Below are 57,671 nucleotides of genomic sequence, written 5' to 3' on the forward strand. Positions count from 1 at the left end.
TGAAAAGCCGCGAATTGATAATGGCTGTATGTTGTCGTGTGATAAATCCACGAGCATCACAAATCTAAAGGGCGATTCATTTGCAATAGATAAACAAAAAGCTGGCTATCCAAGTATTTATAACAAAGATCAATTTTTGAACACTGAAGTCATCGACGATCTGAGTGACTTGTTCGACGACTTTATGATTGATTTAACTAATATTGGTGCCGGTGATAAACAAAGCCCCGACAAAGCGGAACTTATTGCTCAATTTGAACAATACCTAGAATTAACTTCTGCGGTAAATAAAGACGCCAGTACCCAAATTAACCAAACGCTTAACGCTATGGTTCCTGAGTCTACAAATGTTCAATACCACAATGGATTGTAGTTTAAATATCGCGAGATAAGTCGTCATATTAACCTTGGGGTATATGGTTACAATACCATTACCCCAAATGACGCAGAGTTTAATTTACTGTTAATTATTCGAATAATAATTAACACACCTCTATCATTTATTTATTCACCTTCCTTAATTTAATGACCCATATTAGTAGTTTTACTCACTGACCACGTCATGTAATCACCTTGAAAAATTCAATAATTTACAGTAGCAATTAATCGTCAATTTAGTTGATCTAAATCAAGCCAACATTCCATCAATAGCCAATACTCACCCCATAGATTTTAATTCAGTTAACAAAAGGTTAATGGCATGAGAGTTCGACAAATTACACACATAATTGGGTTGTTGTTCGTCATTGGAGTTATATCAGGTAATGCACAGGCCAATAACTTAAAAACAGAAAAGGCAATACTGACTGCCCCGCCAATGGTGCCACCTCCACTCAACCGCGATCACAGTGCTAAAGTGGTTATTAAACTCGAAACCAAAGAGCAAATAGGCGCTCTCGCCGATGGCGTTGACTATGTTTTTTGGTCCTTTGGTGACACGGTTCGAAGTAGTTTTATTCGGGTCCGTGAAGGCGATGAGATCGAATTTCATTTGTCGAATCACCCGAGTTCTAAAATGCCACATAATATCGATTTACATGCGGTAACCGGACCTATAGTGGCGGCGCCGAGTCATCATTTACCGCCCAGGACACACATCGACATTTAGCTTTAAGGCTCTAAATCCGGGTTTGTATATCTATCACTGTGCCACAGCACCGGTTGGGATGCATATTGCAAACGGTATGTATGGACTCATTTTGGTCGAACCTGAAGAAGGCCTACCACCTGTAGATAGAGAATATTATGTTGTTCAAGGCGATTTTTATACCAAAGGAGAGTTTGGTGAGGCCGGTTTACAACCTTTTGATATGGCAAAAGCCATCGACGAGGACGCAGACTATGTTGTATTTAATGGCTCTGTTGGCAGTACAACAAATGAAAATGCATTGACCGCGAAAGTTGGTGAAACCGTTCGACTCTATGTTGGTAACGGTGGCCCCAACTTAGTATCGTCGTTCCACGTTATCGGAGAAATATTTGATACTGTCTATGTTGAAGGTGGAGATCTCAAAAATCATAACGTGCAGACTACATTAATTCCAGCGGGCGGCGCTGCCATTGTCGAATTTAAAGTCGAAGTACTAGGAACCTTTATTTTAGTCGATCATTCTATTTTTAGAGCGTTCAACAAAGGTGCATTGGCCATGCTCAAAGTCGAAGGAGCTGAAGCAGAGGCAATATTTTCAGGCAAACAAGCCGACAGTGTATATTTACCAGAAGGCTCAGCAATTCAATCACTTGAAAATAATCATATGGCTGTTACGGCAAAAACCAAAGCTGAACAAATTCGCTTCGGCCAACGTGTATACGAGGCCAACTGCATGGCTTGTCATCAATCAAACGGTCAAGGGATCCCTTCTGCATTTCCACCGTTAGCAAAGTCTGACTACCTAATTGCCAACCCTATGTTAGGTGTAGATGCAATTATTCATGGCCTTTCAGGTCCGGTTAAGGTCAATGATGTAACCTATAATAGTGTTATGCCAGCAATGAGCCTTAATGATCAAGATATAGCTAATGTGATCACTTTTGTCCTTAATAGTTGGGATAACCTAGGTGGCCAAGTGACCGCAAACGAAGTGGCAAAAAGGCGTAAATAACATGATTACGATGTTGTTGCTGATGTCCGCAACATTGACAGAGCCGTCAAATATGGTGGCTCTGCCAAAAGGAAACTATAGGCCGCTTTACATGAGTAAAACCAGCCCACAAACAAAAGTAGACGCCTTTAGCATTGATGTAACCCCGGTGACCAACCAACAATATCTAACCTTTGTATTGACTAATCCAAGGTGGCAACCAAATTCAATACCGCAAATATTTGCAGAACCCCAATATCTTCAACATTGGCAACCAATAGCAGATCAAAAAACTAGCGAATTTAATGATGAAAACAAGTTAGTAACGCTTCCTTCTGCAGATCAAATGAATAGTCCTGTGACAAATGTATCTTGGTTTGCCGCACAGGCCTATTGCAAGGCTCAAAACAAACGGTTACCTACGGTTGCTGAATGGGAACGAGTCGCAAGTGCTAGCGAAACTCAGGAAAATGGCAGTTTAGAAAAGGATTATCATGCTCGTATTTTAGAATGGTATAGCCGCCCGAATAGCAAGTTTTTACCAGAAGTTGGCTTAACATCGGCAAACTATTGGGGGTAAAAGACTTACATGGATTGATATGGGAATGGACTGAGGATTTTAACTCTGCCTTGGTCAGCGGCGAATCCCGCAGCGACAGTAATATCAATCAAAAATTATTTTGTGCTGCTGGCGCACAGGGGCGGCTGACCCAAGTGATTATGCCGCATTTATGCGATTTGGCTTTAGGTCAAGTTTACAGGCCAAATTCACCTTACCAAACTTAGGTTTTCGGTGCGCTAAAACATACGCGACAACATACGCTACAACACAGGATCAAACTAATGATTAAATTTAATATTCTAACGGTAAGTAAGATTATTGGGTTCATGTTACTGCTAAGTATGAAGTCATACGCAGTTCCACAAGACTCCATTTATCAGCTAAAAAACAACTGGCTAAATCAAGACGGAAAAACGCTTACGTTGGGCAGTTTTAATGGCAAAAAGCAGTTGGTGAGCCTTATTTACACCCATTGCTTGCACACCTGCCCTACTATTGTTTCAACGATGCAAGCTATTGAAAGCAATTTAACAGAAGACGAAAAACAAAATGTGGGTTTCATTTTAGTCTCATTGACGCCTACTACTGATACTCCGGAAGTCCTGCGAGAATTTGCTCAATCTAGAAAACTGAACTTAGATAAATGGAGTTTACTTACAGGAACGCCTGAAGACGTAAGGACATTGGCCATGGTTCTTAATATTAAATTTCAAGACATGGACGACAATGAGGTTAATCATTCCAATTTGATAACTGCATTAGACGATGAGGGCAGGATCAGGTTTCAAGAAATTGGCGTGCTTAGTAATGTGGCAAAAACAACCGATAAATTGAATACATTTTAACGGAAACTAAGCATGAAAATAATAGCGAAACTGGCAATAAATACGACAGTTTCGCCTGACAATTGACCGCAATCTCAGATATTAGATCTTGATGAGTGAAACATCACATTTAGCGTAATTTGCCACACCATTCGCGGTTGAACCTATCAGAGCATGTAAGCCCTTTTTAGAATGGGTACCTAGTATTATTAGGTCGGCATTTTTCTTCTCAGCCAAAGTGCATATCTGCTCATAAGGCTTACCAAACTTAACTGATACATTCTTCTGAGAAATACCCAATTTATCAGTCATGGCATTAATTGTAGGTAAGGTTTTTTCCTTAAATTCTTTTTGATAGTCCTTAGGCAATAAAGAATACGAAATCACATTAGTGACATATAGTTTTGCGTTACATAACTGTGCAAATTGGTGGGCTTTTGCAAGCACATTTTCACCTTCGTCACTGGCTTCTATCGCACATACAATCGTTTTATACATAAGAACTCCTAAAAGTTGTAATCCTAATTACATAAGTTATCAGTAGTTTAAGTCTTTAACAATCAATTTGGGATGGCTATTTACATTTCATTTATTGATTTGCAAAACTATACCAAACCGGTATAAAAAACAGTGTAAAACAACTCGATAATTATCTAACTTTACCCGGTTCTAGCACTATTTTGGGCCGTCTAAAACATAGTCAAAATATTTTCTATGCTCCACTCCGGCAAGATTAGAATTTACTTTACTTTTATGTTTGTATTCTCTCCAACTCGCGACGTTACGACCCACATTTAACTTTGGAAAGGTTGTACTATCGGTCATTGGCAGTTCCAAAAACTCACTCATTCTTTGTAAACTATCGGAATGACTAACATCAATTGATAAAAAGTCTTCGCGGTCTTTAAAATAAGCCAACACACCTCGTTGATGGCGAATGTAGCAGTCTGTCAATTCAGCCTGTGACAGCGGTAGATTTACGGAAAAAGTATGGTGAAAGCTACGTTTTAAAATTGGATGAAATTTACCAAACTTTGGAACTAAGTGAGGCGCCATTTTCCCTAACAACATCGTTATAGAAGGCAACCAAGAATCGAGTTCTCTGGTTAAATAAATAAATTTAGAATTGGGAAACAATTGGTCCAAATGTTTATAGTCGCTAAAACACGGAGCATCAGATATAGCGTCAGCAACTTCAAATGCTTTTTAGTAAAAGCAGTATGTGCCACAGTTAAACCCATTTCTAATAACGCGACACTAATACTGGTTGTTCCGGTTCGCGGCAAGCCAATAATAAATATTTTCGACATACAAAATTTCTTTTATTTACAAATAAGGAGATAACTGATCGGTAACGATTGGAATAAGGCCAAACTCGTTGTTGGCCTGTCACCGTTTAGCCTTTGATAAAGGTAATTAACAACCTGAACTACGAAAATTAGAATTCGTCATCAGGGCCATTTATCCGTTCTTGCCGTTCAAGTTCTTCTTCCATCGCAGCGTTTATTTCCACCAAAATCCCTTCTACATCGGCAATGGTATTATCATCCTCAAATTCACCTGTAAGTGTTGAATTTGGAGTTAATTTACCTTCTTTAAATAAGGCCCACATTTCTTTAGCGTATTGCGTTTCTAACAACTGTGGTGCAAATTCACCGTAATAACGACGCATATTGTTAACGTCACGAATAAACATTTTTTCAGCGCTATTGTTTGCCGCCGCATTCACCGCCTGAGGTAGATCAATTATTACAGGGCCAACGTCGTCAACTAAAACATTAAATTCCGATAAGTCACCATGGACAATGCCCGCACAAAGCATCAGCTTAATATAATGCATCATCTGCGCATGATCTTTGAGCGCCTTTTCCTCAGACATCGAAACATCACCAAGACGTGGCGCGACATCTCCGTCTTTATCAGAAACCAGCTCCATGATTAACACACCATCGACACAACCAAATGTTTCTGGTACGCGCACCTCAGCATCGGCTAAACGTGATAGAGCGTCTATTTCGGCATTTTGCCAAATTTCTTCTTGTTGCTGACGGCCATAGCTTGAACGTTTTCCCATTGCACGCGATTGACGGCCACTTCGGACTTTACGCCCTTCTTGATACTGAGCGGCATTTTTAAAACTGCGTTTAACGGCATCTTTATAGACTTTTGCACAGCGAGTTTTATCGCCACATCGAACAACAAAAATATCGGCTTCTTTGCCACTCATCAAGCGACTAATTACTTCGTCAATTACACCATCATCGGCGAGGAGTTCAAGGCGTTTAGGAATTTTCACGTATACTCTGCTATCGGATTTTTAGATTCGGTGGTTATTGTAACAAGAAAATTCACCTTGTTTTTGCCTATTTAGCACACTTAGGCAAAGTGATATCGGGAACCTAATATTTTGCGCTTAAGTGTAGTTAATTGAATTGGCTTTACACCAGTCGATTACGGCTACCTTAATTTTATTGTTTTCATAGGCATACCAATTATCAGTTTGGCCTCTGTTATCCAACAGCGTTTTGAAACGTTCATAAGCACCACTTCTGCTAAAAACAGATAAAATATAGCCGGATTTATCAGGCATGTTTAAAGCAGTAAATTCCAGTGCGAGCCGTTTACCTAAATCTAAAGCACGTTTTGTCGGAATTTGAAGGTATTTACCTGCTTCATTTAGATCACTAGGAGCAGGTTCGTCGATCAGATCCCCAATGTAAATAATGTCACCACTTTTACGATTAATATACGCTTCATTATCAAACACATGTGAAGCTGAAACAAATTCAACGGCGTTTATAATTTCATCTAAGTCAATAATCAATGTGTATTTCCCCTACTACGTTACATACTTACACCAGTCTACAATGGCTAAAATTAGTAGTTATTTCAAAAGTGAAAAACCTCATTATGCTTAAGGTTTTAAAAAGTAAATGCGTTTTATACCACCACTTTAGATGGAATATAAAGCTTAAACCCTTTAACTAGCGCTCGTAGTATTTTGTAAACGATTTAACCTTCATGCAACATGACCAGTCGCTCGCGGATAACTTACCAAGTTGAATGTATGTAAATGTTATAACAATTATGTTGACGTATTTACTTAAGTAAATGATTATTTTTAGCTGTATTAGGTAGCTAAATATATGTTCTATATTTGGACGATTTGGACAGCTTATTAGCCTAATAAAAACCATTTTAATGTAGAGTATTAATGTTAGCAATCAGGCTTTGCGTTCAGTTTACATGGGCCAACTTGCACTGTATTATTGCTTTTTGGTTTAAAACCAAGTAATTAAGAAATATTGATTACGGTGAAAGCGCAATACAATAGACAACGTTTAAAACATATTTAAAAATTAGATACATAAGTTATAAATTTAGAGCTATTTACTGGTACTAAAAGTGGCTATCAGATGATCTAAAATTTTTCTATTTGTGAGATTACCTGCCTTAGTAATTATTCAATTTTATTGCGAGTGCGTTATGATCAATCAGTTACAGGAAAAATACCAGTTGTCACTTTTATTGCTATTAGCCACAGTAGCAATCTTGGGTGTTTTTCCATTTGTTATCGTGCGCTATATGGCTGGCAATTATACCGCAGCGATAATTGATATGTCTCTAATAGTCGGCATGATTGTTTTTGTTGCTTTTGCCTATTATTCCAAAAAATTCGGATTTTAAGCGCTGTAATCGCGATATTTATTAATACTGGAGTCGTTGTTATCGTGCTCGCAAATGGTATGGATAGTTTTTTTGGGTGTACCCTGTCTTTGCCAGCACTTTTATTCTACTCAAACCTATCGAAGCTTTTGGTGCAAATATTGTCGCAGGGGCTTCATTGGTGGCTCTATCAGATATATTTACTGTTATCTCGCTCGAATCATATATCGTCACTATATTAATGTTAACGATAAGCGCGTTTGTATACTCTAATCACAGCCTAAAGCAATTCAAGTTATTAGAAGAACTCAACACAATTGACCCCTTAACCGGCGCTTTCAATCGCCGGGCACTAACGACAGATTTAGACGCCGCGTTATCCAGTTCAGAACGTAACGGCAGTAGTCAATTATTAGCTATTTTAGACGTAGATTACTTTAAAAAAGTAAACGACAAACACGGGCATGCTGCTGGTGACCAAGTGCTAAAAGACTTTGTTAGCATAACCAAAGCACATATTCGTAAGTACGATCGGCTTTACCGTTTTGGTGGGGAGGAATTTGTGTTGTTGATCTCTGGAATGGACAATCACCAACATCGCTTTATTGATAATCTTAGAACAGCAATAAAAAATGAGTTAAAAACCCCCGATGGAAAAGAAATAACAGTTTCATTTGGCGTAGCACCTTGGGTTTTAGGAACGACAGCCGATTCTTGGCTTAACAGTGCCGACAAGGCCCTCTACCAAGCGAAAGAAAACGGCCGTGACTGTGCTGTTTTCAGTGATTAATAAATGCCATTGAGCTAATGAATGTTAAAACATCTATTGCGGCTAGCGTTGCGATAAAAGCAATATTGGACACCAAGGCTTGAGTTTTGAGTCAATACGTTAGCCATTCGTAAGAACATCCCATTCACCATAATTATCAAATGGGTCTGTAATCGATGCAAAGTTTGCGCGAAACCCAATGCGTCATTATTCCGCCAGAAGCCCATTGTGAAACGTCATCGCTTAACAATAACGGACGAAACAATTTAAGAAAAAGTAAATAGCTTATTTTTCCAACCAAAGATAGGAGTACAGCAAGATGACATTAATGGACGACTATTCATAATCCCTGACTTATCAATGATATGTTTCATCTTAATTTGAAGCATAAAACATTAGTTTCCAAAAAGAGATTTGAGCCACTAACGCCCAACTTTCGGTCAATTTATAGTTGGTTAAAGTAAGCGACAAAGGAACAAAAACCAACGGTTATGTGTCCTCTTCCTTCATGCGCTTGTTAAATGGTAGGTCTTGAATAGACAGACAACAAAGGAAATTTACTCTCTCCAAAATTGATAGTTAAGGAAAGTGTTTCGTCTGCTTTGAAATTTTGAGAAAACTCAATGGGAATTATGCGTTGACCATTTGCTACTAATGCCATGAGGTGCTTATTGGTTAAACTCCGACTTCCTGAAGCTAAGTTTGTCAAAGTTACCACAGCCCAACGTTCACCGACTTCATTACTCATTAGTACAAAATTATTAACTTGAAAATCACTTTGCTCTGGCTGAGTATTTGACTCATTAGGGAAAGCCAAGCCAAAGCTGTTAGGCACAATTCTATCGATGGAAAGAACCTCATCACTTGAGTATGCAACAAATGAACTGGCTAGTAATATCCAAGAAATTATCTTTAACATTTTAATCCCCTAAAGGCAAATAACGCCTCAAAAAAGAGGCAAAAAATAGTTACTTAAAATAAGCGACGCAGGAGCAAAAACCAACTGTCATTTGTGATCTTCACCCGATAAAGTGGACACCGTCCACGTTTTAATTTACTGCCAATTCAAACTCGGCAGGTGATTTATATCCTAAACTCGAATGCAATCTCTGTCTATTGTAAAAGTAATTTAGGTAACCCTTTAATTTTGAATGTAATTTATTGCTGCTATCAAACGTATTCCCTCGAATTAAGTCTGCTTTTAATGAATGAAAGAAGGACTCGACTTCAGCATTGTCGGTACAGCATCCAGGCCTATTCATACTGGCTTTGATGTTATGATTTACTAAATACTTTTGTACGACGTGGGCGCGGTATTCTGCGCCTCGGTCAGTGTGAAATAACACACTGTCTGTTGGCTGTCGTTTCTTTATTGCTAGTCTGAGCGCCTTTAGCGTAAGCTCAGTTGTCTTGTTTTTACCAAACGCCCAACCTATTATTCGACGTGAATACAAGTCGATGACCACAGCAAGATAGTGCCAACGAGCACCGACTTTTAAGTAAGTCACATCACCTGACCACTGTTGATTAATTGCCGTTGGCTTTTCAATATCTTTACGTTTATTTTCTATTTCTTTGTAGAAGAATTTAACTTTCGCAGGTTTGCTGTAAGTCTTTAACGCTCTTGCTCTTAACCCGTTTTCACGCATTAAGCGCGCAACACGTTTTTCACTGGTTTTAACACCTTGTTTTTTAAGCGCCTGAAATACTCTGGGACTACCATAGGTTTCATGGCTCGCATTAAAAGTATGTTCAATCTTCAACAATAAATCCGCATCCGAAATATCTCGAGCTGATACAGGTCGATTTATCCAAGCATAATAACCACTGCGTGAGACGTTAAGCCATGAGCATAGGTATTTGACGCCTAAGGTTTGTCCGAACTTTTGGATGAATCCAAATCGTTCTGATGTACTTCCGCCAGATACCGTTGCCACTTTTTTAGCAGGTCGTTCTCCTGCCTAAGACGCTCGTTTTCTTTCTTGAGCTTTTGGATATTATCCAATTCTTTTTTGTTGGGAGTTTACTCATTATTTCGTCGTTGCCTTGATAGCGCGGCGTCTTTTTAAACTTACCTTCTCGATATTCTTTTCGCCAACGACTAAGCATTAACGGATGAATATCTAGCGCCTCTGCAACGTCCTTTGACATCACATCGTCTCGTAAGCTTAGTTCGACTGCTTTGATTTTGAAATTAACGGGGTAAAACCATGTCTTTCTAGGTTGGGTATATTTAGGCATTTTAGCCTCCTCAAAGTGATGAGGAGGTGTCCACTAAAACGGGTGAAGAGCATTGTCCTTATTTAACAGCTTGTTATATTCTCAATCCACTGAAATTGTTAAAGTTACTGAAATTCCGCAACTCTCGCCATAGCCAAAGTTTAAATAATAAATCTCATTTACACTCGATTGAGCAGTAAACCAAACCTTGGTAACACCTTCGTCTTCAAAAGGTTTTAAAGTAGCAAAGAAATTTGGATTTTCTAGGCTACCTTTAAAAATAGCCACATTATCAAATTTTTCATCTTTGATTTCTTTTGGAATCGTAACAATGATTCTGTATGAGCCTTGGTCTAGCTTTTTATTCACATCAAAAAGATTTGAGTATTCTATCTTCCAATCGCTCATTTGTTTTTCTGAAATCATACAAGTTGTTGCATGAGAGAAAAAGCAAAAGAAATACAGTATAAAAGCTAAACGCATACTCGAAACTTTCCTGAAAATATAACGCCGCCAACACGCGCGTATTTTTTGTGGAGCCGCAGGCGGAACGAAAAATACGTCGAGGTGCTTGGCCTTGTTATGTGATTGCGGTAGCGTGGTCATTGCCTGACTTCAACTGTAGCTTTCTGTGCATTCTTTTTCCATCTTTCATATCTGTGACTTTATAGATTGCACCGGATTTATCGTATGTAGTCCATTCTCCAACCTGGATACCGTCTCGATAAGTTCCAGATCTCATTTTGGTGCCGTCCTTGCGAAACCACTCCCAATACCCAACTGGAGTATTACCTATCACCTGTCCTTTAGCCCAAATCGAACCATCTTTATGGTACTGGGTAAATTCTTTGACAGCCTTCTTATTCATTTTTCTTGCTCAATGTTGAACGTTCACATAACGCTCGCTTCTGCTGCGCCGAAACTGGAGTGTTTTTGTGTTAATGTTTGAGAGCAGCGAGTAACACAAAAACGCGGAAGTTTTGGCGTCAGACTAGAAGCGCTTGTTAGCCTTTATTTACTCTAGCAATCTGCTTTTCCAAATAAGCCTTAAATGCTGACCCAAAAAAGTGATCCCAGCCAGAATTACAAATACTATAGCAATTTACTTCTGGAGTTAACCCAACATGAGTAAAATGAACATCCGTATTTTCACCCTTACCAATGATGCTGAACCGTAATGTCGTGTTTTCCCACTCCCTCCTCATTTCCGGAGTTGTAACTGGGTGAATATGATCTGCTTGATAGCAGAACAGTTCTACGAGTCTATTTGCTTCTAGCTTAACAACTTCAAAAGACCATGTAGTGCCATCTTCAAACTTAGCTGTTGTTTTATCCCCAGTTCTATCTACTGTAGATGTCATATCAGTCCACCAATTTGACATCTCTTTTGTTAGTGCATCAAAAACACGCTTCGGGGTGACTTTGACTGTTATTGTATGTTCGTAATTTTTCACTATTGAGCCCTCTTCTGTATTGTAGAGAATAATATACTTAAATCAGTATAAAAATATAAGTAGGCAATAATTTAGTATATAGTATGTTTTTTAATACTATTGGCATTATAAGTCGACCTATGACATCGAGAAAAAATACAACGCAATCCGCCGAAGGGACGCTATGCCCAATGCCTCAGATAGCAAAACTCATTGGAGGAAAATGGAAATTAATTGTGCTGCAAATTTTGATTTTTCATGGAACTCACAGATTCAATGAGTTACGCCGGAAGATCGAAGGCATCACTCAAGCTATGCTTACAAACCAGTTAAGAGCACTGGAAGAGGATGGATTAATATCGAGAAAAGTTTACGCGGAAGTTCCTCCACGCGTCGAGTACTCTGCTACGCAAAAAGCAATGGATTTAAATGAAATGTTTGAAGCCATGCATCGCTGGTGGGTTACGTATGAAGGCTAACGCCTCGTTAAGAGGCAAATAATATGTTGGCTAAAATAAGTGAGGCACGAACAAATAGCCAACTGTTATTTGTCCTTCTTTAATGACTTGTTATGTTTCATCGCTTATACTAAACCTAATTAACGACCACTTTAAAGTACTGGTGATAGTATGACAACTAGAATATTAACTGAAGCTGCTGCAAGTATAAGCGAATTAAAAGCTAATCCAATGAAGGTTGCTTTAAGCGCACATGGTGAAGCCATTGCTGTTTTAAATAGAAATGAACCTGCCTTTTACTGCATACCAGCAGACACGTATGAGTTTATGATGGATCACATGGAAGATCTAGAGCTATTAGCAATTGCTGAGCAACGTAAAAATGAAGCTAGCATAAAGGTTAGCTTAAATGAGTTATGAGTTAGAATTTAAAAAGTCAGCACTAAAAGAATGGAAAAAACTAGGGACAACTATTCAAGCTCAATTTAAGAAAAAGCTCGTAGATATTCTAGAAAATCCACACATTGATAGCGCAAAATTGTCTGGAGGTAATGAACTTTACAAAATAAAATTGAGGCAAGCTGGCTATAGGTTAGTTTATGAAGTGAACGATTCAGTGGTTACAGTGACAGTCATTTCTGTTGGAAAACGTGACAAAGGAAAAGTATATAAAGTTGCGATGGACAGATTAGTATAGAAACATAACGCCCGCATTTGCGGCTGGTTTGGAGCGCAGCGGAAAACCAGTCCGACAACATGCGCTTGTTATGTTTTGGGTAGTTTAAGACCATGCTCAGCCTCTAGATACTTAAGAACTTTATGTAGTGCTCTATATATATTTAATTCATTAGCACCAAATGGGTAGTATCCACTGATTAACTGTTCGGCAGGAATGTCTCGGGGCACGGTTCTCCGTTTGTATTCATTTTCACCATCGTAAAATTTGACAGGGTAACGAAATGAGCGACCTTCACTTTCTAATTCGCCCCAACTCCCGTAATTTTGAATATTCCCGTTGTAACACTCGCTACCTATGATGTTCTCGATATCAATCAAAATATTCTTCAGCGGATCGATTTCGGCTCGTGTCCGTTGGATCGCCTCATAACTTGAGGCCTTGTTCTGTATATATTCAAGCTGACCCCGAAAATAGTTGTCATTCTCTGATTGAGCCTCAAGCACCCATTGGTTATATAAATCGTTTCCCTGATTGCCGTTTGAAAGCTCTTTCAATTCTACGATTGCTTCTAGTTCGTCTTGAATTGAAGAAAAACGTTCTTCCCAGCTTTCGAAACTTTCCTTGGCCTCTTGGATTAAAGTTTCTTTTTCTTCATCAGAAATGCATGAATAATCTAGAGCCACAAAATTTCTATATGCATCAAGCTCTTCCTTGACTGTGTAAGTTTGCATTTCCTTGTCTTCAGGCCACGCTTCTTTTGCAGCACTTGTGATTTCTTCAATTACTGAGTCAGGAACTGGCATTTAACCTCCTTGAAAACATAACCCCTGTTATAAGCACACTGCTGCACAGTTACCATATATAATTTTAATAATGAGTCCATCATCATCGCTAAACTCAGCAATATTTAACCCGTTAAGTTCAGAAAACTTTGCATCCGATATATATACAGGATCATTTACAAAATTGAAGTCTACGCTATCAAATCTGATGCTCCAACTCACCCTTTGATAATCTTCAATAGTAAGAATAAACATATCCTTATCGAAATCAAATTCATATTTCTTAACTTGGCTATCAGGCCAGCATATTTTGGACAAATGACGATTCAAGTTACTCATAATCCTATGTGCTTATAACGCCCAAATAACAGGCTAAGTAATAGTTGGCTAAAATTGTGTAGCGAAGCGAAACGTAGCCAACTGTTACGTGTCCTTGTTAATTTTCTTGATACTTATTGAACCTTCTCCCCGAAGTTTAGCTTTTAGCTAAACTTCAAGGCGACCAAACCAAAAGGAGAAAGCTCAATGAAATTTTATACTAAATTACACAATTTTTACTGCGGAATCGACCTACATGCTCGAATTCTTTATGTCTGCATATTAAATAACAAAGGCGAAAAGGTTCTTCACCAGAAGATTGGCGCTGATAAACGAGCGTTATTAAATTTGCTGCAACCCTATATAGGTGACGTGGTCGTTGCCGTTGAGTGTATGCATTGCTGGTATTGGGTCAGTGATTTATGCGCTGAGCACAACATTGATTTTGTCCTAGGTCATGCTTTATATATGAAGGCTATCCACGGTGGTAAAGCCAAAAACGATAAAATCGACTCATATAAAATTGCTAGTTTGTTAAGAGGCGGTAACTTTCCTCTTGCCTATGATTATCCAAGAGAGATGAGAGCGACTCGCGATTTACTGCGCCGACGAACTAAGTTGGTTCAGCATGGAGCCCAACTTAAAGCTCATGTTGTAAACACGAATAGCCAATACAACTACCCTGCTCTTGAGTTAAACATGAAGAATAAATGTGTCAGGGATGAGTTTAAATCCCGCTATGACGATGAGGTGGTTCAGCGAAACGTAACCTTTGATTTAGTCATTCTCGAAAGTTATGCCCTAGAGTTAAAAAAACTAGAATGTTTTTAGAAAATAAAGCAAAGCAACATCGACCTGACTACTATGCTCAGCTCAGAACGGTGCTTATAGCATTGGTTTAATCCTAGCCATGACTATCTTATATGAGATTGGGGATATCAACCGTTTTGAGTCCGTACAAAATTTTGCTTCCTACTCTCGATTAGTGAAATGTAAGGCTGAATCCGCTGGGAAAACCTACGGCACAAGTGGCAATAAAATTGGAAACGGTCATCTTAAATGGGCATTCAGTGAAGCAGCCGTGCTCTATTTACGAGGTAATGACAAAGCTAGACGCTACCTAAACAAACTGCAAAAACGCATGAGCAAAGCCAAAGCGTTATCGGCTTTAGCACACAAGCTTGGTCGAGCAGTCTATTTCATGTTAAAGAATAAAACGGTATTTGATGATGAACGTTTTTTAAAAGCTTAAGTCGCACAATGGGGTGAGCTGAACGCCTAACTAGATAAGAAAGAACTATCGCGTGTTATTTGTGGCCTATTTGTTTTAAGCAACATATCGCAGGTAAATATAGTCGCTGTATAAGCTACTAGGTCTTGATTAGACACCCCATTGGTGCGCATTAACAATGAGCAAAATTGTTTACACCTTAGCTGAGCCTGAAACTAACTGGACTTATGAGCCAACTGACTTGAATAGCGCCTTCGTAAGGTTAACCGATGAATGTCTCGGCTTTGGCATCCTGCGTCGCTCTACCTCCTAAATCCATTTAGTCGTAGTGCCCCTAACCAACAAAAGGAATGACGGAGTTAGGCAGTGATGAGATCACAATAAGAGAGCCTCTATATGTGTTTGCCGTAAACAATTTTAACGGCCACAATGACATTGCGAAGTAGATTATTTTGCTGATTGACGAATACAATTAGCTGCCTAACAGCAGCTAAAAAGATCCTATTGTCTATTTGACGGAAGAAGGTTCATATGTGTTATACGTACTATGGCACAAGTTCTAAATTACATTCAACTCTTTGCTTTATAGCTAAATCTTTACATTTAGCTTCAGGGTATTTATTAAGAAATTCAATTATAACTTGGTTGCTTTCATATGTAGGACTATTCATATTTAACTCATCACAGTATTCACCTACACATCGATTGTCCCAATCATACTTAGTAAGAATGAAAAACCTCAATGCTTTTGAAACTTCATTGGTATCCTTTAGTGATCGTTTATACAAATCAATATCTCGTCGAATTTGTAACTCAGGATCAGTAGCCATTTTTATGAATTCATCAAATCTTTGGAATGAATCGTTGGCGATATTTATTGAGTTGAATGCCGTACCTGCGATAAAACTAATTATGCACAATATCAATACAATCAATGAAACTAGAAATTTACGCATATATTCCCTGTACGTATAACGCCCAAATAATGGGCTAAAAATAGAGGGCTAAAATTGAGCGAAGCGAACAGCCCGCTGTTTTTAGTCCTGTTAATTTGCTTGTTATATGCCGCTACTAGATGGTGCGAAAAATTGAAAAAACACCATTAAAAACACCGACAATATTAAGTAACCGCTAGTTGTGACACCTATAGGGATTACAACTGCTTGCCACGGTTTTAAAATTAGTAATTTACGAATAACAAACACAAAAATACCAACAGATAAAATAGTATTTGCTATACCGTCCAGATCTAATGTGAAAACCACAAGATTACAAAGTAGCTCTATAGAAGCTAAAGTTGACGCAAGAATAAAACATCTTTTAACTCGAAGCGAATCAACCTTAAGCCACTTGAGCACTATATAAAAAATACCAGCATAAACAGGTATCATCAATAATGGAAAGAAATATATTAGCACCCGACTTCCTTAGGCATATAACGCCTCACTAAGAGGCTAATAATAGTTGGTTAAAATAAGCGACGAAGGAGCAAAAACCAACTGTTATTTGTCCTCATTGAGTGACTTATAGTTGCTCCGTTCCACTAATTAATCTGTTTACCTAGCTCATTAATAAGCGGAATATGCTTCTGTTGCTTACGAATATTTGAGCGCAAACACTCGATGCTTTTAACAAGACTTTCGGAGCAACAGAGGTCACTTGTTTCAATACGCATATTCAGGGATTGCCGTTTATATCGACTATCTATAAGACCTGCGAGAAACAATATTTCAGCCATATTCCATGGTTAACTTTACGCTTCGGAGTTAAAAAATGAAAGTATTTAATCCTTCCGATTTTACTGCTCTTATCGCTATTGATTGGGCCGACCGTAAGCACGACATTTGTGAACTCGATCACCAAAACAACAAACCCATTTTTAGCGTAATTTCCTCTAAACCCGAGGCGATTAGTGCTTGGGCTAATGCTTTAAAGCAGAAGTACAATGGGCAACAAATTGCGGTCGCCTGTGAATTAAAAAAGGGGCCTTTAATTTACGCATTAAGTAAATTTAAACATATCGTTTTGTTTACTATCAATCCGTCAACTGTCGCAAAATACCGAAAGGCATTTACACATAGCGGTGCCAAAGATGACCCCACTGATGCAGCTATCCAATTAGAAATATTGCAACAGCACATGAGTAAATTAAAAGTTATCACTCCCGACACCGAAAGTATTAGGTCACTAGCTCAACTGGTGGAATACCGCCGAACACTGGTGCAGGACCGAGTTGACTTAACGAATAGGCTCTCCACTACATTAAAAATTATTACCCGCATGTACTTGATTGGTTTAAAGAAAAAGACAGCATGATAATCTGTGATTTTCTTTCACGTTGGCCATCACTTGCACAAGTTAAACGGGCTAGAAAGCAAACCTTAATTGACTTTTTTAACCAACACAATTCACGTTACTCAGCGGTAAATGAAAAGCGTATTATAGAAATTAAGCAAGCTGAACCATTAACGAACGACAATGCCATAATCAGTCCTAACCAACTTCTTGTTGAATGTTTGATTGGGCAACTCAAGCAATTAATGTCATCAATCGAACGATTCGACCATGAGATAAAATCGATTTATAAAAAGAACAGCGACCGATTTATTTATGATAGCTTGCTAGGAGCTGGTCCCCAAATGGCCCCTCGATTATTAGCCGCAATGGGGTCAAATCGCGAGCGTTACCAGTCATGTGAAGAGATACAAAAATACGCCGGTATTGCTCCTGTAACGGAACGAAGTGGCAAAAAGAATGGATACATTGGCGCTACTCATGCACAACCTTTTTAAGGCAGACATTTGTAGAATGGGCTGGTCAATCAGTGCGATATTCGTTTTGGGCCAAAGCTTATTACCAACAACAAGTAAGCAAAGGAAAGCCACATAATACTATCATTCGTGCGCTGGCATTTAAGTGGATAAGGATACTGTTTAGATGTTGGAAAACAAAGACGGCATACGATGAAACAACCTACCTTGAAGCACTAAAGCGTAAGGGCTCACCCCTTCTGAAATATGCGGTGGAAAGTGAGTATTAATACTTGCTGTCCACCTCAGGGCGTGTTGTTAGGGTTACTTTGACACCTGATAACCCAATGATTTTATTACTTGGATTGTGTCAAATACCACTTTATTTTTAACTGCTTGGTCAGCTTGAATGATAACAGTAACAGATTCACAAGATTCTTTAACTATTTGATGCTTAGTACGAAGTAAACTTTTAGAAAATTGAGCGTCACCAATTTTGACTTGATTGTCACTTGAGATTGAAACCCAAACGCTTCCTTGTTTAACCGCTCCAGAACAAGTAACAATATCAATAGGCTGATCTTTACAGCCTGAAAGAATAAGCAGAAATATTGCTAATGCTACGAATCTAATTATTTGCACATACTTTCCTTGTAACCCTAACGCCTAATTAACAGGCAAAAAATAGTTGGTTAAAATAAGCGACGAAGGAGCAAAAACCAACTGTTTTTTGTCCTTGTTTAATTTCTTGTTATGTTTCTAATCTTCAGGGTACGCGCATAAAACAATGGCGATACCTAAATCCGCAGTGTTTTTTAATAACGGTGGATCTAAATATATACTCATATTTATGCTATCAACACTAAACCAGCCAACAAAGTATTCAATTACCCCACCAGTAGAGCGCAATTTATTGAAGAAATCTTTATGCTTTTCTAATTCCGCATTTTTTTGAGCTATGAACTCTTCGAATAAAACTTCTTCTGCATCTATTCGTTTGCCATCACATAAATCTAAATTCCAGAACATGTCCTCATATGAACCACCAAGAAGCCGACCGTTTTTTGTTACCCTCAAGTCACCCGTGTCATGTGAAATCGTAGGTGATAAAGATAACGTGTCACTTATCGTTTTGGCATCAACTTGGGGATGTGAAATTTTTAATGAGACACGAAACTTATAATCTGGCACTGACCATCCCTAGAAACATAACGCCTCATTCAGAGGCAATAAAATTGCTGGTTAAAATTAGCGAGGCACGAGCAAAAACCAGCTGTTTTTTGTCCTGCTGAAATGACTTGTTAGTTGTACGTTATTCACCAGCCTCTAGAATCATTTGATCACGCCATATGGTTACGTTATCCCACTTTTCATCGGTAGTCCCATTATGCGACCAAAACACAACCTCACCTTTATTATTGATGCAATAGTAATCGGAGTTGTCTTCACAAATAGGCATGAGTTCTACTGGTAAATCGTAAAATTTTCGTGCACTCACTAAAGCTTCATATATGTCAGCATAACTTGGTGGGTCGACGATTTCCAATGTTTCAAGAGGAGCATCACCTAGATTATATCCAGATTTAATGAATGCCACATATTCGGGTGGAAAAGTGAAACCTAGTTTTTCTTGCGCTTTTGCAATTTCAATATCGGTAGGTATTCTCAGTTCAAATTCTTCCATTTACTCTGACTCGGATTAAGTACAACTAACGCCTCACTAAGAAGCAAAACAGTTTGTTGGACTGGTTGTTGCGGTGTTTGCAAGAACCGGTTCAACTCTGTTTTGTCTTTCTTTAGTGACTTGTTAGCTGGCAACCTTCAGAGTGTGCAATTTACTGCTGCCACTGTAAGTTACCGACTAATCCAAGCCAAAACAGAATTCCATTGTGAGACAATTTTTAATTAATAATTCATGGTTCAACTTTCTCAGAAAAACCTCAATTTTTCAAAACATAAAATGTGAGTAGCCAAACTACCACACTACTTAAATACTTTACGAAACGTTATCGGGATTTGGTGCAAACTAGGAAGTGATGAAATATTGCTTTGATTTGAGCAGAACACATTCCTTGTTTAAATAAAAACCCTAACCCTTCCTTTGACTTGCTAACGCCCTAATAACAGGCAATAAAATAGTTGGCTAAAATTAGCGACGAAGGAGCAAAAGCCAACTGTTTTTTGTCCTTGTTAATTAGCTTGTTATGCTTTGATACCAGCCAATCGCTTCCATTTTAACTTTAACTTCCATTCCTTGAATGTCTAAATTCATACACGCTAAAACTTCAGCGGCAGTAACCCAAATAGACATTTTTGGATTGTTTGTAACAAGGTCGTGTCTTGTTACCTTTTTCCCTTTAAATTCTGTTTCATCGATTACACCGTGGCCGGCCCACGCAACAAATGCTTTTAATTGGTGTTTATCTAAATTGGAAATGTAGTTAGGAAAGTTGAAGTTCACATTTTCAATTTTATGCGCTAACTGATTTCGTAAATTAGCAAGCTTAGTTAAAAAGTTTGCTTGATCTTTGTATATCGCATCCATTTTTTCAAGGAGTACAATTTTGCCATTACGGGGATTGGCTTGTTCCAAAAAGGCTAATTCGGTTTCAACTTCAGGAGCTCTAAACCTAACGGATAGTAAATGCGTTGAAGCAGCTTCAAATAAAGCACTTATTTTAATGACAAATGACCAGTCATCTTCCTTTATTAACCCTTCGTAAAAACCGCTAGGTAAACCAAGTCGTGATTCAAAATCGGAAACATCTTTAAATATATCACTCAACTTAAACTAGACTCCTATAGCTAAATTTTGCGAAAAGCATAACAGTTTAATCAGGGGAAAGTTTCCTCATATCCTGAAAAATATTTTCCCTGTGTTTATTTTATTTATTAGTAGCAAATTCTTTGGGGTGCTTGCAACGTTTATGTTTGGGAGATTGTGGTTTTTGGTGGATTTGTGGAAATGCGGAAAGTTTCCTCATTTCTTGACTAGTGAGGAAAATGCGTAATACTGTATATAAAAACAGCACTCATAAGGATATAAAATGCAAACTCGGTCGCCATTTTTGAATAGTATTGCTGATTTTATGTATAGTCGACAATATGCAAAAAAATCAATTGAAACATACTTGTTTTGGATCGCAGAGTTCATTCATTTTCATGATAAACGGCATCCAGTGACGATGGGTAATACGGAAGTTGAAGCATTTTTGGATTATTTGGTGCTAACTAAAAATGTGGCGGCGAGGACGCAAATGACGGCACTAAATGCACTTTCCTTTTTATATAAACATGTTTTAAAAAATGAATTGTCGCAAAATTTGTGTTTTGTAAAAAGTAGTCGCCAGCAAAAGCTTCCAGTTGTTTTAACTCAGGAAGAAGTAAAAAAGTTAATGACCAAGTTGCATAAGCGTCATCTCCTAGTGGCAAGTTTGCTGTATGGCAGTGGTTTGCGTTTAATGGAGGCTATGAAACTTAGGGTTCAGGATATTGATTTTGACTACAAGTGTATTCGAATTTGGAATGGTAAAGGCAATAAACATCGTGTTGTTACACTTGCTCAGGAGTTAGTTCCAGCTTTGAGGAATCAAATTATTCAGGTCGATGAATATTTAAAACTCGATTTAGACAATGAACAATATGCTGGAGTTTGGTTACCACACAGGTTAAGTAAAAAATACCCTGGAGCGAATAAAACGTTGCATTGGCATTTTTATTTCCATCCCATAAATTAAGTGCTGACCCGGAAACCGGTGAGATTAGGCGTCATCACATTGACCATTCGGGTATCCGTAAAGCCGTAAAAGCAGCGTCAATAAATGCGGGTATCACCAAGCCCGTGACACCCCATACTTTGCGTCACTCCTTTGCCACCCATTTATTACAATCCGGTGCAGATATTAGAACGGTACAAAGTCAATTAGGTCATACTGATGTCCGAACGACACAAATCTATACACACGTTTTGCAACAAGGTGCGAATGGCGTTGTCAGTCCGTTAAGTAAGCTGTACTAATTTACCTTTCGTTGATGTAAAAGGTATTATTTTTTTGAGTTAAATTTGCCATACCAACTCTGAAATTTTTACTAACATTGGTTCTAAATTGATATCTTTTTACCGCTGTAAATAAATTTTGGAATAATTTAAACTTTTTGTTGTTCTCACTCGACTATGCACTTAATCGTGTCACGAGAGTTGTTCAACGTAATTCACATCTTTTTGTGAAAACTGGATTATTATCATGGCGAATTTAACGGAATAACAATTTTCGGAGAACGAATGAAGTTTCTCGCTTTATTATTATCAACCAGCTTTATATTTTCAGGCTTGGTCGAATCTGCGCCAATAGGCCAAAAAAATCATCAAAAAAGTCACATATTAGTATTCCTAAGTCTGACAAGATTGCACTTATCGACGGTGTACTCGATAGTTCAGAGTGGCAAGACGCACGTCTAATTGCAGTTAATAACGAAACTTACCCTCGCGAGAATATGTCTGCTCCAGTAAAAACCGAAGCGTTTGTTTACGAAAACGGGGATACCTTATTTATTGCGTTTAAAGCTTATGATCCAGATCCTTCTAAGATCATCGCAAACTTAACGGACCGAGATTCAAATTGGAATGATGACCGTGTTGCGGTAAAAATAGACAGTTACCACGACCATTCCCTAGCCTATCAATTTTTCATAAATCCATTAGGCACTCAAGCTGATGCGATAGAAAATGAACTAACTAAAAACGAAAGTCCGGCATGGGATGGTATTTGGGAAGCTGCGGGACAAATTACGGATTTTGGTTATCAAGTTGAAATCGCGATACCGCTTCGTATCTTAAATTTTGACGACAGTTTAGACATTCAACATTGGGGCATGGAGTTTGTTCGTTTCTATCCTCGAGACACCCAAATGCGAATCTCTAATGCACAAATGAGCCAAGACAATAACTGTTGGATATGTCAGATGCCAATTGAACGTGGCTTTTCAGGTGCTAAGCAAGGCAATAACCTTACTGCTATACCAACCTTTGTTACAGGTAAAACGAAAAGTCGAGATTTAAGTGAAACAAACGATTGGAGCGAAGAAAGCAATAGTGACGTTGGGTTAGACGTCAAGTGGGGGATCACGCCAGACATTACCCTAAATGCCACCTTAAACCCCGATTTTTCTCAAGTAGAAGCTGACTCTGGGCAGCTCAACGTTAATAATACTTTTGCGTTATATTTACAGGAAAAACGAAGTTTCTTTCTTGAAAACCAAGACTATTTCGACACCCCAGTTAACCTGATCTATACACGTAATATAAATGCGCCTGATTATGGCGCAAAGATCACGGGTAAATCCGGTGACCATTCATTTGCTGCCTTTATAGCAAACGACAAAACCGCAAACATTATTACTCCTAGCAACTTACGTTCTTCTGGCTATAGCATTGAACAAGATACCTTAAATAGTGCGTTTCGCTATCGTTATGCTGTCAATAAAGAACTTGCAGTTGGCGTAGTTTCTACCATTCGAGACAACGACGACTATCATAACGAAGTGCTCAGTTTTGATACCAAATACCAACCTAGCCCTCAGGATACGGTTAATTTTCAGATAATAAGAACCAATACTGAATTCTCTGAAGTGGGATTAAGCGATGTATTTGACTATTTTTCAGATACGAGCACAGACGAACACACCAATATAACCACCTTTAACTTTGGCGAACAATACCTGCGAGCTTTTAGTGTCAATAGCTCAGACCTTGCCTATCGTATTCAATATACTCACGAAAACAGAGATTGGTACTTTAATGTTCGCCACGAAGATATAGGTGAAAATTTTAGGGCCGACTTAGCATTTATCGATACAGTCGACCGCACAATGAGTGTCATTGGTGGCGGTTATGTTTGGCGTGGTGACGACGATGACTGGTGGTCGCGATTTCGAATAAATGGAGATATCGACATCACACATAACCAAGATGGCGAGTTGTTAGAGCAAGAAAACGAATTTAATATTAATTTTAATGGTCCAAAACAAAGCTATCTTCGCGTTGGGTTTTTAGGGCGTGATAGAGTTGGTGCCCGCACTAACAACGAACTTGTCTACAGCCACGACAATCCAGTAATAATTGATGCTCAAAGCGCTCAGGACTATTTGGCTATTGATGCGAATACCGACATGTTTTATGAAAAGAACATCAACATGTGGGGCGAATTTAAACCAACATCTAACCTTTGGTTGGGCAATTACTTTAAAAAAGGTAAAGCGATTGACTATGCAAATAATAGGATTTCTGATCAACTTGTTTTAGAACCTAATATTTCTTGGAATATAAATACTCACCTCAAATCGCAAATACGATTTGAATACACGCGATTAGATCATGAAGGCGACAATGTTTTTACTGCGAAATTACTCGACTTGAGAAATACCTATCAGTTTTCCATTAAGAGCTTTTTACGACTGTCGTTGGTTTATACAGAGATAGATAGAAATTTGTCAAAATATGTAGATCCAGGCGATCGTAATGAAAATTTCCGTAGACTTTCTGCACAGCTTTTATATAGCTATAAAATTAACCCTCAAACGCTATTTTTTGTTGGTTATTCAGAAGCAGGTAAAGACAACGACTCACTAACAAATATTAAGTCCGATAATCGCAGTGTATTTATGAAACTGAGTTACGCTTGGTTATTGTAAATTAATTACCTATATGAATTTTTTGTTAAACAAGGGGCTTCGGCTCCCTTTTTAATGTAAATATGATTAATAGTAACCGAATTACGACATAAACTTATTGTTTCTATCCTGTTTTATTGCGGACTAAAATCCCATGGTTAGTTGCATTACATATGCGGTCAACCAGTTTAAACAGTAAGAAAAACGCATAACAATATAAGTAATTCGAAATTTTTTAGTGATACAATCGAATGCATAGAGTAAAAACACTAAAAATATATTTCCATTTTTTCAAAATTGGCTATATTTACAGCATTAAATTTAATTTAACTAGGGAAGTACATTATGAGCCTGAATAAAAAATACTTAAAAAGTAAACCAATTTGTAAAGTGACATTCAAAATCAAAAAAGAAGAATGTGATGCGGCTGAAAAAGTTGCAATTGCTGGTGATTTTAATGGTTGGAAAGAAGCTCCAATGAAAAAATTAAAATCAGGTGATTTCTCTCTTACTTTAGATTTAGAAACAGAAAATAAATATCAATTTAAATATTTATTAGACGATTCAAAATGGGAAAATGATTGGAACGCAGATGCGTACTGCCCTTCGCCAGTCAGTTTTGACGATAACTCTGTCGTTGTTGTTTAACGCTTAATAGTCGATTGCAGTTTAAATAAATAAGTGCGTTGTTTATTGCAATAATTAACGACAGTTACTAAATAATAACTGTCGTTAATTTGTGTTTTGACGCCCTAAACCTTAATCTTTTGGTGCTGTTTCTAATACACCAGGTTGGGTACTGTTGTCTTTGATAAAACGTTGAATGTTCGGATAACCAGTAAAATCAAATAAACTTCTAAAGTTTGCCCATTCTACCGTTGCCAATAACGCAATACTTGGGTAGCGCCAATTTGAAAACTCCCCTGAGCAATTTGGTCCTCTAAATATTCAAAGCTTGATAGTTGGCGCTCTCGCTGAATATTAAAATACAATTTGTCTTTATTTACTTCCACGCCGCTGCGAGTCAATATCATCATATTTACTAACGAATCACAGCAGGCGTCGATGACTGACAAGTCATTTTGTTCTTTTACCGACAAAGGCTGAATTTCAAACTTTTGATACAAATAACGAAAGACATTTCCCGAATCGAATATTTGTTGTGTACGTCCATCAATTACGTCTTCAAAAATAGGCACTTTTAACGTTGGATTGGTCTTTTTGATTGTGTCGCGATCATTGCCAAAAATATTAAAAGGGACAAATTGATAATCACTTTGTACCAGTAACAGGCGAAGACGTCTAACGAAAGGAGAAGTAGTCGAACCATATAATTTCACGGGCAGTCCTAATTAGCTTTAAATATAAAATGTTTGTATCGTGCAATCGATGCAAACGGTTCTTTGGTGGAATAGGTTAATTCCATTTCAACAATCTTATTAATGTCTTTAGTCCACTGTTCACGATTTCTCATGTAATCGTGAAAACACCGAACGCCAGTGTCTAAACACAGCGATAATCCGGCCTGTTTAGCCCAATCTTTAACCGTATCCGGCATTAATGCATTTTGTGGATTTAACCTTACCGCTTTTTTAACGTTAAATCCCGCTTCAATATAATCAAAGTTACCGTAAACCAAATTACTCATTATCTGGCCATTGGCATTATAAAACATCAATGATAACTGCCCCTTGTCTGTTAAATAATCGGCAAGAATTTTGAATGCCGCTTGAGGGTCCGCAAGCCATTCAAAAACAGCGTGGCATAACACCACATCAAACTTAGTTTGCAATTTACTTGGCAACTCCTGCAAAGGACAGTGAATAAATGCCACTTTATCGCTTATATTCAACTCAATCGCTTTATTTTTGGCCACATCCAACATTTCTTCAGAAATGTCGCAAATTGTCACGTTATGCCCTTGTTGAGCTAATTTTAGCGCGATCTGTCCCTGCCCACCTCCCACATCAATAATATTGAGCTTTTGTTTACTGTGTATTATCGATTCTAAATCTCGTAATAAAACGGCCTCTCGAACTTGGCCTTTACTTGAGCCATAGATATTATTTTTAAATGTGTCGACGCTTTTACTAAAACTGGTATCTTGTTTTTTCATGTTAAGCAGGATTATTTATATCGATAAATTGAACATCAACATTAAATTCACGTTGAATATGTTCGCCCAACGCTTTGACGCCATACCGTTCCGTTGCATGATGCCCCGCCGCAAAAAATGAATTTGATTCTCTCGGGCGTTATGTATCGTTTGCTCAGATACTTCACCTGATACAAACGCGTCAATACCCAACTCCACAACCGCGTCTAAGTAACCCTGACCGCCTCCGGTGCACCAGGCGACATGTGTTATTAGTTGGTCAGAAGTTTGCTCTACGAGCGGTGTACGAGCCAAAACACTGTTAATATGCGTAGCAAAGTCGTTCGCCGTCATTGGTGTCGGCAAAACACCTCGGTAAACAACGCCACTTGGGCTTATATGTGTAATTGGCTCGATTTGCGTTAACCCTAACAGTTCACCAAGTTGTTTGTTATTGCCTAAACTACTATGCACATCGAGTGGTAAATGATATCCCACTAAGTTTATGTCGTTTACCAACAAAGATTTAATTCTGTTTCGTTTGAGGCCAACAATCGGCTGTGCCTCACCTTTCCAAAAATAGCCATGGTGAACCAACAATAAGTCGGCATCGACAGCAATGGCCGCATCTATTAATGCCTGACTTGCCGTTACGCCAGTCACAACTTTTTTAATTTCTTGAGTTCCTTCAACTTGTAATCCATTTGGACAGTAGTCATTGATGTTTTGGATATTTAAAAAGTCGTTGAGGTACTTCATTAATTCATTTCGCTGAATTGTCATGGTATTTCTCTATATTGTGTATTTTTAACGTAACTTATGGTTAATTTTCGCTTATTTCTATCTAAATTATCGCTTATTTGGTCTGTAAGTTGAATTCATAATAAAAACTTTGTATAAATAACGCTCGCGAAAAAATAAATGAAATACAGGTAATTAAAATGAGTAAATTAGACAAAGATCAAGTCTTGTCTGCATTTACCGAAGCTTATACAAAAGCTAACGGTAAAGAACCACAAATTGAAGTTAAAAGTGGCTGGTATAGCATAGACGGCGGTAAAAACGTTCGTTTGGTGACTATTGAAGAAATGACCGCAGCATTAACTGGCGGTGAAATTGCGCCAGCTGAACCTGTAGCAGAAACTAAACCTGCAAAAGCGCCTAAAGCTAAAAAAGCAAGCGCCAAAGCAGCGACTACTGAAGTTAAATCTAAAGGTTACTCAGTAGTTAAAGTTGGCGAAGGATTCAACCCTGCTAACTTTTGGTTAGACTACTTGTCTAAACTTGGTTCTGACTGTCGCACACCGCACGGTTTTTACTAAGTTTTATCGATAATCGATAGATAACAAAAAACCAGCTAAATGCTGGTTTTTTATATTGTTCGCGCCTAATTATTGTAAACAACAATTAGGCTTTGTACTAACCAAAAACGCTTGAACTCGTTTTACTTCTCAACGAGATTAGCGGTTCCAACTTCGACCCGTGCTTTCAACTTTTGCCCAGGGCGAAAAGTGACGACACGTCGTGCTGAAATTGGAATGTCTTCACCCGTTTTAGGGTTTCGGCTAAGGTCGAGACTTCTTCTCTCGAAGTTCAAAATTACCAAATCCACTTAACTTTACTTGTTCACCGTTTTCAAGAGTCGTTCTGACTTTTTCAAAAAACGCTTCAACGAGATCTTTAGAGTCAGCTTTATTCAAGCCAACTTTCTCAAATAAATGTTCCGCGATATCTGCTTTGGTTAGTGCCATAGGTCAATCCCTCAGAGTTGCGCCAAATTGCTCTGTTAACATGCTAATTACGTGATCAATCTTAGTATTAATCTCAAGTTCGTCCAATGTTTTTTCAACATCTTGTAAAATAAGAGATAAAGCTAAGCTTTTATAACCATCGTCTATACCGTCACCACGGTACACGTCAAATAAGTTTAGGTCAACTAACTGATTTTCGCCAATATTTTCTATAGATTTTAAAACATCACCGGCATTAACTTCTTCTTTTACCACAATAGCTAAATCACGGCGATTTGAAGGGAATTTAGAAACGGCTTTAGCTTGTGGTAATTTCCTATTTATCAAAGCGTTAAGCTCTAATTCAAATACAAATGTTTTACCGTTTAAGCCAAGTGACTTTTCAATACCTGGGTGCACTGCACCGATATGCCCGATCAATTTATCGTTACGATAAATTTCTGCAGACTAGTAAGGATGCAATGCATTAGCTAATTTACTGTCCGATGGAAGCGGTTTAAATGCAAATTCTTGGGCTGATACACATTTAGCTAATAACGCTTCTACATCCGCTTTTACGTCATAAAAATCAACTGGACGAGATTTTTCAGACCAACTTTCACCCATCACGCTACCAGTAACGACACCAGATAACATAGGTTCTTGCTTGATATTCATTTCTGACGCTTGATCAGGCACAAAACGCAGGCCAGTTTCAAATAGGCGAACACGCGACTGTTGACGATTTTGATTATGAACCACAGTCGGTAATAGACCAGACCATAGACTCAAACGCATTACCGACATATCTGCTGATATAGGATGAGGAAGAACGAGTGTTTCCGCATTTGGGAACAATTTTTCCTGAACTTTAGGGTCAACAAAGCTATAAGTTATCGCCTCTTGGTAACCTAAGTTAACAAGGGACTTAGCAAACGTTGTACGATCGAGTTTAGATTCGTCACGCTTTGGCATACTTAATGTCGCAACTGGCGATATATTAGGAATGTTGTTGTAACCATATACTCGGGCCACTTCTTCAATCAAATCTTCTTCAATATTGATATCAAAGCGGAAACTTGGAGAAATCGCTTTCCAGCTATCGCCAGTAAACTCTACGCGTAAACCAAGACGAGATAAAATCGTTGTCACTTCTTCATCAGAAACAACATGACCTAATACTCGGTCTAAGCGATTACGACGCAATACAATAGCCGTTTGCTCTGGTAAATTAGCTTCAGACACAGCTTCAACAATTGGTCCCACTTCGCCGCCGGCAATTTCAACTAATAACGCTGTAGCACGTTCCATTGCAGCATGTTGAAGTTCGTAGTCAACACCGCGCTCATAACGATGCGATGCGTCGGTGTGCAAACCGTAAGAACGCGCTGTTCCAGCCATAACAACTGGATTAAAAAACGCACTTTCTAGCAAGATGTCAGTGGTATCGCTTTTGACACCTGAGTCTAATCCACCAAAGACGCCAGCGATGGCGAGTGGTTTTTGGTGATCGGCAATAACTAATGTGTCTTTAGTTAACTTAACTTTATTTTCGTCAAGTAATACCAACTCTTCATTTTCAGTCGCACGTCGTACTTTTATGCCACCTTCAATTTTAGCTAAATCAAACGCATGCATTGGGTGACCAAGCTCAATTAAAACGTAGTTGGTAATATCGACAACAGGGTCAATCGAACGAATACCGCTTCGACGTAACTTTTCAGCCAACCATATTGGGGTTGTTGCATTTAGGTTAATACCTTTAATCACACGGCCTAAATACTTAGGGCAGGCATCAGGGTCAACTAATTCAATGCTAACTGAATCTGTGATTGTTGCGGCAACAGGCTGAACGTCCAACGTGTTTACGTCAATGTTATTTAATACACCGACTTCACGTGCGACACCTGCAATACCAAGGCAATCACTGCGATTTGGAGTCAAATCAATTTCAATGATCTTATCGTCTAGATTTAAATATTCGCGTACATTTTTACCAATTGGTGCATCTGTAGGCAATTCTAAAATGCCGTCAGAGTCATCAGCCATGCCCAACTCAGAGAATGAACACAACATACCAAACGACGGTTGGCCACGTAATTTTGCTTTTTTAATTTTAAAATTGCCCGGTAATACCGCGCCAACCATAGCAACAGCAACTTTAAGCCCTGCTCGGCAATTTTTAGCGCCACAAACGATATCGATTAATTCGCCATCGCCTGCTTCGCCAACATTAATTTTGGTTATTTGTAACTTGTCTGCTTCTGGGTGTTTACCGCACTCTACGACTTCGCCTACAACAACACCTGTAAACTCCGCTGCGGCATCTTCTACGCCGTCAACTTCAAGTCCAGCCATTGATAACTGTTCACTTAAATCATCCGTACCAATTGCCGGATTAACCCACTCTCTCAACCACTTTTCACTAAATTTCATCTATGGGTTCCTTAATTGAACTGCTTTAAGAATCGAAGATCGTTTTCAAAAAACGCTCGCAAATCATTTACACCGTAACGCAACATAGTTAAGCGCTCAACGCCCATACCAAATGCAAAACCTGTGTATTCTTCAGGGTCAATGTTTACTGAACGTAAAACATTTGGGTGGACCATGCCACAACCTAATACTTCTAACCACTTACCATTTTTACCCATAACATCAACTTCTGCTGACGGTTCAGTAAACGGAAAGTAAGACGGTCTAAAACGTACCTGCAGATCTTCTTCGAAGAAATTGCGTAAAAAATCGTGGATTGTGCCCTTTAGCTCAGCAAAGCTGACATTTTTATCAACCATTAAACCTTCTACCTGATGAAACATCGGTGTGTGAGTTTGGTCATAGTCATTGCGATATACACGACCTGGAGAAATAATTCTTAATGGCGGTTGTTCTTGTTCCATCGTTCTAATTTGCACACCCGATGTTTGCGTACGCAAAACCGTATCGGCATTAAAATAAAACGTATCGTGATCCGCTCGTGCAGGATGATGTTCAGGAATATTCAACGCGTCAAAATTATGAAAGCCGTCTTCAACTTCAGGACCTTGTTTTACTTCAAAACCAAGATCGCCAAAAAACGACTGGATCCGCTCAATCGTGCGATTTACTGGATGAATACCGCCCTGCTCGATCCCGCGACCTTAGCAAAGTAACGTCTATCGTCTCTTCGGCTAACTTGGCGTTTAACGCTTCAGTTTGTAATTGCTCGCGACGTACTGACAATAACTTTTGTACTGAACCTTTTGCTTGGTTAATGGTTTGACCCATTTCCTTACGTTGAGCAGGCTCCATTTGTCCAAGTGACTTAAGTAAATCGGTGATTTTACCTTTTTTACCAAGGTATTCGACGCGCACGTCTTCTAAACTTTGGATGTCATTTGCTTGGGCAATAGCTGCTTGTGCTAATCCAATAATTTCTTCTAAATTCATGTAACACTCTTGACTGAAACGTTGAGGTGGAAATTCACCTTTTTTCGTATTTTTGCATTGTCTTTTCAAAGTAATAAACAAACTTTTGTAAGTTCATTTAAGCCTTAATGTATATGCAAAAACGGCATTATTCGTTATCGTAAATCTGTAAAAACTGAAAGCGGCAAATAGTAGCGCATATTGGATTAATTTTTTAGTCCTTATAGAGAATTTTTATGGTATTTCACTAATTTAAATTCATAATGGGGGATTAAAACCGAAATTCCCTGCAAATTAGATATCAGCCCGCTAACAAGCAATACAAATTAGTGTGTCTTTAGTACGAAAAAACCGATTTGATCCTTAGACTGTAAGGTGCAGGTGGATTGGCATTTAGAATACAATTGGTGTTTAGAATACAATTGGTGTTTAGAATACAATTGATACGGGCATTAACAATCGAGAAAATATTTATGGAACTTAAATTATCGGACTACGCCCCGGCGCAAATATACCACCTTATGACCCAAACCATTATTCCCCGTCCAATTGCTTGGGTGCTTACTGAAAACATGGCCTTAAATAAAGAGGAACGCAATTACAATTTAGCGCCTTTCTCCTATTTCAGTGCTGTTAGCAGTAACCCGCCGCTATTAATGATTTCCGTTGGATTAAAAGAGGGAAATACCGACAAAGACACAACTGTAAATTGCCAAAGCGGCTCTAAAGCCGTTGTACATATAGCTGCGGATAACCAATATCAACAAGTCACTCAGTCGGCAGCTACATTAGCTTATGGTGAATCTGAACTTGATACTGCAGATAAAGAAATGCAAAAACTCAACGACCAGTTAGTGGCTTTTGACGGTTTTCCATTACCGAGATTACAGCATTGCCCTGTTGCGTTTGGTTGTTCAGTGTTTGAAATACAAAAATAGGGAACACACCGCAAACTTTAATCTTTTTTAAAATAGAAAGTGTTTATATCGATGATGCGGCTGTTACAAATGACAATAATAGATTAACTATCGATGCTAAAACGTTAAACCCGTTAAGTCGTTTAGGTGCAGCTCAATATGCGTCGCTAGGCGATGTTATCGAACAAAAGCGACCAAAATAATTTAAATTTCCAATACTTCTTTGGCAAATGGCACGGTGACTTTGCGTTTTTTTCAATCGTTTGGCGGCTCAAAAGGTACAGGGCCTGCATTAAAAACGACATTTTACGTGGTAGTCGATTTAACATGAGTTTTGCAACGTCTTCCGGCAATTCAAAGCTCATGTCGTTTGCATGGGTTATTAACGCTTTTACTTTTTCGTCGTTATTTAAACCAGTAAGTTGAAACAAGGTTCCCCATTGCATTCTTGAGGCCAAATCCGGTAACGTAATTTCCATTTCTGCAGGTAATACATTTGATGAAATAATTAGAGTCGACTTATTTTGCTGCATTGAATTAAATAAGTTAAATATTGCGATCTGCCAGTCGTGATCTTTTAGTACTAAATTTAGGTCATCTATGCACAACACGTCGACTTTTTCTAACCCGTCAATTGTTTCAGTCGGCAAACCAATCACTTGTTCCATTGGCATTAACATACTTGTTTTGCCTTTTCGATTTGCATGATGACAACAGGCGTTTAAAATATGGCTTTTGCCAACATCGTCACTGCCGACAATCAAATAGAAAGTAAACTCACTTTCGTCGATGCCTTCTTTTAATACACTTGTGATCAAACCAGAAGATTTCTCGGGTTCAACAAACGTATCAAATGACAATCGTGGATTAAGAGTGACCGGCAAAAGTAGTTGCATTTACGGTACCCAGCGGTAGCGTAAAGAGGTAACTTCCTGTGACGCCATTTTTTCAACAAGTTGCTCTTGCTGTAAATAAGATTCTCTTAATTGCTCTAGTTGCTCAGCCACAGACAGTGTTTCAGTTGTCTCAACAACTTTATCTTCTAGTTGTACAAATTCACCAAGCAGGTCTAATGCTTTAACCACATCTAAACCTTGCCCAGACAGATGTAAAACAAATTGAGCATTATTATTTTGAATACGTTCTAATTCGAGTCTAGAAACCGGTGGAAGGTTTTTCAAATAGCCTTCTATTGTCGTTAAATCAACAATATTGTTCACACCTTCGATGGTCATTTGAAGAGACTTTTGTCCTAATACTTCGCTTCGAATAGAATATTGTGAAGCAAAATAGTCAGCCAGTGCGTTAACCATGTCTCGGACAACATTAAATTGTTCGCCACGAAATTCTTGTTTGAGTAACATCTCTCGGCCATCCATGAGCTGAAAATCTAACACCCACGCTTCCTGTCCACCTATGGTTTCGTAATACATTCTTGCCATGACGTAATGTTCGACATCATGTCCGGCGGAAACATGACTCATAATGTGATCAAACTTAGCCCAAATGTCAGAGGAATGTACGCTCGATATCGCTGCTTTATCAGGCAAGGTCAATGGCAAACCTCGGTTATCAGAGGCCTGAAGTAACAACTCGGTAATTTGTGGCGCTGAGTCATTATCGACAATTTGTCGACTTAGGCCTTCTTCGATAACGAACCAAACAAGGGTTTGTGGGCGGCGTTGGCCCCAAATAGATGCGCCGACATCGCGCAATAGTTTGTCGATTTTTTGTTGGTCGAATTCATCCACCAAAAAGGTGCGGTTGTGTTCATCCGTTGTAAATGTAAATGATTTTATGTAATTAGCGGTCCGCAGCCTAACTTCTCGTTTGATATCATCATTTTCTAATATTTCACGATTGCCCGTTACTTTTGTGATCACCTGTTCAATCGCCCAGCGGTGGGCTTTCACACGCGTTTTTTGGGTGCGGTCATTAACTAATATTTTGCCAATGTATAGATTTTCCACTTCAACAGCTTTTGCTGTAAACGAAAAACATTGAACAATTAATAACGTGATGATTAGTAGGTTAAATTTCAAAAGTATCTTAGGGTCAAATTACAATGGAGCAATCATAACTAAATCACTTCATAAAAAAACGTAAAAAGCGCAGATGCGACAAATTAAACTGTATTGCAGCTCAAAAGTTTACTATTTAGGCTCTTTTGCTCGCTAAATTAAGCGCACTAGTGTGAATTAAAGTTTCTTGTTTCGCTGTAACTTATTGCATAATCTAGCCATAACAAAATGCGAGTCTGGTGGTAGTCGCTAAAGTAAGCAGTTTGTTTTTCTTTTACTCTTTTGTCACGGACCTAATTATGACCAACGAAACAATATTTGATAAAATCATCGACCGTACTATTCCTGCAGATATTTTATATGAAGACGATTATGTGTTGGCGTTTAAAGACATCAACCCACAAGCTCCTATTCATTTTCTTGTGATCCCCAAAATTCAAATCGTCACTGCAAACGACATTAACGACCAAAATGCCGAACTCGTTGGTAAGCTTTACGTCGCCGCTGCAAAAATAGCGAAACAAATGGGATTTGCCGACGATGGCTATCGTTGTGTCATGAATTGCAATAATGACGGTGGTCAAACAGTTTATCATATACATTTACATGTGTTAGCAGGCAAGCCACTTGGGTGGCCCCCGTATCAAGAAACGCTTAAAACCCACTAAGTTTCGACACTATGGAACCTGTTAAAGATCAAAAACTGGCGTTTAAAATCGCCCTTTTTGTTGTTTTGCTGTGGTCAACGGTGGGCACAGCAGTCAAACTAGCTCTGCAATTCTCTAGTTATATAGAAGTTGTTATTTTAGCGTCATTTAGTTCCGCTGTTATTTTGGTAATGATTTATCTTTTTCAAAACTATAATCAGCCAACTAAAGCCGCAACCGACATTTTTGACGATACGTCGAACAAAATTAAAGACAACGATAAGACGCCGTCGCTCGTAACTATATTTAAACGGTCGCCTGCATTTTATTTACTTTGTGGTTTCTTAAATCCCATTTTGTATTATTTGGTGTTATTTGCCGCTTACGAAAGATTACCAGCCCAAATCGCTCAACCAATAAATTACACTTGGGCAATCGTACTATCATTATTGGCAGTGCCATTTTTAAAACACAAGTTGTCACTTGGCGATATTTTAGGGTTAGTCATTTGCTATTTTGGCGTAGTGATATTGGTCAGCGGTTTAGATTTTAGAACCGGTTTAATGTTTGACTTAGCGGGTGTATTGCTGGCGATTTTATCAACCTTAATTTGGGCCTTTTATTGGATTGTTAATGTCCGCAATAGCGCTTCTCCAACAACGTCCGTTATGCTTAATTTTCTCTGTTCTATCCCTTGGTTGGTCATTATGAGTGTCTATTATTGGCAGGATTTCACGTTTCATCCACAAACGATAGCTGCCAGTATTTATATCGGATTAGTTGAAATGAGTGTCGCATTTGTGCTTTGGTTAAAGGCTATGCAACTGGCAAAAAGTACCGCTCAGATCAGCGTATTAATTTATTTATCCCCTTTTTATCTCTGGTTTTTTTCTACCTATTTCTTGGTGAAAAAATCTATTTTTCGACTGTCATTGCACTTATTGTCATTGTAACTGGTCTGTTGATTCAAAAGAAACTAAATCAAAATTCACCTAAATGACGGAGCATTAAACATGGCTAGAGAATGTTGCAAACGTTGTGATTTTCCAATCATCACTTGCCTTTGTGAGGCAATAAAACCGGTTAACAACAGAACTAAACTGATAGTGCTACAGCACCCCGACGAAGTTAAAAATAAAAAGAACACCATAAAACTGGCGAAAATGGCGTGTTCGAACATCGAGGTGTTTATAGGCGAATCGGAACAAGACTTTGCGGACATAATGCAGACCCTTGTTAATAGCAAAACAGCGCTGTTGTTCCCGAGTGATTCAGCGACGCCTTTTGACCAACTTGCCTCAGACATAAGTTTTGACTATTTAGTTATCTTAGATGGCACATGGCGAAAGGCTAAGCGTATTTACTTTGTGAATCCATGGCTTAAAAACTGCCACATTTGCAATTTGCATTGGCAAACGAAAGCCAGTATTCGATACGCTCTACAAGTCAGGAGTTTAGCCTTTCTTCTATTGAAGCAATTGCCTACAGCCTTGAAAAGCTCGAAAACTTACCACCAAATAATTTGCTCGATTTGTTAAACGCGTTTACAGTTCAATTTACCAAAAAATGCCTGAACACGTTAAACAACGATATCAATAAGGATATTTCATGCACACCAAAACTCAAATTACAGTGAATAGTAATATCGAGGATGTTTGGCAAACAATTACCGACATTGAACATTCTAGTGAAGTGATTTCCAGCATTAATAGCATTGAGATACTAAAAAAGGCGACTCCGACAAAGTTGGTTTAACGTGGCGAGAATCCCGCATTATGATGGGTAAAGAAGCCTTTGAAACCATGTGGATTAGCGAAATTAGCCCAAATCAGTATTACGTAGTATTGGCTGAAAGCCATAAAACAAAATATCGTTCAGTGGTTTCAGTCACCGCGATAAGTAATGATAAGACCGAGCTCACAATGGAATTTACGGGTGAACCTCAAGGAGCCTTCACCAAAATACTCTCCACCATTATGATGCCATTTTTTAAAGGTTCATTGACCAAAATGTTGCATCAGGACCTTATTGATATCAAACAATATGTTGAAAATAAATAATGCAAAGCTTTGATTTTATTATTGTCGGTGGTGGTTCTGCTGGATGTGTATTGGCAAATCGGTTAAGCGAAGATCCTAATGTTAACGTACTGCTGATTGAAAGCGGCACAGATGATAAAACCCCTGCGGTGCAAATCCCCTCGGGGCCGTTACCATAGTGCCAACAAAATACAAAAACTGGGCATACGACACTGTTCCACAACCGGGTTTAAATGGCCGATGTGGTTATCAACCCCGTGGCAAGGTGCTTGGAGGTTCAAGTTCCATTAATGCAATGATTTATATTCGTGGCCATCAACAAGATTATAACGATTGGCAGGACTTAGGATGGGGCTGGCAAGATGTTCTGCCCTATTTTATAAAGTCCGAAAATAATCAAAACGGTGAAAATGCGTTACACGGAGGGTCTGGACCTCTTTATGTCAGCAATACTCGTTCGAATAACCAAGTCGCCAGTGACTTTGTTCGCGCGGGTATGTCAATCGGCATCGCCCATAACTTAGACTTTAATGGCCCAGAACAAGAAGGGGTTGGACTTTATCAGGTCACTCAAAAGAATGGGCTTAGATGCAGCGCAGCAAAAGCCTATGTGGACCCCGTACGTTTCCGTTCAAACCTAACAATAGAAACCAGTTTGCATGTTACCCACCTTAGTTTTAAAGACAAAACATGTATTGGTGTCAGTGGTATTAAGCACGACCGCAATGTTCAATTTACTGCAAACAAAGAAGTTTTGTTATGTGCCGGTGCTTTTGGTAGCCCACAATTACTCATGCTTTCTGGCGTGGGCCCAAAACAACATCTGAAGGATAACAACATTAACCTTGTCCATGACTTACCCGGCGTAGGTGAAAACCTACAAGATCATCCAGATTATGTCAGTAGCTATTTGAGCAATAACCCAACCACCTTTGGTTTATCGTTCCGGGGGTCTGGCATATGGGGAGACAACTGGTTAATTTAATTGTAAATCGGTCGGGACTACTGACATCAAACTTTGCTGAATCCGGCGGCTTTGTTAAAACCGACGACGCATTAGAGCGCCCAGATATTCAATTTCATTTGGTCGTCGCGTCTGTTCAAGACCATGCGCGTAATTGGCGTGCCAGTTTAAAACATGGTTATAGTTGCCACACTTGTGTCCTGCGGCCAGCAAGCAAAGGCTCGGTTAAATTAAGGTCCAATGATCCATTTGATGCGCCGTTAATTGATCCTAATTTTTTAGGTGAAAAGGCTGACCTCGAAATTCTCAGAAAAGGTGTCCGAGAAGCATCTAAGATTTTAGAGTCGGACATCATGCTAAAACACAAAATTCGGTCGGTTCATAACGAACATTTAATGACGGATGATGAATTAGACGAGCATTTAAAAAATCATACTGACAGCGTTTATCATCCGATTGGCACATGCAAAATGAGCCATGAACAAGATCCAATGGGGGTGGTAAATCCTCAGTTAGAAGTGCACGGTATCAATAACTTACGTGTTATAGACGCTTCAGTATTCCCAGCGCTAATTGGCGGCAATACTAATGCTCCCGTGATAATGCTGGCAGAACGCGTGAGCGACTTGATAAAACAAAAATGGCAAAGTAACCAATCATGACTCAACAAACAAACTCAGCATTGCAACAAGAATGGTGTTTACTGCAAAACCAATACGACAGCTACGAAAAAATGCTTTGGTTATAAAACTAAGTCATCTAATTTTGGTCTGTTTGATTTTGTCATGGCACTCGCCAACCCTAACCCTAGTGTTTTTTAGCGGTTTGTTTTGGTTAACTGACGCGATTTGGAAAACCTTTCAATTTCGTATAGAAGATAGATTGCTGATGTTGGAAGATGCGCTGCGACCAACTGACATAGTCGCTGATGATAAAACAGCAAATAATGAATCATTAGGTGACAGCCAAATTACTAACGATACCCAAGCTTTCCAGTTTAATTCAGCGTTTTTACTGACTCGCCCAAGCACTTTGGGTCTTATATTAAGTTATGGCAAAAACGCTTTGCGCCCAACTGTTGCCCTACCGCATATAGCGGTCATGTTTTGGTATGTTGTGCTTTGGTTTTGTGGCTAATAGTTGCTAGTAAAACATGAGTACTAAAACCCATTAAAATGGGTTTAAATTAGTAACCTGACTCACGGTCAATACAGTTTAACATCGGTTGTTCAGCATTAACCCGGTGGTAGTTTTCGATAATTTGACTTACCGCAGTTTCAACATTGGTGACGGCCGAGACATGAGGGGTTATAAAAATCCTTTTTGTTGCCAAAACTTGTGTTCTTTTGGCAAGGGTTCTTGTTTGAAGACATCTAAATACGCGGTGTCAATGTGGCCACTATTTAATAAAGTAATAAGCGCGTCATCATCAAGGTGTTCACCTCGGGCAACATTAATCACCGCCGCGCCCTGTGGCAATTGACTCAAATTATTGTAATTCAAAATATTTGTCGTTTGCGCCGTCAATGGTAACAAACAAACCAAATAATCACTTTGAGTCAGAAGCGTTGTTAACCCTTCCTCACCTGTATATGAAGAAACGTTAGGTAGGGCTTTTTAGAAGCACTCCAGCCTGAAACTGTGAACCCCTGTTGCACTAACAGTCTCGCTGTGGCTTGACCAAGTTGACCAAGTCCCAATATTCCCACGTGCTTATTTCGGCGTGGGCTTTTAGGTTTCCAAGTTGCGCTACTTTGCTGCTGACCAAACTGCGCCAAACGTAATTTGTGGTGTTGGATCATGGTATAAACAAAATTTGCCATATTGTCAGCAAGGTCGGGGTCAACAATACGGGCCAAAGGGACATTAGGGAGCTCCGAGTCCGCTAGAATTGAATCTACCCCCGCGCCAAACGACGAAATTCCAGCTAATGACGGAAGGTCATTTAGCGAACCGGCTTGATGTTTCCAAACTAAGGCAAAATTAATTGCGTTTTTATCAGGCACATTTGGCCACACATGAATATCGTCTGGGTTGATATACTCACTGAGCTTATTGATCAATTTGTCCAAAGGTCGCCTATGAATATTAATTAACATTGCCATGATTACTCTTCCAGTTCCCTTGTCTTTTTACTGAGGTATTTTTGAATTGCCTTTGAGGCGGCAAAAAGCCAAATGACCCCGTGACCATAGTAATCGCGCCAAAACCTGAATTACAATCTAAACGTGTACTGCCCTCTGCCGATGCTTTTGCTTGGCAAACTGAACCGTCAAGTTGCGGATAGCGTAACTGTTCAGTTGAATACACGCAGTCAACTGCAAATTTACGCTTGGTATTTTTTGAAAAATTAAAGTCCCGTCGCAATAAATTGCGCACTTTAGATAATAACGGATCGTGTGTTGTTTTTGCCAAGTCACCATATTCAATGGCACTTGGGTCGATTTGGCCTCCAGCGCCACCTGTGACAATGATAGGCAGTTTATTGCGTTTACAATGGGCAATCATGGCAGTTTTGGCATTGATGCTGTCTATAGCGTCGATGACGAGATCAAATTTTACATTGTCTTTTTGACCAAAAATTTCAGTTAAATTATCCGCAGTGACAAAATCTTCTATGCAGGTCACGTCACAATCTGGATTAATTGCCTTGATACGATCTGCCATAACGTCAACTTTGGCTTTACCTATCGTATCTTGCATGGCATGAATTTGACGATTGGTATTGGTGGTACATATATCGTCTAAGTCAATGAGCGTAATTTTCCCTATGCCACTGCGGGCAAGCCCTTCTGCAACCCAAGTACCCACACCTCCGATACCCACAACACAAAAGTGAGCCTGTTGTATCCACTGAGCTTGTTGTATTCCATATAGACGCGCAATGCCGCCAAATCGGGTTTCGTAATTACTCATATTTTATTTTCAATTTGATTTTGTTTTAGAACAGATCCACCACTTCCAGTCGCCACATTTGTGGGTTTCTGAAACGATTTTGATTTGGGCCATTTAAGATCAAACCCTGAAGTTAAAGCAGCTAATACCGTTTGCGGCATCGTCAAAAAATACTCACCAGTAGAAGGCATTTGAGTTAGTTTTACCGGTGTACCTTGGTAGTCAAATCTAAGCGAAAAAGCGTGTAAATACCCTCTCTCAGCCTCTGCACCGCTATATAGAGTATCGCCTAAAACTGGCGCACCAATCGACTTTAATGCGACTCGAATCTGATGTGTTTTGCCTGATTCTGGTTTAATTAAAAACCAGCGAATAGCACGACTTTGGGTTTCATCCCCATGAAAAAAATTTAGTAACCGCAGGGTTTAATGTCGTTTTCAGCAACTTCCATAAGCACTATTTCGAGATTTAGCCATATCTCCGATGACAGAACCTTGCTTCTTTTTAGGTTTATGACCGGAACAGGCTAAATAGAGTTTTTCAATTTGGTTTTGCTCAAAGGCATGCTGAAACCACTGCGCGGCCGTTTTAGTTCTCGCTACGATAACCAGCCCACTGGTGAGTTTATCGAGTCGGTGCACGGGAAATAATACTTCGTTGCATTGGGTTTTAATCGATTAAAAAGCCATTACCGGTATCCCCTTCATCGTGAAAGTTAACGTTGTGAGGTTTTACCGCTACATAAAAATCGTCGTGGCTGTAAACCACGTCAATTGTATTGAGGTGTTCATTTGAAGTTTGCATTATAGTGCTTTTAAACTCGCAACTAAGCGGCGTACTTGTTCTAAATCTTCCGCTGTATCCACGCCCGCTGGCGGTGGTTCAACCGCCGGGGCGACATGAATTTTTTCACCGTGATATAAAACTCTAAGCTGTTCTAACGACTCAATTTGTTCTAATGCTGTTGGTTGCCAACTCACGTATTGTTTTATAAAACCCGCTCGATAGGCATAAATACCAATATGACGTAAATAGGGGTAGTCATTGATTGCCATAGTATTGTCACGGTCAAATGGAATTGCAGAGCGAGAAAAATACATTGCAAGTCCCTGTTCGTCGGTAACCACTTTAACGACATTTGGGTTGTTAAGCTCAGCTACTGAACAAATCGGTTCCGCCAATGTTGCCATTTTTACTAACTCGGCATCAAGTGCTGCTAGGTTGTTGGCAAGTTGACTGATGTTCACAGATGGGATCATCGGCTCGTCACCCTGAACATTGATCACAATCGTTTGCTCATCAAAACCATATTTTTCGACAACTTCAGCTAACCGCTCGGTTCCTGAGTCGTGATCTTTGCGGGTTAAACACACTTCACCACCAAATTGCTCAACTACTGTTTTGACTCTTTCATCATCCGTCGCCACAATTATTCTATCGGCGCCACTTGCCACGGCACGCTCATGAACCCACTGCACCATAGGTTTACCCCTATGTCAGCTAATGGCTTTCCGGGTAAACGAGACGAGTCGTATCGTGCTGGGATCACAACAACAAATTTTGCTTTGGTAGACATAGGTTTCCTTATCTAGCCGCAGTTATAAACCTTACGTATTGTGCAAACAAGACCGCGACAGAAATGAGATTGATTGGTTTATTTTAACGCTTCTATTTCTTCGATGGTGAGTTGACGCGCTTCGCCTTCTAACATCACCGGGATATCATCTTTAATTGGATAAGCAATTCTGTCGAGTTTACAGATCAATTCGTTTTGTTGCTTTTGGTAATTCAACGTTGATTTACAAATCGGGCAAGCCAAAATGTCTAATAATTTAATATCAAATGCCATTGTTATTTCCTGCTTGTATTGCGGTTGTCGTTTTTAACACTGCCGCATTTATTGACAATTATGTGTTTAATTTTTTGTTCTAATGTATCTGAAATTTTCGCGTCGATTGGTAGCACATACCAATTAGGTTGCGCAAATTCGCGACATTTAACAGCGTCTTTTTCCGTCATTAAAATGATGTCTTCTGAACCAAACTTAGCAAAATCAGCAATACTGAATGCATGATGGTCGTCAAACCAACTGGTACTCAATGTATTAATCCCTAATTCCTTGCACGTTAGTTCAAAACGTTGCGGATTGCCTATACCACTTACCAGATGCACTCCATTTGAGAAGTCTTCGATATCTACAGTGCCATCTTGAGTAATATGAACAATGCCACCAGCAATTTGTTGGTAGTCACCGTTTGAGCTAAATCCGCTGTTTTCAACGATAAGGTCTACTGAGTTTAGTCGAGTCTTGGGCTCTCGCAGTGGCCCTACTGGCAACATCCAGCCATTACCAAATTGACGTTGCCCGTCAACAATGACAATTTCAACGTCACGGGCCATTTGGTAATGCTGAAGTCCGTCGTCTGAGATCACAATGTCACAATTAAATTGCTGCGTTAAATAGGCAACGGCTTCAGAACGAACTGGGCTAATGACAACCGGCACCTTGGTTCGCAGTGCCATTAACTTTGGTTCATCACCTGAATAGTCAACTTGCATCTGAGAGTTAACACTACGGGGAAATGGCATTGTAGGATCGGATTTAGCACCGTACCCACGACTCACTATTCCGGGTGTGTAGCCCATACTGTGTAATAGTTTAACAAGGTAAATTACAAAAGGTGTTTTACCTGTACCGCCAACGGATATATTACCAACGACAATTACCGGTATATCGGCTCGAACTTGGGCTAACACGCCAAGTTTAAATAACCCGAGTCGTATTTTATAAATGACGTAAAAGACCACCATAAATGGCAACAATACATAAACTTTTAATGACTTGTTGTACCAGCCTTGTTCTATCCAACGCACTACGCTGAGCCTTCACTGAACTGCAGTTGATACAACGCAGCATATGCCCCGTTTTGTGCTAATAATTCGGCATGTTTGCCCTGCTCTAATATACGACCTTGGTCCATTACCACAATTTTATCGGCGTTTTCGATGGTCGATAAACGGTGGGCAATTACAATATTGGTTCGGTCTTTCATTAGTGTATTTAACGCATCTTGAATGGCACGTTCTGACTCTGTATCTAAGGCTGAGGTCGCTTCATCCATAATAAATATTGGTGCATTACGCAATAATGCGCGGGCAATCGCAATTCGTTGTCTCTGACCACCCGATAACGCACTGCCGTTTTCACCGATCATAAAATCTAAGCCTTCAGCTTTACTCGATGCAAATTCCATAACATGCGCCAATTTCGCAGCATTTTCTATTTCAGCACGTGAGACTTCTTTTAAGCCGTAGGCAATGTTATTGGCTATTGTGTCGTTAAATAACACTACGTGCTGTGACATTAATGCAATGTGGGAACGAAGGTTATTTAATTCCAACTCTTCAAGATCAACCCCATCAAGACTTATAACCCCAGCATCTGGAGAGTAATAGCGAGGAATAAAATTTGATATCGTCGTTTTGCCAGAGCCTGAACGACCTACAAATGCCACAGTGGAACCGGCTTCTATTTCTAAATTAAGGTTTTCTATGACATTAGTGTCGGTTCCTGAATATGCAAAACCAACATTGTTAAAAGTTATTTGGCCAGACACTTTTTCTAATACTTTTGTGCCGTTATTAGGTTCTGCGTTTAAATCAAGTATTTCAAAAACACTTTGCGCCGCTGTTAAGCCACGTTGAAACTCGGAATTCACATTGGTTAGTTGCTTTAACGGGCGAAGTAACGTCATCATCGATGTGATAACAACGGTAAAGGTACCATAGGTGAAAGACTGCTTAACATGTCTGGCTGGGCGGCAAGATACAATACCGAGGCTAACGCAAACGAGGCAATGATCTGAATGCTCGACACGCTCAACGATTTAGTTGCAACCATTTTCATTCGTTGCTGACGATTATTGTTATTAACGTTTTTAAACTCTTCCGTCTCTTTTTCTTGACCACCAAACGCGAGAATTACCTTATGTCCAGATACCATTTGTTCTGATTGGCGCGTAACATTTCCCATGGCTTGTTGAATGCGTTTTGAAATGACCCTAAAGCGTTTTGTCACTAAACTGACGACCACAGCCACAATTGGCACCAATACAAAAATCGCTATGCTTAATTGCCACGAATGGTAAAACATGATCCCCAATAGCGCGATTACATAAGCCCCTTCGCGGACCAATACCATTAGAGCTTTACTTGCCGCATTTTCTATTTGTTCGGTGTCGTAAGTGATCTTTGAAATCAAACTGCCTGTCGATGTTTGGTCATGATAGCTCACCGGCAAGTTCATTATCTTTTCGTATAATTCTTGGCGTAGCGACATAACAACATTTGAGCCGACCCAGCCTAGACCGTAAGTCGCCATAAAATTGGTTAATCCACGGAGTATAAATACAATGATCACAAATAACGGGGCGTAGGCCAACACATCGCTGCTTTTGCCCGTGATCCCTTCGTCGATGAAAGTTTGTATCTGAGAAATAAATAACGCGTCGATGGCAGCATTGCCGACCATACCTATGATGGCAATACTAAAAACGAGTTTAAATGGTTTGACGTAGCTGAATAAACGCTTAAACGTACTGGTATACTTTTCTGCCAAAAGTTTGTCCGTTAACTAATTAATTTAAACTAAAAGTGGATTCTATCTTATTTGGTCGTGAATGCTAAAAGGATTTTGTCTTTTCCAGTATGGACTCCACATATTCAACTGAAAATTAACATGACCAAAGCTTAACGTTTGTTTTTGTAAAGTAATAACAATCTCCCTAAATGACTTGTTGAATACTGCTCTATGCCAAGTTCTGCAATACGATTTAAGACGTCTGGGTGCGGAAAGTTAAATCGATTATTGGGTCCTGCACTATGAATAACAAGCTTAGGTGCGACTAATCGTAAAAATAATGTGCTAGAGCCAAACTTACTGCCATGGTGAGACGACATAACAATATCGCTATTTAAGTTTACCTTGTTAGCCAAATGCATCTCACTAAGGGCTTTCTCAACATTTAAGTCGATATCACCTGTTAATAACAGCGACTTACCTGAACTTTGATCTTTTATCTTTATGACGCAGGACAAAGCATTGTCAGTATAGTTGGCTATCCCATTAGCTAACGTGTGGTCTTTTTCGATAGCGGCGCTGTTAGTTTCGGGTTCAATATGGGCAGCTTTTGTTAAAATAGCGCTGGTTGGCCACAACAAGGTCAGTTCGAATCCAGCCTGAGAATAGGTATGTTGTAAGGACGCTAATTGTTTACAGCCATTCAAATGCTGTTTAATGATTAGTGTATCAAGTACGGACAAATCACCACGGTGATCGGTATCACTATGGGAGACAACAACAAGGTCCAATGTATCAATTAACAGATTGTCTAACATTGGCTTAACCGCATGACGTGTCGCACTCGAACCTGACTGAAACACGGGACCGAGATCATAAAGCATGTTTGTTTGATTGTTGGAAATTAAAACACTAGTTCCCTGTCCGACATCAAAAATACGTATTGTTGTCGTTTTGTTAAAAACCTTCGTTGTAACAAAACTGTGCAATGGGATAAACACGCAAGCACAAAGAACCCCTATTACATGAAACCAGCGCCGACGAAAAAAACGGATATCGAATGACACCACACAAGTAAAATGAGTATGACCAATACAGGCTAGGCAAAAATATTCCGGCAGAATAACCCAGATATCATTATAAGGAATAAAATCTAACACCATCCATAACCGGTCAAATATTGCATCGACAATTTGGTAGATCCAATTCCCTTTGAGCCGCTAATTAACTCAACAATTGTCCCTACAAATATCGCAGGTACGATGACAAGACTAAATAAAGGAATGACTATAATGTTATTAACTAACCCAAGTAACGGTATCCCTTGCATCCAATAAATGACAACGGGCAACATACCTAGTGTTAACGCCACCTGTAAAATAAAAAGCCGCTGCAAATTTAGTATTACGTTATTGGCAATCGAAATTATTCTCTGTTTATTACGTGAAAATGACAAAACAAAAGGCATAACGACAATTTTCAAAGCGGTGTGTTTGTTAATTTTGTTTATCAAAGCTCCTTTATTGCAAACAACATGACTGACCGCTTTGCCACCACAGCCCCTTGCATTTTCTTCTTGTTCATCCTCTTGTTCATCCTCTTGTTTAACTACCTCATCAAATGTCTGCTCGGATGAATTTGGCCACAGACGGATGATCAAAAATAAGCTGCATACGGCTGACACACTTAACCACCAAGCCGGTTTTACCATATTGGTTGGATCAATCACCAAACTCGCTACCATGACTATGCCTATAAGGTTAAATGCCTGCAAATACAAACGGCAGTGCAACAAACTTAACCCAAACGTTAATAGTAAAGTGGCTCTGGTGGCTGAAACGGGGAAGTCTAAAATGGCTAGATACCACCAAATAAGCAATACACTTACAAAATGGCAAAACTTCATCGAACAAAACATCGGTAAAACGCGTGACAGTTGCCTACAAATTATAATCATCAAGCCCATTAAAATACCGATATGCAGGCCAGATATTGCGAACAAATGGCTAATTCCCCAATTACGAAGTTGCTTAAAATCCTCTTGTTCAAATAAAGACTTATCCGCGACGACCAATGCCAGTATAAACTTGCCGTATTGATATTGACTTAACACCTGCTTCAACTTGCCTAACGCAGTTTGACTCGACTGGTCGCTAATGGCTGTTTGTGTAAAGTCTTGTTTGTAACTTCCGTGGCCAATACCCTATGACCAAATAGCCATTGGGTATAATTAAAGCCAAACCGATTTTCATAGCCTGTAATTTGGCTCAGTTTAGCGGTTAATCGTAAAGTGTCGTTTAAATCAATCCTATCAATGGTTTTTAAATGACTTGTGGTAAACAGTACTTTTACTTTTTATAACCCCAAAAAGAGGATATAGGCTTGTTATTAACTTTGGTTAACCCTAAATAAACTACATCGCCATAAGGTTTTGCCAAGCGATTTAGAACAACCCCTTCAATTTGATATGTCTGTTTACCTAAATGCGGTCGCCAGTCGTTATAGTAATAATTGCCATACAATTGCGGCACTGAAAACCCTAAAATTAGAAACACCAAATGCAAACATCGATGTCGTGATTGCGGTGACAATAAGGTGCTCAACCAACAGACAATTAGCATTGCAACAGCTAACAATAAAACAATAGCCAATACGATAAACGGCAAGACAATGGGACTGTTTATTCCTAGCCAATGACCAAACAGGTAATACACAATATTTGCTAACAAAATGCCCTTCCTTGGATTTTTGTCATAATTCGTTAATTACAATTAATAAAAATTGATGTACCTTACGCACACAAATTAAATATAGATTGTGTTTCCAACACTTAGGTACAGATCTCATCTGATTACAAAGTTATGCCTAGAAAATTTATAAAAAAATACTTACCAGATCCCCATTCGATCAAAAGAATCGTGCCGTCAATATGTTTGGCTCCCTTTTACACGATGCTAATTTGTGGCACTTAAACCGAAAATCAGCCCGCGGCGCATTTGCCGTTGGATTATTTAACGCCTTTGTTCCTATTCCATTTCAAATGTGGTTATCCGCTGTTGGCGCAATTGTCTTTAAGGTAAATTTACCTTTGTCTGTAGCCCTTGTATGGATAAGTAACCCGCTGACGATGCCGCCGATGTTTTATGGTTGTTATTTAGTGGGAGAAATGATCTTAGGCGATACAGGTTACGAATTTGCGTTTGAACCAAGTTGGGATTGGTTGATGCAGAGTTTATCCACCATTGGCCCCACCTTTATTTTTGGTTGTTTGGTTGTCTCTACTGTTAGTGCCATTATTGGTTATTTTGGGATCAACTGGTTATGGCGCTATTCCGTTGCCAAAGCATGGCGTTTACGCCAAGAAGAACGCGCAAATCGAACCAAATAATCTGGTTTAGAATCAATACGTCGGTTTGATTAACCACATTAAACCGACTTTGCTGTATAATTGAGAAATTCTGATCGCTCAATAAGTCAAAGTAACTTCGTTAGGACTCCCTATGACCACCATTACAATTCAAAAACCAGACGACTGGCACCTTCATTTTCGCGATGGCGACATCTTAAAAGAAACCGTAGCTGCAACAGCTCGTTGTTTCCAGCGTGCCATCGTAATGCCTAATTTGGTGCCACCTGTGACCAATGCCTCTGATATTAATGCGTACCGCGAACGTATTCTTGCTGCCCGTCCTGCTGGCAGTCAATTTGAACCGCTCATGGTGTTATATCTAACCAATCAAACAACTCAACAAGATATTGCCGATGCTAAGGCCTCTGGGGCCGTCGCGGCAAAACTGTATCCTGCTGGTGCAACAACAAATTCAGATGCCGCAGTAAGTGCTTTAGACGCATTATTTCCGATATTTGAAGAGATGCAAAAACAAGGTATGTTGTTGCTGATCCACGGTGAAGTTACCGACAACCACATTGATATTTTTGACCGTGAAAAAGAGTTTATCGACCAACATTTAACTCGTATTGTCGCGGCATTTACTGAACTAAAAATTGTATTTGAACATATCACCACAAAAGACGCCGCAGAGTTTGTTATTGCCGCCGGTGACAATGTCGCCGCTACAATTACCCCGCAACATTTACTACTTAATAGAAACGATTTATTAGTGGGTGGTGTTAAACCGCATAACTATTGTTTACCTGTCTTAAAACGTAACATTCATCAACAGGCTTTACGTGCCGTCGTTGCCTCTGGTAACAGTAAGTTTTTCCTAGGAACAGATTCTGCGCCTCATGAAAAACGAGCAAAAGAAAATGCCTGTGGTTGTGCCGGTTGTTATAGCGCTTGGAGTGCGATTGAGCTGTATACTCACGTATTTGACGAACTTGGTGCACTGGACAAACTAGAAGGTTTTGCCTCGCACTACGGCGCCGATTTTTATGGTCTTCCACGTAATACCGATACGATAACGCTTGAAAAACAAGACTGGACTATTCCTGAGCAAATTATCCTACCAAATGGCGAGCCAATTGTTCCATTTTTTGCAGGACAAACCTGTAGCTGGCAAATAAAGGGTTAGTGCGGAAATACAGCGTATAAGCAAGCTGAGTTTGAAAACTGCCAAGCTAGAAATCCAAAAAGCGCGATGAATAACTCATCGCGCTTTTTTGTATTGCAACCCGCTAAAAGCATAAACAAAGTAGAATTGTTTTCTACGTAGGAGCAAGTTTCATAACTATGATTGTAGCAGTTCAATGGTTTGTAATTTACCAGCTTGTTTAGACGGGTAAATCGTCGCAAGATAGGCAACGACTATTGCCGTTAGTGCAACAATAAGCACTTGGTTAATCATGATCTCGCTTGGGATATAGTTAATAAAATACACATCACCATCCAGCGCACTAAACCCAAATAAGTATTCAACTACGCTGAAGATCTCTGGTAGGTAGGCGGCAATGACGACACCAAACAACACCCCCACAAAACTCCTTTCCCCGCCGTTAATAAGCCCATTAAAGTAAATATACGGATCACAACGACGTCGGTTAATCCCATCGTTTTTAAAATCCCAATATCGGAGTATTTTTCTTGAACCGCCATGGTCAACGACGACACAATATTAAAACATGCCACCGCCATCACTAAGACCATAACTAAGTACATAATGTCTTTGACCAAAACGATGTCATTGTAAACATGGCCATTGGCTCTAAACCAATCGAGAACGTAAACATAGTCAAATAATTTACTGCCAATTTCGTTTGCCACAACTCGGGCTTGAAACGGGTCGACTAAAGCGACTTTAACGCCTTCCGCATGTTGCGGTTCCCATCCAAATAAATTCTGTAGTGTTGAGAGACTTACATATACTTGACCATAATCCAGTTGCCCACCAACTTGGTAAATGCCTTCCACATTAAGTCTTAAATACTGCGGTGCACTAAAGCCGCCCTGTTCGTTAATACTAGGGATAAGCAACTCTATATTGTCATTTAACGAGATACCCAACCGTTCTGCTAAACCTTTGCCTAAAACCACGCCATCAGATGTTAGCCATTGGCCAGCCACGATCATTTTCGGTAATTTAGACACTTGTTGTTCCAACTCAGGGTCTACAGCGTGCAGGACAACCGCGTCTAATCGTTGCTGTTTTTGCAACATCGCGTTTACTTTTATATAAGGGCCGCCGGCTTTAAATTGAGCATGTTGGCTAGCTCGGTCTAACGTGTCTTGCCAATTGTCGAGTTTCCCGGATACCGCTTCGAACTCAGCGTCTGGGATCACGGACAATAGGGTATTTTTTAATTCTCGTTCAAAACCATTCATTATCGACAACCCGATAATGAGTGCGGCGACACCTAATGCAATACCCACCCGCGACGCGCGATTAATAAACCGAATGTATCGATTCTCAAATGACGCATTATAAAAACGCTTGGCAAAGGTAAAGGCCAATACCCAATTTGACTGATAATTCTTCATCACACGATAACGCCGTCGTCGAGTTGGATAATTCGGTCAAACCGCTCGGCAAGTAACAAGTCGTGGGTTACCACAACTAAGGTAGTATTGCTTTGTTGATTAAGTTTTAAAAACAAATCAAAAACGTGCTCGGCATTTTTTATCCAAATTGCCCGTTGGCTCATCAGCTAAGACTAATGACGGATTGTTCACAAGTGCCCGCGCAATCGCGACACGTTGACGCTCACCACCGGACATTTGTGAGGGGTTATGACTTAACCTATGCCCTAAACCAACATCCTCTAATAAAACTTTAGCTTTCTCCAATGCCACTTTTCTCACAACCCCACTAATTAACAGTGGCATTGCAACATTTTCAAGTGCACTAAATTCTGTTAACAAGTGATGGAACTGGTAGATGAATCCCATATTTTGGTTTCTAAATTGGGCTTTTTTATCATCGGATAATTGAGTGACGTCAACGTTATTAATAAAGAGTTGACCTTCGGTTGGTTCATCTAGCATACCCATTAAATGTAATAAGGTGCTTTTACCCGAGCCCGATTGTCCTAAGATGGCCACTTGTTCGCCCTGCGCTATAGTTAAGTCCACCCCTTTTAGTACTTCAGTTACCAACTTAGCCTGACGGCCAGTGCCTTCACTATAAGACTTTTTCAAGTTGGTGCAGTTAACAATAGGTTGACTGGTTTGGTGTACTTTTTGTGATCAGTCACCTGATCTATCGTAGTATCATTCATAACGCAAAACATCCGCTGGTTTTAAAGAGGCCGCCTTTTTGGCAGGGTAAATACTTGCCAATAAAGACAAGACAACTGCAAAAAGCAAAATAACGCAGACCTTAAAAGGATTTATTTCAATGGGCAGTCCCATGCTAGGGACCCCTAATAAATTGATGCCCGCGATGGACGTCAATGTATTTAAATTTGCAGTTAACAACGTGCCTAACACACCACCAATTGTTGCACCTAAGACGCCATTAAAAGCACCTTGTAAGGTAAATATCCGGGCTATTGTCGCGTTTTTCATGCCCTAGGTCTTTAAAATAGCTATCTCGCCCTGCTTCTTTGTCACCATCATCACTAATGACGAAACGATATTAAATGCGGCGACAGCAATGATCAGGCTCAACATAAACCACATCATGTTCTTTTCCATTTTCACCGCATCGAATAATTTGCCATGGGTCTTATGCCAATTCTCTACCGAATATTGTTCTGCGGGTAATTGAGATGTTAATTGCTGACTTACATTCTGTGCAATAAATGGGTCATTGAGTACCAATCGAATGGCTTCGTAATCGGTTTTAGGCTTTCGCATTAAACGATTTAAATCTTCTGAACGCGATAATATCAATTGCTGGTCAATTTCGCTTTCTGTTTCAAATATCCCCACTACAGTGAATTTTCGCTGCGCAGGCATCCGGCCTAAAGGCGTATAATGACTTGCGCCACTGACAATAATCCGAACTTGATCACCAATTCCTAGTCCAAATTCCATTGCCAAATACCGGCCGATAACGATGCCAAATCTTTTATCTAATAAATTCTGCCAGTCGCCCTGAACAATAAAGTTTTTTATCGCCACTGGGATATGTTGTGTGTCTTGAATGCCCTGCACTATCATGCCTTTTAAATCGGCAGGCATTTGCACTATGGCTTGGCTTTGAACCAAAGGTAAGGTTTGAATAACATGGTCATTTAACCCCAACGAGTCAATAGTTTGGTTAATATGAGTAAGAAAATCGTTTTGATTATTAACTTGATTGGCCTCGTGCTGTTTGGCCGTAATGGTGATGTGTGGCACCGCACCAAGCATACGTTGTTTTAATAAACCTTCAAAACCATCCATAACCGACACCACAATGATCAGTGCCATTACGCCTAAGGCGATTCCTAAAGTGGAAAATAATGAGATAAAACCAATGAACTTTCCGCCTTGAGAGGCTTTAGCGTAACGGCTTGCTATGTATAAACTAATAGGTATTTGCATGTAAGATTTTGAAACTTTTAAAAGAAAGAGATGAAGCTTGAGTCAGTGTTCGATAATATGTGTTTCAAATTCAAAGTACAAGTTAGAAGATGGGCTATGACGGATCAAGATTTACAGCTATTTAACGAATATTTTCAGTTGGAACATCGAGTTAATGTCAATATTACACTGGGTGGCGATTGGTCCACACTCCCTTCTGATGAAGCATTTGACCGTTCAATCCCGGTGCCTTATAAAATTGCTTCTGAAATGAAAGGCATGGAACAAACCATGTTACGTCCGCTCCGGCAGTTAGGGGACGTTATCGAGCCCCTTGCAAACTATCTCAAGGCCCAATCTCGTAAAATCGACTTGATGATGAGTTACATATTGCAATCTGAGGATGAAACTGGTGATCAGTACACTACATTTAGCTATGGTGGCGGTGGTTTTACTTTTTACACCGACAAACCATGGCAAATTGATCAATGGTTTACCTGCAAATTATTTTTTGATGATGAAGCCACTGCGGTTTTTTGTTTATCTAAGTTAGTTAGCTGTGAAGACAAATCAGAAGAAGATGAAGTAAAATACCTCAATACAATGGTATTTCGGAAAATTCGAGAGGAAGACAGAGAAAGCATAGTACGAGCTTCTTTGCACCAACAGTCGAAACAATTACTGAAAAAACTCAATCTAAGTCGTTAAATCAGGATACGTAAATGACCTATAAGCTACCCGCTGAGTGGCACGAACAATCAGCAATTCAACTCACTTGGCCTCATGCCAAAACCGATTGGCAACCTTGGTTAGCAGAAATCGAATCGACGTATGTTGACATCGTAAACGCAATCACCCAATTTCAACCTGTGGTAATAGCTTGCCATGATATTTCAGTTGAACAAGCGGTTAACGATCGGTTTTCCAGCCTCTGTGCTTCCAAAATGGTCAAAACCTTTATTGCGCCGTGCAATGACACTTGGGCAAGGGATCATGGGCCTATTACCTTAGTAAATGAGGCAGGTGAAACTAAAGTACTCGACTTTACCTTTAATGCTTGGGGTGCAAAGTACGACGCTAACCTAGATGACCAAATTAATCTGCATTTAATTCAGCAACCGTTTGTCAATTTGCAGCAATATCAAAATGTCGACTTTGTATTAGAAGGCGGCAGTATCGAGTCTGACGGCAGAGGGTCATTATTAACGACAGAAATTTGTTTATTAAATAAAAACCGCAATGATCAATTGTCAAAACAACAAATTGAAGATGCGCTAAAAGAAGTATTCCATTTAGAGAAAGTGATTTGGTTATCACAGGGACACTTACTATAGGTGACGACACCGACGCTCATATAGACACGTTGGCAAGATTTACGCCCAAGGGCATCACTTATGTCACCTGCGATGATCCAACGGCTGACGCCTATTCGGCACTAAAAACGATGGAACAAGAACTCAAAGATGCTACCGATGCACAGGGAAAGTCGTATACTTTGTTTCCTCTGCCCTCACCTAAGCCAATCTATAACGATGAAGGTGAACCGCTTCCAGCAACCTACGCCAACTTTTTAATCATTAACGGTGCTGTCCTTGTCCCGATTTATGGTGACAATCAAGATCAAGTTGCTATGGACATCATACAAAGTGCGTTTCCTGAACATAAAATCATTGCCATCAATTGCCGTACCGTCATCGAACAATATGGCAGCCTTCACTGTTTAACCATGCAATTGCCAAAGGGGTTAATTCATGTCTAATAAAACCAAACATTTGTCAGTTGCGGCTATTCAATTAAATAATACTGCAGATATTGACCACAATGTTGACGCGACCGTTAACGCTGTTAAACAAGCGGCTGAGCAAGGAGCACAATTAGTCGTTTTACAAGAGTTACATAGGTCGCTGTATTTTTGCCAAGTAGAAGATACCGATCACTTTGACTTAGCTGAGTCTATTCCCGGCCCATCTACCACTCTGTATGGCAAGCTTGCGGCAGAGCTCGGTATTGTCATTGTCACATCGTTATTTGAAAAACGAGCTGCGGGTCTTTACCACAATACCGCAGTCGTCATCGAATCAGACGGTTCTATCGCGGGTAAATATCGTAAAATGCATATCCCTGACGATCCCGGTTTTTACGAAAAATTCTATTTCACCCCGGGTGATTTAGGATTTGAACCTATTCAAACGTCTGTGGGTAAACTCGGTGTTTTAGTTTGCTGGGATCAATGGTTTCCAGAAGCCGCTCGTTTAATGGCATTAGCCGGCGCTGATGTGTTAATTTATCCCACGGCCATCGGCTGGGATCCGCGTGACGATAACGCTGAACAACAACGCCAACTTGATGCTTGGATGATTTCCCAACGCGCCCATGCGGTTGCCAATGGTATTCCAGTGATATCCTGTAATCGAGTCGGCCATGAATCAGATCCAAGTGACCAAAGTGAAGGAATCCAATTTTGGGGCAACAGCTTTATTACTGGGCCTCAAGGTGAGTTACTGGCCCACGCGCCAAGCGATGATACAAGTACGTTAGCGGTTGAATTAGATTTAAGCCACAGCGAACAAGTAAGGCGTATTTGGCCTTATTTAAGAGACCGCCGAATCGACCATTATCAAGATTTACTTAAGTTGTACCGAGATTAACACTCATTGGATTTTTGCTCGGTTAAGCACCTGTTTGGCAGAAATCTAAGTCCGTTTGTCTTATCAAGACTTGTTAAATAAGCGGGGTGTAAGCAGCTTTGAGTTTGTTTAAATACGAACGTAAAAGGCACTTACATCCAAAACACAATCACGTTACAATAACTGTAATTATATCTAGTATTAGGATGCATGGTGACCAAACAAACTAGTGCCCCCGCTCAATTTCCGCGTCTGTTAAACCTGCCATTTCCAAAGAGCAAAGATCAATCGTCAAAAATTGATAGAGTATCCTGGAGTCGATTAGCAGGTTCAAGTAAGTCTATAGCCATCGTTGAAGCGGCGCTGCATAGCGAGCGCGTGACAATTGTTGTAACTGAAAATACCCCACAGGCCCACAAACTAGAAATTGAGATCCGGTCGTTAACTAAGTTATATCAGTTACCTGTATTTACGTTTCCCGATTGGGAAATATTACCCTACGATACATTTTCGCCGCACCAAGACATCATCTCCCAACGTCTGTTAACACTGCACCAATTGCCAAGGTTGACCAAAGGCATTGTCATTGTGCCGGTGGCAACTATGTTGCACTTTATCGCCCCTAAACGTTACATAGAGCAAAATAGCTTTATTTACCATGTTGGTGATACCTACAACATTAACCAAATAAGCAAACAACTGCAGTTAAATGGCTACCGCAACGTTGAACAAGTCGTTGAGCACGGCGAGTATTCTCTGCGCGGTTCCATTTTAGATATTTTTCCGATGGGCAGTAAAAAGCCGTTTAGGTTAGATTTTTTGATGATGAAATTGATACGATCCGCACGTTCGATCCCGATACGCAGCGTAGTGAAGACAAAATAAACAACATTAATTTATTGCCCGCTCACGAATTCCCACTCGATAAGTCCGGTATTGAGTTGTTCCGTCAAAACTATCGTGAGCAATTTCCGGTACGAAATGAAAAAGGCAGCTTGTATAAGTTAGTTACCGAAGGCAGTTTTCCAGCAGGAATCGAATACTACCTACCACTGTTTTTTGATCAGGTAGAAACCTTATTCCACTATTTTCCAGACAACAGTCAATTGGTGCTTGTTGGCGACATTGAAGCGCAAGCAAAGCTTTACTTAAGTGACAATGAACGTCGTTACACCAATTTGAATGTCGACCCACTTCGTCCTCTTTTACCTCTTAAATCTTTATTTTTAAACGTGAACGAGCTGTTTACACAGTTTAAACAGTGGCCACAAATAAAAATTATAAACGAGGTTAAAACCGCTGCTGGACATGTCAATGCAAATACCAGTGTCATTGACGACATAGCAATAAACAGTCAGATAAAGCAGCCCTTTACTAAGATCATTGCTCATATACTTGAGA

At 39.5% G+C, this 57,671-nt stretch carries 60 protein-coding genes and 17 pseudogenes (2 of these 77 running past the window's edge); 35 read left to right on the forward strand and 42 right to left on the reverse strand.

The genetic code is table 11. From position 1 onward, the window contains the following. The 7 genes and pseudogenes from PN838_RS03045 to PN838_RS03075 form a co-directional block, all read left to right on the forward strand. Positions 1–373, forward strand: a pseudogene (locus PN838_RS03045) (peptidase U32 family protein) (it extends 1,942 nt beyond the left edge of the window). Positions 374–700: 327 nt separating this feature from the next. Next, on the forward strand, positions 701–1,108 hold the full coding sequence (locus PN838_RS03050) for a cupredoxin domain-containing protein (RefSeq protein ID WP_272179731.1): 408 nt from the start codon (positions 701–703) through the stop codon (positions 1,106–1,108). After that, positions 1,077–1,154, forward strand: a pseudogene (locus PN838_RS03055) (hypothetical protein); the annotation flags it as partial. The gene PN838_RS03050 and the pseudogene PN838_RS03055, both read left to right, overlap by 32 nt. A 12-nt stretch (positions 1,155–1,166) precedes the next feature. Further along, on the forward strand, positions 1,167–2,102 hold the full coding sequence (locus tag PN838_RS03060) for a c-type cytochrome (protein WP_272179732.1): 936 nt from the start codon (positions 1,167–1,169) through the stop codon (positions 2,100–2,102). A 1-nt stretch (position 2,103) separates the two neighbouring features. After that, positions 2,104–2,661: a formylglycine-generating enzyme family protein gene (locus PN838_RS03065; protein ID WP_272179733.1), complete on the forward strand. Its 558-nt coding sequence runs from the start codon at positions 2,104–2,106 to the stop codon at positions 2,659–2,661. Further along, entirely contained in the window at positions 2,652–2,867 is a 216-nt protein-coding gene (locus PN838_RS03070) for a hypothetical protein (protein WP_272179734.1), read from the forward strand. Before PN838_RS03065 ends, PN838_RS03070 begins: the two co-directional genes overlap by 10 nt. A gap of 57 nt (positions 2,868–2,924) precedes the next feature. Next, positions 2,925–3,488: an SCO family protein gene (locus tag PN838_RS03075; protein WP_272179735.1), complete on the forward strand. Its 564-nt coding sequence runs from the start codon at positions 2,925–2,927 to the stop codon at positions 3,486–3,488. 81 nt (positions 3,489–3,569) lie between these two features. Here PN838_RS03075 and PN838_RS03080 read toward each other — a convergent pair whose 3' ends face one another. The 4 genes and pseudogenes from PN838_RS03080 to PN838_RS03095 all read right to left on the reverse strand — a co-directional run bounded on the left by PN838_RS03080 (position 3,570) and on the right by PN838_RS03095 (position 6,291). Then, on the reverse strand, positions 3,570–3,965 hold the full coding sequence (locus PN838_RS03080; RefSeq protein WP_215961857.1) for a universal stress protein: 396 nt from the start codon (positions 3,963–3,965) through the stop codon (positions 3,570–3,572). Between the two features lie 177 nt (positions 3,966–4,142). Beyond that, positions 4,143–4,777: pseudogene (locus PN838_RS03085) on the reverse strand (sulfotransferase family protein). Positions 4,778–4,905: 128 nt separating this feature from the next. Continuing rightward, positions 4,906–5,763, reverse strand: a complete 858-nt coding sequence (locus PN838_RS03090; protein WP_215961859.1) for a PA4780 family RIO1-like protein kinase — start codon at positions 5,761–5,763, stop codon at positions 4,906–4,908. A gap of 117 nt (positions 5,764–5,880) precedes the next feature. Continuing rightward, positions 5,881–6,291, reverse strand: coding sequence for a UPF0158 family protein (locus PN838_RS03095; protein WP_272179736.1), 411 nt, complete (start codon positions 6,289–6,291; stop codon positions 5,881–5,883). Positions 6,292–6,953: 662 nt separating this feature from the next. Here PN838_RS03095 and PN838_RS03100 point away from each other — a divergent pair. Continuing rightward, on the forward strand, positions 6,954–7,154 hold the full coding sequence (locus PN838_RS03100) for a hypothetical protein (protein WP_272179737.1): 201 nt from the start codon (positions 6,954–6,956) through the stop codon (positions 7,152–7,154). A gap of 76 nt (positions 7,155–7,230) precedes the next feature. Beyond that, complete coding sequence (locus tag PN838_RS03105) at positions 7,231–7,923, forward strand: GGDEF domain-containing protein (RefSeq protein WP_272179738.1); 693 nt, start codon at positions 7,231–7,233, stop codon at positions 7,921–7,923. A gap of 496 nt (positions 7,924–8,419) precedes the next feature. Here PN838_RS03105 and PN838_RS03110 read toward each other — a convergent pair whose 3' ends face one another. From PN838_RS03110 to PN838_RS03130, 5 genes and pseudogenes are all read right to left on the reverse strand, one after another. After that, positions 8,420–8,821 carry a hypothetical protein gene (locus PN838_RS03110; RefSeq protein WP_272179739.1) on the reverse strand — a complete coding sequence of 134 codons (402 nt, stop codon included), beginning with the start codon at positions 8,819–8,821 and terminating at the stop codon, positions 8,420–8,422. 130 nt (positions 8,822–8,951) lie between these two features. Next, positions 8,952–10,143 (reverse strand): annotated as a pseudogene (locus tag PN838_RS03115) (IS3 family transposase). A gap of 81 nt (positions 10,144–10,224) precedes the next feature. Further along, complete coding sequence (locus PN838_RS03120; protein WP_272179740.1) at positions 10,225–10,548, reverse strand: hypothetical protein; 324 nt, start codon at positions 10,546–10,548, stop codon at positions 10,225–10,227. 154 nt (positions 10,549–10,702) lie between these two features. Continuing rightward, a complete protein-coding gene (locus PN838_RS03125) occupies positions 10,703–10,990 on the reverse strand; it encodes a toxin-antitoxin system YwqK family antitoxin (protein ID WP_272179741.1) in 288 nt (95 codons plus the stop codon). Positions 10,991–11,126: 136 nt separating this feature from the next. Then, on the reverse strand, positions 11,127–11,576 hold the full coding sequence (locus PN838_RS03130) for an SRPBCC family protein (RefSeq protein ID WP_272179742.1): 450 nt from the start codon (positions 11,574–11,576) through the stop codon (positions 11,127–11,129). A gap of 170 nt (positions 11,577–11,746) precedes the next feature. Between PN838_RS03130 and PN838_RS03135 the strand changes: the two genes are divergently transcribed. The 3 genes from PN838_RS03135 to PN838_RS03145 all read left to right on the forward strand — a co-directional run bounded on the left by PN838_RS03135 (position 11,747) and on the right by PN838_RS03145 (position 12,710). Next, positions 11,747–12,034: a winged helix-turn-helix transcriptional regulator gene (locus tag PN838_RS03135; RefSeq protein WP_233402556.1), complete on the forward strand. Its 288-nt coding sequence runs from the start codon at positions 11,747–11,749 to the stop codon at positions 12,032–12,034. A 150-nt stretch (positions 12,035–12,184) separates the two neighbouring features. Beyond that, complete coding sequence (locus tag PN838_RS03140) at positions 12,185–12,433, forward strand: type II toxin-antitoxin system Phd/YefM family antitoxin (RefSeq protein ID WP_101343117.1); 249 nt, start codon at positions 12,185–12,187, stop codon at positions 12,431–12,433. Beyond that, positions 12,423–12,710 (forward strand): type II toxin-antitoxin system RelE family toxin, encoded by a 288-nt coding sequence (locus tag PN838_RS03145; protein ID WP_272179743.1) that lies wholly within the window; start codon positions 12,423–12,425, stop codon positions 12,708–12,710. Before PN838_RS03140 ends, PN838_RS03145 begins: the two co-directional genes overlap by 11 nt. Positions 12,711–12,778: 68 nt before the next feature. Here PN838_RS03145 and PN838_RS03150 read toward each other — a convergent pair whose 3' ends face one another. Beyond that, entirely contained in the window at positions 12,779–13,495 is a 717-nt protein-coding gene (locus PN838_RS03150; protein WP_272179744.1) for a hypothetical protein, read from the reverse strand. A 27-nt stretch (positions 13,496–13,522) separates the two neighbouring features. Continuing rightward, positions 13,523–13,729: a hypothetical protein gene (locus PN838_RS03155; protein ID WP_215961867.1), complete on the reverse strand. Its 207-nt coding sequence runs from the start codon at positions 13,727–13,729 to the stop codon at positions 13,523–13,525. Positions 13,730–13,999: 270 nt separating this feature from the next. Between PN838_RS03155 and PN838_RS03160 the strand changes: the two are divergent. Further along, positions 14,000–15,044 (forward strand): annotated as a pseudogene (locus PN838_RS03160) (IS110 family RNA-guided transposase). 524 nt (positions 15,045–15,568) lie between these two features. On the opposite strand, the gene PN838_RS03165 reads toward PN838_RS03160, so the two are convergent. Then, a complete protein-coding gene (locus PN838_RS03165) occupies positions 15,569–15,979 on the reverse strand; it encodes a hypothetical protein (protein ID WP_272179745.1) in 411 nt (136 codons plus the stop codon). Between the two features lie 817 nt (positions 15,980–16,796). On the opposite strand from PN838_RS03165, the pseudogene PN838_RS03170 reads away from it, so the two are divergent. Continuing rightward, positions 16,797–18,063 (forward strand): annotated as a pseudogene (locus tag PN838_RS03170) (IS110 family RNA-guided transposase). A gap of 34 nt (positions 18,064–18,097) precedes the next feature. Here the strand turns inward: PN838_RS03170 and PN838_RS03175 are convergent. From PN838_RS03175 to PN838_RS03190, 4 genes are all read right to left on the reverse strand, one after another. After that, the gene (locus PN838_RS03175) at positions 18,098–18,415 is read right to left on the reverse strand and encodes a hypothetical protein (protein ID WP_272179746.1); all 318 of its coding nucleotides are present in this window, start codon (positions 18,413–18,415) and stop codon (positions 18,098–18,100) included. A gap of 117 nt (positions 18,416–18,532) precedes the next feature. Then, positions 18,533–18,964, reverse strand: a complete 432-nt coding sequence (locus PN838_RS03180) for a DUF4279 domain-containing protein (protein WP_272179747.1) — start codon at positions 18,962–18,964, stop codon at positions 18,533–18,535. Positions 18,965–19,085: 121 nt separating this feature from the next. Beyond that, positions 19,086–19,457: an SMI1/KNR4 family protein gene (locus PN838_RS03185; protein WP_272179748.1), complete on the reverse strand. Its 372-nt coding sequence runs from the start codon at positions 19,455–19,457 to the stop codon at positions 19,086–19,088. A 510-nt stretch (positions 19,458–19,967) separates the two neighbouring features. After that, positions 19,968–20,558 carry a hypothetical protein gene (locus tag PN838_RS03190; protein WP_272179749.1) on the reverse strand — a complete coding sequence of 197 codons (591 nt, stop codon included), beginning with the start codon at positions 20,556–20,558 and terminating at the stop codon, positions 19,968–19,970. A 262-nt stretch (positions 20,559–20,820) separates the two neighbouring features. Here PN838_RS03190 and PN838_RS03195 point away from each other — a divergent pair. The 3 genes and pseudogenes from PN838_RS03195 (at position 20,821) to PN838_RS03205 (ending at position 25,090) form a co-directional block, all read left to right on the forward strand. After that, positions 20,821–21,791: pseudogene (locus PN838_RS03195) on the forward strand (integron integrase). Positions 21,792–22,267: 476 nt separating this feature from the next. Then, complete coding sequence (locus PN838_RS03200) at positions 22,268–24,463, forward strand: carbohydrate binding family 9 domain-containing protein (RefSeq protein WP_272179750.1); 2,196 nt, start codon at positions 22,268–22,270, stop codon at positions 24,461–24,463. Positions 24,464–24,787: 324 nt separating this feature from the next. Further along, a complete protein-coding gene (locus tag PN838_RS03205; RefSeq protein ID WP_215962433.1) occupies positions 24,788–25,090 on the forward strand; it encodes an isoamylase early set domain-containing protein in 303 nt (100 codons plus the stop codon). A gap of 111 nt (positions 25,091–25,201) precedes the next feature. Here PN838_RS03205 and PN838_RS03210 read toward each other — a convergent pair whose 3' ends face one another. From PN838_RS03210 to PN838_RS03225, 4 genes and pseudogenes are all read right to left on the reverse strand, one after another. Further along, complete coding sequence (locus tag PN838_RS03210; protein WP_272179751.1) at positions 25,202–25,327, reverse strand: hypothetical protein; 126 nt, start codon at positions 25,325–25,327, stop codon at positions 25,202–25,204. Next, positions 25,315–25,782: a glutathione S-transferase N-terminal domain-containing protein gene (locus tag PN838_RS03215; RefSeq protein WP_272179752.1), complete on the reverse strand. Its 468-nt coding sequence runs from the start codon at positions 25,780–25,782 to the stop codon at positions 25,315–25,317. The genes PN838_RS03210 and PN838_RS03215 overlap by 13 nt, the downstream gene beginning before the upstream one ends. A gap of 8 nt (positions 25,783–25,790) precedes the next feature. After that, positions 25,791–26,558 (reverse strand): methyltransferase domain-containing protein, encoded by a 768-nt coding sequence (locus PN838_RS03220; RefSeq protein ID WP_215962431.1) that lies wholly within the window; start codon positions 26,556–26,558, stop codon positions 25,791–25,793. A 1-nt stretch (position 26,559) separates the two neighbouring features. Next, a pseudogene (locus PN838_RS03225) lies at positions 26,560–27,320 on the reverse strand (Nif3-like dinuclear metal center hexameric protein). 158 nt (positions 27,321–27,478) lie between these two features. On the opposite strand from PN838_RS03225, the gene PN838_RS03230 reads away from it, so the two are divergent. After that, positions 27,479–27,859: a hypothetical protein gene (locus tag PN838_RS03230; RefSeq protein WP_215962430.1), complete on the forward strand. Its 381-nt coding sequence runs from the start codon at positions 27,479–27,481 to the stop codon at positions 27,857–27,859. A gap of 122 nt (positions 27,860–27,981) precedes the next feature. Here the strand turns inward: PN838_RS03230 and PN838_RS03235 are convergent. The 3 pseudogenes from PN838_RS03235 to pheS form a co-directional block, all read right to left on the reverse strand. Continuing rightward, a pseudogene (locus PN838_RS03235) lies at positions 27,982–28,288 on the reverse strand (integration host factor subunit alpha). Positions 28,289–28,291: 3 nt separating this feature from the next. Next, positions 28,292–30,703, reverse strand: a pseudogene (pheT, locus tag PN838_RS03240) (phenylalanine--tRNA ligase subunit beta). Between the two features lie 11 nt (positions 30,704–30,714). After that, positions 30,715–31,696: pseudogene (gene pheS, locus PN838_RS03245) on the reverse strand (phenylalanine--tRNA ligase subunit alpha). A gap of 452 nt (positions 31,697–32,148) precedes the next feature. Here pheS and PN838_RS03250 point away from each other — a divergent pair. Next, on the forward strand, positions 32,149–32,613 hold the full coding sequence (locus tag PN838_RS03250) for a flavin reductase family protein (protein ID WP_334313267.1): 465 nt from the start codon (positions 32,149–32,151) through the stop codon (positions 32,611–32,613). Between the two features lie 146 nt (positions 32,614–32,759). On the opposite strand, the gene PN838_RS03255 is transcribed toward PN838_RS03250, so the two are convergent. Continuing rightward, complete coding sequence (locus PN838_RS03255) at positions 32,760–33,488, reverse strand: DnaA ATPase domain-containing protein (protein WP_272179753.1); 729 nt, start codon at positions 33,486–33,488, stop codon at positions 32,760–32,762. After that, positions 33,489–34,634 (reverse strand): DUF2066 domain-containing protein, encoded by a 1,146-nt coding sequence (locus PN838_RS03260; protein ID WP_215962424.1) that lies wholly within the window; start codon positions 34,632–34,634, stop codon positions 33,489–33,491. 278 nt (positions 34,635–34,912) lie between these two features. On the opposite strand from PN838_RS03260, the gene PN838_RS03265 reads away from it, so the two are divergent. The 9 genes from PN838_RS03265 to PN838_RS03305 all read left to right on the forward strand — a co-directional run bounded on the left by PN838_RS03265 (position 34,913) and on the right by PN838_RS03305 (position 39,400). Beyond that, positions 34,913–35,281: a histidine triad nucleotide-binding protein gene (locus tag PN838_RS03265; protein ID WP_215962423.1), complete on the forward strand. Its 369-nt coding sequence runs from the start codon at positions 34,913–34,915 to the stop codon at positions 35,279–35,281. 11 nt (positions 35,282–35,292) lie between these two features. Further along, entirely contained in the window at positions 35,293–36,213 is a 921-nt protein-coding gene (locus PN838_RS03270) for a DMT family transporter (protein ID WP_272179754.1), read from the forward strand. 60 nt (positions 36,214–36,273) lie between these two features. Beyond that, a complete protein-coding gene (locus PN838_RS03275; protein WP_272179755.1) occupies positions 36,274–36,798 on the forward strand; it encodes a DTW domain-containing protein in 525 nt (174 codons plus the stop codon). Between the two features lie 70 nt (positions 36,799–36,868). Next, the gene (locus PN838_RS03280) at positions 36,869–37,015 is read left to right on the forward strand and encodes a hypothetical protein (protein ID WP_272179756.1); all 147 of its coding nucleotides are present in this window, start codon (positions 36,869–36,871) and stop codon (positions 37,013–37,015) included. Between the two features lie 20 nt (positions 37,016–37,035). Continuing rightward, positions 37,036–37,320: an SRPBCC family protein gene (locus PN838_RS03285; protein ID WP_272179757.1), complete on the forward strand. Its 285-nt coding sequence runs from the start codon at positions 37,036–37,038 to the stop codon at positions 37,318–37,320. Further along, positions 37,320–37,478, forward strand: a complete 159-nt coding sequence (locus tag PN838_RS03290; RefSeq protein WP_272179758.1) for a lycopene cyclase family protein — start codon at positions 37,320–37,322, stop codon at positions 37,476–37,478. The genes PN838_RS03285 and PN838_RS03290 overlap by 1 nt, the downstream gene beginning before the upstream one ends. Then, positions 37,478–38,284 (forward strand): GMC family oxidoreductase, encoded by an 807-nt coding sequence (locus PN838_RS03295; protein WP_272179759.1) that lies wholly within the window; start codon positions 37,478–37,480, stop codon positions 38,282–38,284. Before PN838_RS03290 ends, PN838_RS03295 begins: the two co-directional genes overlap by 1 nt. Further along, on the forward strand, positions 38,260–38,925 hold the full coding sequence (locus tag PN838_RS03300) for a GMC family oxidoreductase (RefSeq protein WP_272179760.1): 666 nt from the start codon (positions 38,260–38,262) through the stop codon (positions 38,923–38,925). The genes PN838_RS03295 and PN838_RS03300 overlap by 25 nt, the downstream gene beginning before the upstream one ends. Before the next feature lie 148 nt (positions 38,926–39,073). Further along, positions 39,074–39,400 (forward strand): hypothetical protein, encoded by a 327-nt coding sequence (locus PN838_RS03305; protein WP_272179761.1) that lies wholly within the window; start codon positions 39,074–39,076, stop codon positions 39,398–39,400. Between the two features lie 171 nt (positions 39,401–39,571). On the opposite strand, the gene PN838_RS03310 is transcribed toward PN838_RS03305, so the two are convergent. From PN838_RS03310 to PN838_RS03365, 12 genes and pseudogenes are all read right to left on the reverse strand, one after another. After that, complete coding sequence (locus PN838_RS03310; protein ID WP_334313268.1) at positions 39,572–39,808, reverse strand: NAD(P)-dependent oxidoreductase; 237 nt, start codon at positions 39,806–39,808, stop codon at positions 39,572–39,574. Positions 39,809–39,834: 26 nt separating this feature from the next. Then, positions 39,835–40,368 (reverse strand): NAD(P)-dependent oxidoreductase, encoded by a 534-nt coding sequence (locus PN838_RS03315; protein ID WP_272179762.1) that lies wholly within the window; start codon positions 40,366–40,368, stop codon positions 39,835–39,837. A gap of 2 nt (positions 40,369–40,370) precedes the next feature. Next, positions 40,371–41,179, reverse strand: a pseudogene (gene tcdA / locus PN838_RS03320) (tRNA cyclic N6-threonylcarbamoyladenosine(37) synthase TcdA). Between the two features lie 416 nt (positions 41,180–41,595). After that, positions 41,596–41,799, reverse strand: a complete 204-nt coding sequence (locus tag PN838_RS03325) for a pseudouridine synthase (RefSeq protein WP_272179763.1) — start codon at positions 41,797–41,799, stop codon at positions 41,596–41,598. Between the two features lie 28 nt (positions 41,800–41,827). Next, the gene (locus PN838_RS03330; RefSeq protein WP_272179764.1) at positions 41,828–41,962 is read right to left on the reverse strand and encodes a hypothetical protein; all 135 of its coding nucleotides are present in this window, start codon (positions 41,960–41,962) and stop codon (positions 41,828–41,830) included. Beyond that, positions 41,962–42,734 (reverse strand): annotated as a pseudogene (kdsB, locus tag PN838_RS03335) (3-deoxy-manno-octulosonate cytidylyltransferase). Before kdsB ends, PN838_RS03330 begins: the two are co-directional and overlap by 1 nt. Positions 42,735–42,812: 78 nt before the next feature. Further along, entirely contained in the window at positions 42,813–43,007 is a 195-nt protein-coding gene (locus tag PN838_RS03340; RefSeq protein WP_215962413.1) for a Trm112 family protein, read from the reverse strand. A 2-nt stretch (positions 43,008–43,009) separates the two neighbouring features. Next, positions 43,010–44,032: a tetraacyldisaccharide 4'-kinase gene (gene lpxK / locus PN838_RS03345; RefSeq protein WP_272179765.1), complete on the reverse strand. Its 1,023-nt coding sequence runs from the start codon at positions 44,030–44,032 to the stop codon at positions 43,010–43,012. Continuing rightward, positions 44,032–45,776, reverse strand: a pseudogene (gene msbA, locus PN838_RS03350) (lipid A export permease/ATP-binding protein MsbA). Before msbA ends, lpxK begins: the two are co-directional and overlap by 1 nt. Before the next feature lie 131 nt (positions 45,777–45,907). Then, on the reverse strand, positions 45,908–46,738 hold the full coding sequence (locus PN838_RS03355; RefSeq protein WP_272179766.1) for a ComEC/Rec2 family competence protein: 831 nt from the start codon (positions 46,736–46,738) through the stop codon (positions 45,908–45,910). Positions 46,739–46,890: 152 nt separating this feature from the next. Next, the gene (locus PN838_RS03360) at positions 46,891–47,850 is read right to left on the reverse strand and encodes a ComEC/Rec2 family competence protein (RefSeq protein ID WP_272179767.1); all 960 of its coding nucleotides are present in this window, start codon (positions 47,848–47,850) and stop codon (positions 46,891–46,893) included. Positions 47,851–48,085: 235 nt separating this feature from the next. Beyond that, entirely contained in the window at positions 48,086–48,466 is a 381-nt protein-coding gene (locus tag PN838_RS03365; protein ID WP_272179768.1) for a hypothetical protein, read from the reverse strand. 132 nt (positions 48,467–48,598) lie between these two features. On the opposite strand from PN838_RS03365, the pseudogene PN838_RS03370 reads away from it, so the two are divergent. After that, positions 48,599–49,125 (forward strand): annotated as a pseudogene (locus PN838_RS03370) (DUF2062 domain-containing protein). 112 nt (positions 49,126–49,237) lie between these two features. Beyond that, the gene (gene pyrC / locus PN838_RS03375) at positions 49,238–50,272 is read left to right on the forward strand and encodes a dihydroorotase (RefSeq protein ID WP_272179769.1); all 1,035 of its coding nucleotides are present in this window, start codon (positions 49,238–49,240) and stop codon (positions 50,270–50,272) included. A gap of 156 nt (positions 50,273–50,428) precedes the next feature. Here pyrC and PN838_RS03380 read toward each other — a convergent pair whose 3' ends face one another. From PN838_RS03380 to PN838_RS03400, 5 genes and pseudogenes are all read right to left on the reverse strand, one after another. Beyond that, positions 50,429–50,668 (reverse strand): hypothetical protein, encoded by a 240-nt coding sequence (locus PN838_RS03380; protein WP_272179770.1) that lies wholly within the window; start codon positions 50,666–50,668, stop codon positions 50,429–50,431. Next, a complete protein-coding gene (locus PN838_RS03385; protein ID WP_272182503.1) occupies positions 50,617–51,675 on the reverse strand; it encodes an ABC transporter permease in 1,059 nt (352 codons plus the stop codon). The genes PN838_RS03380 and PN838_RS03385 overlap by 52 nt, the downstream gene beginning before the upstream one ends. After that, positions 51,675–52,350: pseudogene (lolD, locus tag PN838_RS03390) on the reverse strand (lipoprotein-releasing ABC transporter ATP-binding protein LolD). Before lolD ends, PN838_RS03385 begins: the two are co-directional and overlap by 1 nt. A gap of 54 nt (positions 52,351–52,404) precedes the next feature. Then, positions 52,405–52,701 (reverse strand): FtsX-like permease family protein, encoded by a 297-nt coding sequence (locus PN838_RS03395; protein ID WP_272179771.1) that lies wholly within the window; start codon positions 52,699–52,701, stop codon positions 52,405–52,407. 3 nt (positions 52,702–52,704) lie between these two features. Continuing rightward, positions 52,705–53,664: an ABC transporter permease gene (locus PN838_RS03400; RefSeq protein WP_272179772.1), complete on the reverse strand. Its 960-nt coding sequence runs from the start codon at positions 53,662–53,664 to the stop codon at positions 52,705–52,707. A 96-nt stretch (positions 53,665–53,760) separates the two neighbouring features. Between PN838_RS03400 and PN838_RS03405 the strand changes: the two genes are divergently transcribed. The 5 genes and pseudogenes from PN838_RS03405 to mfd form a co-directional block, all read left to right on the forward strand. Next, on the forward strand, positions 53,761–54,351 hold the full coding sequence (locus tag PN838_RS03405; RefSeq protein WP_272179773.1) for a PilZ domain-containing protein: 591 nt from the start codon (positions 53,761–53,763) through the stop codon (positions 54,349–54,351). Positions 54,352–54,365: 14 nt separating this feature from the next. Continuing rightward, positions 54,366–54,977, forward strand: a complete 612-nt coding sequence (locus PN838_RS03410) for an agmatine deiminase family protein (RefSeq protein WP_272179774.1) — start codon at positions 54,366–54,368, stop codon at positions 54,975–54,977. Continuing rightward, positions 54,950–55,402: an agmatine deiminase family protein gene (locus tag PN838_RS03415; protein WP_272179775.1), complete on the forward strand. Its 453-nt coding sequence runs from the start codon at positions 54,950–54,952 to the stop codon at positions 55,400–55,402. Before PN838_RS03410 ends, PN838_RS03415 begins: the two co-directional genes overlap by 28 nt. Then, entirely contained in the window at positions 55,395–56,291 is an 897-nt protein-coding gene (locus PN838_RS03420; protein WP_272179776.1) for a carbon-nitrogen hydrolase, read from the forward strand. The genes PN838_RS03415 and PN838_RS03420 overlap by 8 nt, the downstream gene beginning before the upstream one ends. Positions 56,292–56,480: 189 nt before the next feature. Then, positions 56,481–57,671: pseudogene (gene mfd / locus PN838_RS03425) on the forward strand (transcription-repair coupling factor) (it continues 2,334 nt past the right edge of the window).

The organism is Psychrosphaera algicola (genome assembly GCF_028401425.1).
Lineage (GTDB): Bacteria > Pseudomonadota > Gammaproteobacteria > Enterobacterales > Alteromonadaceae > Psychrosphaera > Psychrosphaera algicola.

Bases quoted from the DNA above. Each gene is read 5' to 3' on its own strand.
- PN838_RS03060 (WP_272179732.1), top strand. From the start codon at position 1,167: ATGCATATTGCAAACGGTATGTATGGACTCATTTTGGTCGAACCTGAA.
- PN838_RS03205 (WP_215962433.1), top strand. From the start codon at position 24,788: ATGAGCCTGAATAAAAAATACTTAAAAAGTAAACCAATTTGTAAAGTG.
- PN838_RS03050 (WP_272179731.1), top strand. From the start codon at position 701: ATGAGAGTTCGACAAATTACACACATAATTGGGTTGTTGTTCGTCATT.
- PN838_RS03110 (WP_272179739.1), bottom strand. From the start codon at position 8,821: ATGTTAAAGATAATTTCTTGGATATTACTAGCCAGTTCATTTGTTGCA.
- PN838_RS03275 (WP_272179755.1), top strand. From the start codon at position 36,274: ATGGCTAGAGAATGTTGCAAACGTTGTGATTTTCCAATCATCACTTGC.
- PN838_RS03280 (WP_272179756.1), top strand. From the start codon at position 36,869: ATGCACACCAAAACTCAAATTACAGTGAATAGTAATATCGAGGATGTT.
- PN838_RS03185 (WP_272179748.1), bottom strand. From the start codon at position 19,457: ATGGAAGAATTTGAACTGAGAATACCTACCGATATTGAAATTGCAAAA.
- PN838_RS03290 (WP_272179758.1), top strand. From the start codon at position 37,320: ATGCAAAGCTTTGATTTTATTATTGTCGGTGGTGGTTCTGCTGGATGT.
- PN838_RS03395 (WP_272179771.1), bottom strand. From the start codon at position 52,701: ATGAAAAACGCGACAATAGCCCGGATATTTACCTTACAAGGTGCTTTT.
- PN838_RS03120 (WP_272179740.1), bottom strand. From the start codon at position 10,548: ATGATTTCAGAAAAACAAATGAGCGATTGGAAGATAGAATACTCAAAT.
- PN838_RS03125 (WP_272179741.1), bottom strand. From the start codon at position 10,990: ATGAATAAGAAGGCTGTCAAAGAATTTACCCAGTACCATAAAGATGGT.
- pyrC (WP_272179769.1), top strand. From the start codon at position 49,238: ATGACCACCATTACAATTCAAAAACCAGACGACTGGCACCTTCATTTT.
- PN838_RS03405 (WP_272179773.1), top strand. From the start codon at position 53,761: ATGACGGATCAAGATTTACAGCTATTTAACGAATATTTTCAGTTGGAA.
- PN838_RS03065 (WP_272179733.1), top strand. From the start codon at position 2,104: ATGATTACGATGTTGTTGCTGATGTCCGCAACATTGACAGAGCCGTCA.
- PN838_RS03410 (WP_272179774.1), top strand. From the start codon at position 54,366: ATGACCTATAAGCTACCCGCTGAGTGGCACGAACAATCAGCAATTCAA.
- PN838_RS03100 (WP_272179737.1), top strand. From the start codon at position 6,954: ATGATCAATCAGTTACAGGAAAAATACCAGTTGTCACTTTTATTGCTA.
- PN838_RS03145 (WP_272179743.1), top strand. From the start codon at position 12,423: ATGAGTTATGAGTTAGAATTTAAAAAGTCAGCACTAAAAGAATGGAAA.
- PN838_RS03200 (WP_272179750.1), top strand. From the start codon at position 22,268: ATGTCTGCTCCAGTAAAAACCGAAGCGTTTGTTTACGAAAACGGGGAT.
- PN838_RS03330 (WP_272179764.1), bottom strand. From the start codon at position 41,962: ATGCAAACTTCAAATGAACACCTCAATACAATTGACGTGGTTTACAGC.
- PN838_RS03420 (WP_272179776.1), top strand. From the start codon at position 55,395: ATGTCTAATAAAACCAAACATTTGTCAGTTGCGGCTATTCAATTAAAT.
- PN838_RS03220 (WP_215962431.1), bottom strand. From the start codon at position 26,558: ATGAAAAAACAAGATACCAGTTTTAGTAAAAGCGTCGACACATTTAAA.
- PN838_RS03155 (WP_215961867.1), bottom strand. From the start codon at position 13,729: ATGTTTATTCTTACTATTGAAGATTATCAAAGGGTGAGTTGGAGCATC.
- PN838_RS03140 (WP_101343117.1), top strand. From the start codon at position 12,185: ATGACAACTAGAATATTAACTGAAGCTGCTGCAAGTATAAGCGAATTA.
- PN838_RS03270 (WP_272179754.1), top strand. From the start codon at position 35,293: ATGGAACCTGTTAAAGATCAAAAACTGGCGTTTAAAATCGCCCTTTTT.
- PN838_RS03135 (WP_233402556.1), top strand. From the start codon at position 11,747: ATGCCTCAGATAGCAAAACTCATTGGAGGAAAATGGAAATTAATTGTG.
- PN838_RS03230 (WP_215962430.1), top strand. From the start codon at position 27,479: ATGAGTAAATTAGACAAAGATCAAGTCTTGTCTGCATTTACCGAAGCT.
- PN838_RS03340 (WP_215962413.1), bottom strand. From the start codon at position 43,007: ATGGCATTTGATATTAAATTATTAGACATTTTGGCTTGCCCGATTTGT.
- PN838_RS03300 (WP_272179760.1), top strand. From the start codon at position 38,260: ATGGGGAGACAACTGGTTAATTTAATTGTAAATCGGTCGGGACTACTG.
- PN838_RS03075 (WP_272179735.1), top strand. From the start codon at position 2,925: ATGATTAAATTTAATATTCTAACGGTAAGTAAGATTATTGGGTTCATG.
- PN838_RS03400 (WP_272179772.1), bottom strand. From the start codon at position 53,664: ATGCAAATACCTATTAGTTTATACATAGCAAGCCGTTACGCTAAAGCC.
- PN838_RS03150 (WP_272179744.1), bottom strand. From the start codon at position 13,495: ATGCCAGTTCCTGACTCAGTAATTGAAGAAATCACAAGTGCTGCAAAA.
- PN838_RS03255 (WP_272179753.1), bottom strand. From the start codon at position 33,488: ATGCAACTACTTTTGCCGGTCACTCTTAATCCACGATTGTCATTTGAT.
- PN838_RS03080 (WP_215961857.1), bottom strand. From the start codon at position 3,965: ATGTATAAAACGATTGTATGTGCGATAGAAGCCAGTGACGAAGGTGAA.
- PN838_RS03285 (WP_272179757.1), top strand. From the start codon at position 37,036: ATGATGGGTAAAGAAGCCTTTGAAACCATGTGGATTAGCGAAATTAGC.
- PN838_RS03250 (WP_334313267.1), top strand. From the start codon at position 32,149: ATGGAACTTAAATTATCGGACTACGCCCCGGCGCAAATATACCACCTT.
- PN838_RS03165 (WP_272179745.1), bottom strand. From the start codon at position 15,979: ATGCGTAAATTTCTAGTTTCATTGATTGTATTGATATTGTGCATAATT.
- PN838_RS03385 (WP_272182503.1), bottom strand. From the start codon at position 51,675: ATGAAGAATTATCAGTCAAATTGGGTATTGGCCTTTACCTTTGCCAAG.
- PN838_RS03265 (WP_215962423.1), top strand. From the start codon at position 34,913: ATGACCAACGAAACAATATTTGATAAAATCATCGACCGTACTATTCCT.
- PN838_RS03315 (WP_272179762.1), bottom strand. From the start codon at position 40,368: ATGGCAATGTTAATTAATATTCATAGGCGACCTTTGGACAAATTGATC.